The sequence below is a fragment of the Rhodanobacter panaciterrae genome, from assembly GCF_014651895.1.
Taxonomy (GTDB): domain Bacteria; phylum Pseudomonadota; class Gammaproteobacteria; order Xanthomonadales; family Rhodanobacteraceae; genus Rhodanobacter; species Rhodanobacter panaciterrae.
On the sequence record NZ_BMXT01000001.1, the window covers coordinates 1,483,038 to 1,539,766 of the forward strand.

Genomic DNA, 56,729 nt, shown 5'->3' on the forward strand with positions numbered 1-56,729 from the left:
CAAACCCAGTTCGCGGCGCAACTCGGCACCGATGCGGTCGGTACGTTTGAAATCACGGGATGGCATGAGTATCTCCAATCAAATAACGGCGCAGCGCCGCGTAGCGGCGATGAGCTCTACACCTATCCCCTGGGGGAGAGGTACGGATGAGGGGCTGGCATGGCGAAAAGCTCGAAAAAAAGATGCTTTTGCCGGACCTTGGCCCCTCACCCCAACCCTCTCCCCGCAGGGGAGAGGGGGTTCAATCAAAGCGTGCGTGCCACTTCGGTGCGTTCGAAGCACTCGATCTGGTCGCCTGGCTTGACGTCGTTGTACTGCTTGACCGCGATGCCGCACTCCATGCCGTTGCGCACTTCGTCGACCAGTTCCTTGAAGCGGCGCAGCGATTCCAGCTCGCCTTCGAAGATCACCACGTTGTCGCGCAGCACGCGGATCGGCTTGCTGCGCTTGACCGAACCTTCGGTGACCATGCAACCGGCCACGGCGCCGAACTTGGAGCTGCGGAACACATCGCGAACCTGCGCGATACCGATGATGTCCTCGCGTACTTCCATGCCGAGCAGGCCAGTCGCCGCCTGGGTCACCTGATCGATCACGTCATAAATGATCGAGAAGTAACGCACGTCGAGGCCGGCCGTCTCGATCACCTTGCGTGCCGACGCATCGGCGCGCACGTTGAAGCCGATGACCAGCGCCTTCGAGGCCGCTGCCAGGGTGGCGTCGGATTCGTTGATGCCGCCCACACCGGACGAGACCACGTTGACCCTGACCCGCTCGTTGCCGATCTGGGTCAACGATTCGCGCAATGCCTCGACCGAGCCCTGCACGTCGCCCTTGACCAGGATGTTGAGCGTCTGCTGCTCCACGCCCTGACCCATCTTCGCAATGATGTCCTCGAGCCGGTTGCTCTTGCTGACCATGCGCGTTTCGCGGCGCTTGAGCTCACGCTCCTGCGCGACCTCGCGAGCGAGACGCTCGTCCTCGACGCAGACGAAGTCGTCGCCGGTTTCCGGCACGCCCGACAGACCCAGCACCTGCACCGGAATCGACGGGCCGGCTTCCTGCACCTGTTTGCCGGTTTCGTCGATCAGCGCGCGCATGCGGCCGTATTCGATGCCGCAGACAATGAAATCGCCCTTCTTCAAGGTGCCCTGCTGCACCAGCACCGTCGCTACCGGACCACGGCCACGATCCAGACTGGATTCGATCACCACGCCGGAAGCGCGGCCGTCAGCCACGGCCCTGAGCTCCATCACTTCGGCCTGCACCGAGATCGCATCGAGCAGATCCTCGACACCGGCGCCGGTCTTGGCCGATACCGGGATGAACTGGACGTCGCCGCCCCAGTCTTCCGGCACCACTTCGTACTGCACCAGGCCCTGCTTGACGTTGTCCGGGTTGGCGCCGTCCTTGTCCATCTTGTTGACCGCGACGATCAGCGGCACCTTGGCGGCGCGCGCATGCTTCACCGCTTCCACCGTCTGCGGCATCACGCCGTCATCGGCAGCCACCACCAGGATCACGATATCGGTCGACTGCGCGCCACGGGCACGCATCGAGGTGAACGCGGCGTGGCCCGGAGTATCCAGGAACGTGATCACGCCCTTGGACGTTTCCACGTGATACGCACCGATATGCTGGGTGATGCCGCCGGCTTCGCCGGAAGCGACCTTGGTGCGGCGGATGTAATCGAGCAGCGAGGTCTTGCCGTGATCGACATGGCCCATGATCGTCACCACCGGCGGGCGCGAGATCTTCTCGCCTTCCAGTTCGACGTTCTGGGTATGCGCCGCCAGCGTCTCCTCGGCGTTGTTCTGGCTGTCGGCAACCGGCACATGACCGAGCTCCTCGACCACCAGCACCGCGGTGTCGTGATCGACGGTCTGGTTGATGGTCGCCATCACGCCCATCTTGAACAGCGCCTTGACCACCTCGGAGCCCTTGACCGCCATCTTCTGCGCCAGCTCGGCGACGATGTTGGTATCACCCACGACCACTTCACGCACCACCGGCGCGGTCGGACGCGAGAAGCCATGCGGGCCGCTCGGTGGAGCGCTGTTGCCACGCGACAGCATTTCGCGGCCGCTGCTGCGACCCGGCTTGCCACGCTTGTTGCTGGAGGAGGAACGGCGAGCCCGGTCGGCCTCGCTCAGATGCATCTGGCCACCGGCAAAACGCTTGCCGGCGCTTTCGCGACCTTCCTTGCCACCTGCCGCGCCCGCACTGTCATTGCGTTCACGCGGATGTTTGGGCTTGTTGCGGTTGGCGTCACCAGCTGCGGCCGGTGCGGCCGCTCCGCCTGCCACGGCTGCGCGAGCCGCCGGCGCCGCCGGTGCAGCTGCTGCTGGGGCGGGCGCTGGTGCCGGCACGGGCTTGACCAGTTTTTCACGTTTGCGCGGCTCATGGATGCGCGGCAGGATCATGCCCAGATCGCGCTGGTCCATGCGCTGGACGGATCCTGCGGCGTCATCGCCGGTATCCGCCGCAGCCGTCTCGGCTACCGGCTCCGGGGCAGCTTCGACATGGCTGTCCGCTACCGGTGCGGCGACACTGACAGCCTCGGCCTGGCGCTGTTCTTTTTCATGCTGCCGCTGCTGCTCGTCAAGGGCGCGCTGCTGCGCTTCCTCATGACGACGTTGCTCGGTATCGAGGCGATCCTGCTCTTCCTGCTCGCGCTGCTGCTGCGATTCATGCAGCTTGCGCACGGCGTCTTCGCGCTCGGGCTCGACGCTGGCTTCCTCGGCAATCACGCTGCGCTTGACGTAGGTGCGTTTGGCGCGAACTTCGACGTTGACCGTCTTGGCTGCACCTGCGGCACCGCGGCCGCCCGGCGTGGCCACTTTCAGCTCGCCGACCGTGCGCCGCTTGAGGGTGATCTGGCGCGGCGCGCTGTCATCGACCTCGGCGGCGGTTTCCGTCTTGCCGTGCGTGCGACGCAGGAAGCCCAGCAGTTTCACCTTTTCGGTGCTGCTGATGACTTGCTCCTGATCGGAGAATTTCATGCCCGCCTCGCCCAGTTGCGTGAGCAACCGGTCGACCGGCATGCCCAGTACCTGGGCGAGTTGTTTGATCGTGACGTCCGACATCGTGTTCTTTGCTCCGCCGTTCCCGCGCTTATCGTCAGTGCGACATTATTCATGCCGCCACCTCCATCCCTGGTGAAAGACTCCGTAAAGTCTTTCTCGGCACACCCGTCCAGGGTGCCGCCGTCCGCGGTTAGCCGCCTTTCTCCAGCCGCGCGATCATCGGCGCACGTGCGGCCATGATCAGTGCTGCAGCGCGCTCTTCGTTCATGCCATCGATATCGATCAGGTCATCCACCGCCAGATCCGCCAGATCGTCGACCGTACTTACCTCGCGAGCAGCCAGTGCATAGGCCGTCGTTTCATCCATGCCTTCCAGCGCCAACAGCTCGGCAGACGGCTGATGTTCGTCGACGCCCTCCTCCACCGCCAGTGCCTCGGTCAGCAGCGCATCGCGGGCACGTGCGCGCAGTTCCTCGACGATGTCCTCGTCGAAGCCCTCCACCGCCAGCAGTTCGGCGCTGGGCACGTAGGCGATTTCCTCGACGCTGGAGAAGCCTTCCTGCACCAGGATGACCGCAATCTCCTGATCCACTTCGAGCTTGTCCATGAACAGCTGGCGCGCGGCCTCCTGCTCGGACTCGCTCTTGGCGGTGACCTGGTCCTGGGTCATCACGTTGAGCTGCCAGCCGGTCAGCTTGCTGGCCAAGCGCACGTTCTGGCCACCGCGGCCGATCGCCTGGGACAGCTTGTCCTCGGCCACCGCGATATCCATCGAGTGCTTTTCCTCGTCCATGATGATGGACTGCACTTCCGCCGGCGCCATCGCATTGATGACGAACTGCGCCTGGTTCTCGTGCCACAGGATGATGTCGACGCGCTCGCCGTTGAGGTCGTTGGAGACCGCCTGCACGCGTGAACCGCGCATACCGATGCAGGCGCCAATCGGATCGGTGCGGCTGTCATGCGCCAGCACAGCGATCTTGGCGCGGTCGCCCGGATCACGGGCGCAGCCCTTGATCTCGACCAGGCCTTGGCCAACTTCCGGCACTTCCAGCTTGAACAGCTCGATCATGAATTCCGGCGCCGCGCGCGACACGAACAGCTGCGGGCCGCGGGCCTCGGAGCGCACTTCGTACAGGTAACCGCGCACGCGGTCACCGACGCGGGCCGACTCACGCGGAATCGTCTTGTCGCGCGGGATGAACGCCTCGGCATTGCTGCCCAGGTCGAGGTAGATGTTGCCGCGCTCGACGCGCTTGACGATACCGGTGACGAGTTCGCCGACACGATCGGCGAACGCATCGACCACCTGCTGGCGCTCGGCTTCGCGTACGCGCTGCACGATCACCTGCTTGGCGGCCTGCGCGGCGATGCGACCGAATTCGGCGTTCTCGACCTGCTGCTCGATGTACTCGCCCACTTCGGCGTCGGCGCGCTCGTCCAGTGCATCCATCAGGCGCAGCTGATACGACGGCGATTCCATCTCGCCATCGTCGGCAATGACTTCCCAGCGACGGAACGTCTGGTATTCGCCGGTGTTGTGGTCGATCGACACGCGGACGTCTGGCTCCTCGTCCGGATAGCGCTTCTTCGCGGCTGAGGCCAATGCGGCCTCCATCGCTTCGAAAATCACTTCCAGCGGCACGCCCTTTTCATTGGCGACCGCGTCGACGACCAGCAAAAGTTCTTTGCTCATTGCAGCAACTCCATAGGCGCCCAGCGGCGGCCAATCGATCTTGATGAATTATTCGTACTGATTACTTCGGGGCCTTGGGGGCCGCAGTCTTGCCACCGCGCTTGGGCTGCGGCGCATAACCGAGCGCCTCCCAATTTGGCACTACACGCGCACTTTCCACCAGCGCGTGATCGAATTCGAATGTCTTGCCTTCGGCTTCCAGCACGATGTGCTCGCCTTCCACCGAGATCAACTTGCCGCGCAGGCGACGACGTCCTTCCAGCGGCGCCTTCAGCAGCAACTTCACTTCCTGCCCGCCGACTTTCGCAAACTGTGCAGCCGTAAACAGCGGTCGATCGATGCCCGGCGAGGAAACTTCCAGCACGTAATTGCCGGGAATGGGATCCTCGACATCCAGCAACGCGGACAACTCGCGACTGGCGGTCTCGCAATCCTCGATACCGACCTCACGACGTTCGCCGTCAGGTCCGGTCTTGTCCAGCAAGTCCAGATAAATACGCAGGGTACTCTGCCCGTGCGAAGGGTTGAACTCCACGCCAAGGCATTCCAGGCCCAGATCGGCCAGTACCTCGGTGAAGCGTTGCGTCAGTGCCTGTGTATCCATGGGTTCGCCTTCCCAGATCGCTTTTCAGAACAGCAGAAACAAAAAATGGGCTCCAACGGCCCATTTCCTTATCTCGCCGATGTCCCTCTCCTACAGCTCCTTCCGGCGCCGGCACCACTCGTGGTGGTTCGGCATGACGCATCCGTGCGCCCAACAAAAAAGCCTCACGAGGAGGCTTTCTTGCACCAAGAAAGATCTGGTAGCGGGGGCAGGATTCGAACCTGCGACCTTCGGGTTATGAGCCCGACGAGCTGCCAGACTGCTCCACCCCGCATCAGAGTCCGAAGAGTTTAGCGGGGTGGCCGGTTTCTTGCAAGCCTCAACGTCAACAATCCGATATTAAGTTGGCCTGCGATGACATCACGATCATCGCCACGCGTGCAAACATCAGAGTCCAAATGCGTGTCGGCACCAGGCCAGCAGCGGGCCCCAGTACAGACCCAGCACCAGCAGCGACAGCGCATTCAGCGACAACACCACGCGCAGCGGTTTGTCCTGCTGCGCCTGCAACACGCTGCCCTCGACCGGCTTGTCGAAATACATCACCTTGATCACGTGCAGGTAGTAGTACAGGCCGATGATCGCGAACACGATACCGACGATCGCCAGCCACAACATGTTCGCGTGTATCGCCGCTTCCAGCACCAGCACCTTGGCCCAGAAGCCGAACAGCGGCGGCACGCCGGCCAGCGAGAACATCGCCAGCAACATCAGGAACGCCATCCATGGCGACTTCTGGTTGAGTCCCTTCAGGTCGGAAATTTCCTCGCACTCGAAACCCGCGCGGCTCAGCGCCAGCATCACGCCGAACGCGGCCACGCCCATCAGCGCATAGCAGATCGCATAGAACATCGCCGCGGCATAACCTTCCGGTCCGGCCGCCGCCAAGCCCAGCAGCAGGTAGCCCATGTGCGAGATGGTCGAATACGCCAGCATGCGCTTGAGGTTGGTCTGCACGATCGCAACCAGGTTACCGATCGCCAGCGACAGCACCGCTAGCACCGCCAGCATCAGCTGCCAGTGCTGCGACAGGTCACCCATGCCCGAACTGAGCAGCCGGTAAGCCATGCCGAATGCCGCCAGCTTCGAGCCCGAGGCAATGAAGGTGGTGACCGGCGTCGGAGCGCCCTGATAGACATCGGGAATCCACATGTGGAACGGCGCAGCACCAAGCTTGAAGCCAATACCGACGATCATGAAGATCAGCCCGAACAGCAACAGATTCGGCGAGGTGGTGTAGCTCATCACGTTGTGCAGTTGCGCCAGATCCAGGCTTGGCGTGCCGCCCATGCCGGACGCGCCGTAGACCATCGACATGCCGTACAGCAGCATGCCCGAGGCCAGTGCACCCAGCACGAAGTACTTGATCGCCGCCTCGGACGGCAGCCGTGCATCGCGGTTCAAAGCCACCAGCGCATACGACGACAGCGACAGCAGTTCCAGCCCCAGATACACGGTGACCAGGTTGCCGGCCGAGACCAGCAGCATGATGCCGATCACCGCGAAGATCATCAGCGTGTAGAACTCGCCACTGACCAGCTTGCGGTCGTTCAGGTACGGCCGCGCGTAAACCATCACCAGCACCGTAGTGAGCAGCGCGAAGACCTTGAGTATCTCCGACGTCTCGTCACGCACGAACATGCCGCCGAATGCCGTCACCGACTGCGGTGGCTGCCCCATGACCAGCAGGTAGATTGCCACCAGCAGCACGGCGATCGACAGCCAATGCAGCATCGGGCGCTGCGTGGGCTTCATGAAGGCGTCAGCGAGCAACAGCACGCATGCAGACCCCACCAGGTAGAACTCCGGCAGCATGATCAGGATGTCATTCAAAGTTGGCATGTTCGGTCCCGATCAAATCTTGTGAATGGCAAGCTGTTGCACCAGCTGCGACACCGAGCTGTCCATCAGATGGACCAAGGGCTGCGGCCAGATACCCAGCGCCAGCACGGCGGCGGCAAAGGAGACCAGCACGAACGTCTCGCGGCCGTTGATTTCCTTCATCTCGGCCACATGCGGATTGGTGATGTCGCCCCACAGCACGCGCTTGACCAGCCACAGCGTGTACGCCGCGCCGATGATCAGGGTGAACGCGGCAAACAACGCGATCCACGGATTCGCCGCGAAGCTGGCCAGGATCACCATGAACTCGCCGACGAAACCACTGGTGCCCGGCAGGCCGCAGTTCGCCATCGCGAACAGCACGTAGAAGAAACCGAACCACGGCATCACGTTGATGACGCCGCCGTAATCCTTGATCTGGCGCGTGTGCAGGCGGTCGTACATCACGCCGATGCAGGTAAACATCGCGCCGGAGACGAAGCCGTGCGAGATCATCTGCACCATCGCGCCTTGCATGCCCAGCAGCGCCATGTCGGTATTGCCCGACTCGCGCACCAGCAGGAACGCGATGAAGATGCCCAGCGTGACGAAGCCCATATGGGCCACCGAGGAATACGCCACCAGCTTCTTCATGTCCTCCTGCACCAGCGCGACATAGCCGATGTAGACGATCGCGATCAGGCTCATCGCGATGATCAGCCACGCGAAATGCGCACCCGCGTCCGGCACGATCGGCAGGATGAAGCGCAGCATTCCGTAGGTACCGACCTTCAGCATCACCGCCGCCAGCACCACCGAGCCGCCGGTCGGCGCCTCCACGTGGGCATCCGGCAACCAGGTATGCACCGGCACCATCGGCACCTTGATCGCGAACGCGATCAGGAACGCGAAGAAGATCCAGGTCTGTTCCTGCAGCGTCAGCGGCAGCGCTGCCAGCGTGGCGAGATCGAACGTGTGCGCCTTCTGGTACAGGTACAGCAGCGCGATCAGCATGAAGACCGAGCCGAAGAACGTGTAAATGAAGAACTTCAGCGTCGCATATACCCGCCGCGGGCCACCCCAGATACCGATCAGAATGAACATCGGAATCAGGATCGCCTCGAACAGCGCGTAGAACAGCAGCGCATCGGTAGCACAGAACACGCCGATCAGCAGGCCTTCCAGCATCAGCATCGCGGCCATGTACTGGTGCGGCTTGTCCTGGATGACTTCCCACGCGCCGGCGATCACCAAGATGCCGACGAAAGTGGTCATCAGGATCAACGCCACCGAAATGCCGTCGGCCGCCAGGCTGTAATGGACGCCCCACGAGGCGATCCACAGATAGTTTTCGGTCAGTTGCATGCCGCCTGCGTCAGGGTGGTACTGCACCAGCAGGAACAGGCTGACCGCGAAGGTCAGCACCGCCACCAGCAGCGCCAACCAGCGCGCCAGATTGGGACGGGTGGAACCAGCGAGCAGCACGGGAATCGCACCGGCGACGGGGAGCCAGATCAGCAGGCTGAGCAAGTGATTGAACATGTGTGCTTGCTTCCCTTATTGCCCGACCAAGCCGGAACCGATCGGCCCAGAACCAAAGAACCAGTACCCACCAAGCAGCAGGATCAGGCCAAGAATCATCGCAAAGGCGTAGTGATACAGATAACCCGACTGCAGGCGGCGCGTAGTGGCAGCGATACGATGAATCAGGCTCACCGAGCCGTTTACCATGGTGTCGTCGATCACTGCTGTGTCACCCGCCTTCCAGAACAGGCGACCGAGCTTGACGCCACCGCTGGCAAAGACTGCGAAGTAGACGTTGTCGACCCAGTACTTGCGGTCGAGCACGGTCCACAGCGGCTTCAACGCGGACTTGATCTTGTCGGCCATGGCCGGGTTGAACAGGTAGATATAGGTGGTGATCGCGAACGCCGTCAGCACCAGGAAGAACGGCAACTGGGTGAACCCGTGCAGCGCCATCGCCAGCGAGCCGTGGAACTCCTGGCCCAGTTCGGCCAGCACGTTGTTCGCCTCGTCCACATGGATCGCACTGCCGAACCAGTTGCCGAACAGCATCGGCCCGACCGTGAAGAAACCGACCAGCAGCGACGGGATCGCCAGCAGCACCAGCGGCAGCGTCACCACCCACGGCGATTCCTTCGGCGCATGTTCCAGTACACCCGGCTCGTGGTGGCCGTGATCATCATGGTGATCGTCATGCGCATCGTGATGCGCGTGGCCATGGTGCGCGACGACGGTGAAGCGCTCCTTGCCATGGAAGGTCAGGTACATCTGGCGGAACGTGTACAGCCCGGTCACCAGCGCACCAGCCATCACGCAGAAATAGGCGTAGCTCGAACCCCAGCGATGCGATTCGCCGACCGCCTCGATGATCGCGTCCTTCGAATAGAAGCCGGAGAAGAACGGCACACCGCACAGCGCCAGCGAACCGATCCACATGGTGATCCAGGTAATCGGCATGTACTTGCGCAAGCCACCCATGTAACGCATGTCCTGCTCGTGATGCATCGCGATGATCACCGAGCCGGCGCCGAGGAACAGCAGCGCCTTGAAGAACGCATGCGTCATCAGGTGGTAGACCGCGCCGCTGTATGCCGACACGCCCAGCGCGACGGTCATGTAACCCAGCTGCGACAGCGTGGAATACGCCACCACACGCTTGATGTCGTTCTGCACGATGCCAATCAGGCCGGTGAACAGCGCCGTGGTGGCACCGATCACCATCACGAAGCTGAGCGCGCTCTGCGACAGCTCGAACAGCGGCGACATGCGCGCCACCATGAAGATGCCCGCGGTCACCATCGTGGCCGCATGGATCAACGCCGAGATCGGGGTCGGGCCCTCCATCGAGTCAGGCAACCACACGTGCAACGGCACCTGCGCCGACTTGCCCATCGCACCGATGAACAGGCAGATGCAGATCACCGTGGCGGCATCCCACTGCGTGCCCGCCGTGATCTGCAGGGTCTTGCCGATCAGCGAAGGCGCCGAGCCGAACGCGGTGGCGTAATCCAGCGTGCCCAGGAAATACAGCACCGCCGCGATGCCGAGCAGGAAACCGAAGTCGCCCACGCGGTTGACCAGGAACGCCTTCAGGTTCGCGAAGATCGCGGTCGGCCGCTTGTACCAGAAGCCGATCAGCAGGTACGACACCAGGCCCACCGCTTCCCAGCCGAAAAACAGCTGCATGAAGTTGTTGCTCATCACCAGCATGAACATCGAGAAGGTGAACAGCGAGATGTAGCTGAAGAAGCGCTTGTAGCCGTCGTCGTCGGCCATGTAGCCGATGGTGTACACGTGCACCAGCAGCGACACGAAACTCACCACCACCAGCATCATCGCGGTCAGGCGGTCGACCAGAAAGCCGACGCTGGCGTTGAAATGACCGATCTGGAACCAGGTGTAGATGTTCTGGTTGTACGTCTCGGCGCCACCCAGGGTGAGCTGGTACAGCACATAGAACGACAGCGCGCAGGAGATCGCCACGCCGAGGATGGTGACGCTGTGCGAGCCGGCGCGGCCGAGGAACTTGCCCAGGAAGCCGGCCAGCACGCAACCGACCAGCGGCGCCAGCGCGATCGTCAGCAGAATGGAGGTGGAAAGACCCATGTGATCAGCCCTTCATGCTGTCGATGTCGGCGATATTGATCGTGCTGCGATTGCGGAACAGCAGCACCAGGATCGCCAGGCCGATGGCAGCTTCTGCCGCGGCCACGGTGAGGATGAAGAACACGAATACCTGCCCCGACACGTCGCCGAGGAAGCGCGAGAACGCCACGAAGTTCATGTTCACCGCGAGCAGCATCAGCTCGATCGACATCAGCAGCACGATCACGTTCTTGCGGTTGATGAACAGGCCGGCGACGGCGATGCAGAACAGCACCGCGCCAAGCACGATGTAGTGCGATAGCGTGATCATGATTTGGATTCCTGCGGCGGGACCGGCGATTCGTCGACGGGGCGCTCGGCCGCCATCTTCACGAGGCGGACGCGATCACGCGGGTTGACCTTGACCTGCTGGCTGGCCGACTCGTAACGCGCGTCGGCACGCTGGCGCAAGGTCAGTGCCACCGCCGCGACCACACCCACGGTGAGGATCAGTGCGGCGACCTCGAACGGCAGCAGATACTGCGTGTACAACGCATGGCCCAGCCATGCCGTGTTGGACGTGCCCGCTGCGGCAGCCGGGTCAGCCCCCATGACCTGCATGTGCATCGCGCGCACGCCGATCAGGCCGAGCATCTCCACCAGCATCGCCGCCGCCACGATCAGGCCGACCGGCAGGAACTTCACGAAGCCCTCGCGCATCTTCTCCTGGTCGATGTCGAGCATCATCACCACGAACAGGAACAGCACCATCACCGCGCCGACATAGACCACGATCAGCGCCAGCGCCAGGAACTCGGCATCCAGCAGCATCCACAGGCAGGCGGCGCTGAAGAACGTCAGCACCAGTGCCAGTACGGCATGCACCGTGTTGCGCAGCGTGATCACAGACAACGCGGCAGTCACGGTGACGAAGCCGAAGGCGTAGAAACAGATGAGTTGGAACAGTTGGGGATTCATCGTTGGCCTCAGCGGTACGCCGCGTCTTGCGCACGGTCGGCGGCAATCTGCTGCTCGAAGCGGTCACCGATGGCCAGCAACTGCTGCTTGGTCACCACGTTCTCGCCGCGATGCTCGAAGTGATATTCGTGGATGCTGGTCTCGACGATCGAGTCGACCGGGCAGCTCTCTTCGCAAAAGCCGCAGAAGATGCACTTGAACAGGTCGATGTCGTAGCGCGTGGTACGGCGCTGGCCGTCACTCTCGCGCGGTGCCGAGTCGATCGTGATCGCCAGCGCCGGGCACACCGCCTCGCACAACTTGCACGCGATGCAACGCTCCTCGCCGTTCGCATAGCGGCGCAGCGCATGCAGGCCGCGGAAGCGGTTCGACTTCGGAATGTGCTCCATCGGATAGCGCACGGTGTACTTCGGCTTGAACATGTAGCGCAGGGTCAGGCCCATGCCCTGGAACAACTCGACCAGCAGCAGGCTCTTGAAATAATGGGTAATGCGGGACATGGCTTTCTTCAGACCCCCGTGCCGATGGTGACCAGGCCGTAGTACTTCATGCAGCCGGCCACGAGAACCCACACGATGGCGATGGGGATGAACACCTTCCAGCCCAGCCGCATGATCTGGTCATAGCGGTAGCGCGGAAAGGTGGCGCGGAACCACAGGAACATGAAGGCGAACAGGAACGCCTTGATGAACAGCCAGATGAAACCACCCTGGCCGATGAAGCCCCACGTATCGGGGAACGGCGACAGCCAGCCGCCCATGAACAGGATCGCGGCGAGGAAGCTGACCAGGATCATGTTGGCGTATTCGGCCAGGAAGAAGATCGCGAAGGCGGAACCGGAATATTCCACGTGGAAACCGGCGACGATTTCCGACTCGCCCTCGGCCACGTCGAACGGCGCGCGGTTGGTCTCGGCCACGCCGGAGATGAAATAAATCACGAACACCGGCAGCAGCGGCAGCCAGAACCAGTCGAACAGACCCTTGTGACCGGCCTGCGCGTTGACGATGTCGGTGAGGTTCAGCGAGCCGGCCAGCACCAGCACGCAGACCAGGCACAGACCCATCGCCAGTTCATACGAGATCACCTGCGCCGCCGAACGCATCGCACCAAGCAGCGCGTAGCGCGAGTTGGAGGCCCAACCGGCCAGGATGATTCCGTACACGCCCATCGAGGTCATCGCCAGCAGGTACAGCACGCCGGCATTCGCGTTGGACAGCACCATCTTGCTGCTGAACGGAACCACCGCCCACGCCGCCAGCGCCGGGATCAGCGCCAGCAAGGGCGCCAGGTAATACAGCGCCCGGTTCGCCTTGGTCGGCAGGATCACTTCCTTGATCAGCAGCTTGACCACGTCGGCGAACGCCTGCAGCAGGCCGAACGGACCGATCTTGTTCGGCCCCATGCGCACATGCATCCAGCCGATGACCTTGCGCTCCCAGTACACGAACATCGCCACCGCGATGATCAGCGGCACCGTGATGCACAGGATGAAGATGATCGGCCACAAGAGCTGGTTGATAAGTTGATCAGCCATGATGCTTATGCCTTGCTCAAGGTGATGGCTGCGCCATACGGCGGCAGCGTGGCGGTGAGATCCTGGGCAGCCTCGATCCACGCCGTACCGTCAGGCACGGCCACATCGACGACCAGCGGCAGCAGCACGTCGCCGATGCGCACCTGCGCACCTGCGGTCAGACCGAGTCGCTGTGCCTCAGCCGCATTCAGACGCACAGCCGGGGCACGATTGAGCGGATGCGCATTCAACGCGGTGGCACGACGCAACACCGCATCGCCGCGATAGATCGGCCAGGTGGCGAGACGGGTCAGACCAGCCGCAACCGCGCGTGCGGCGAGACCGCTGCGCGGCGTCACGGCACGTTCGCTGATGCCGTCACGCAGACCGGCCAGGTCGTCGAACTCGAAACCGGCCAACTTCAGCGCGCCACCCAATGCACGCAACACCTTCCAGCCCGGACGTGCCTGACCGGGTGCCTTGGCGCCGGCGCTGACGCCCTGCGCCAGGCCATCGACATTGACCAGGGTCGCGTCGATTTCCGGCAGCAGCGCGATCGGCAGGATCACGTCGGCCACGTCGCGCAACGCAGCGCTGGCGTAGGCGCTGAACGCCACCACCTGCTCCGCACTGCGCAATGCCTTCAGGGTGGCCGCGCCATCGGCGAAATCATGCGGTGGCTCGACGCCATACAGCACGTAGCTCTTGCGCGGTTGCGCCAGCATCGCCTGCGCGTCGAGTCCGCCGTTACCCGGCAGCACGCCGAGCTTGGCCAGACCGACGGCATTCGCGCCCACCGGCAGTTCGTTGTAACCGGCGCCGGTGGCATCGGCGATGAAGCGGGCCAGCGCACGCAGCCACGAGGCCTGCGGATGGGTGACCGCGGCTTCGCCGAGGATCACCACGGCGCTACCCGACTTCATAGCAGCGATCGCATCGCTGTCGCCCTGATCTCCAGTCGCGGCGTTGATCGCATCGGCCAGCGTCGCCGGTGCCGTTGCGCCGGCAGCCACGGCCGCCTTGGCCAATGCCAGCAGCGCCTCGACCAGCGCCTGCGGCGCGACGATCGATTCGCCGGCAAGGCTGTAATTGAAATCGAAGCTGGCCGGATTGACCGTATAGACCTTGGCGCCCTTCTTCACCGCCTGATGCAGGCGATGGTTGAGCAGCGGCATCTCGTGACGCAGATCGGAGCCGACCAGCAAGGCGGCCTTGACCTGCGCGACGTCGGTAACCGGCAGCGCGAAACTGCTGGCCACGGCGTTGTCGGCAAAGTCGAGCTGACGCAGGCGATGATCGACGTGTGCGCTGCCCAGACCGCGGGCCAGACGCATCAGCAGATCGCCCTCCTCGTTCGAGCTGGCCGGATGCACCAGGATGCCCAGCTCGCTGCCCGGCGCCTTCTTCAGCGCTTCACCGGCGAACTGCAAGGCATCTTCCCAGGTGGTCACCTGCCACTGGCCATTGCGCTTCACTTCCGGCGTGCTGATGCGATCGGCCGCGTACAGGCCCTGATGGCTGTAGCGGTCACGATCGGACAGCCAGCATTCGTTGATCGATTCGTTGTCGCGCGGCACCGTACGCAGCACTTCGCCGCGGCGCGTATGCAGCCACAGGTTGGAGCCGAGCGCATCGTGATAACCGATCGACGGCTTGGCAATCAGCTCCCAGGCGCGGGCCTGGAACTGGAACGGCTTGTTGGTGAGCGCGCCGACCGGGCAGACATCGACGATGTTGCCCGACAGCTCGGTCTCGATCGTCTTGCCGATGTAGGTACCGATCTGCAGGTTCTCGCCGCGATTCATGCCGCCCAGTTCATAGGTGCCGGCAATCTCGCTGGTGAAGCGCACGCAACGCGTGCACTGGATGCAGCGGGTCATCTCGGTGGCGACCAGCGGGCCGATGTTCTCGTCGGCGATGGTGCGCTTGCGTTCGGTGTAACGCGACACGCTGCGGCCGTAACCCAACGCCACGTCCTGCAGCTCGCACTCGCCGCCCTGATCGCAGATCGGGCAATCGAGCGGATGGTTGATCAGCAGAAACTCCATCACGTCTTTCTGGAACTTCAGCGCCTTGTCCGAGCGCGTCATCACCTTCATGCCTTCCGCTACTGGAGTAGCACACGCCGGCTGCGGCTTGGGCATCAGCTTGCCGCCCATTTCCACGTCGACCAGGCACATGCGGCAGTTCGCGGCGATCGGCAGCTTGCGGTGATAGCAGAAGCGCGGGATCGCGACGCCGATCGCGTCGGCCGCCTCGATGATCATCGCGCCCTTGCGGATCTGCGTGGGCTTGCCGTCGACCTCGATGTTGATCAGGTCGGGCGCGGTGTTATTGGTTGGCTGCGCACTCATGCAGCAACTCCACGCTGATTTGCAGGATTGGCTTCGGCCAGCTTGTCATCGACCATCGAACGGCCATGCTGCACGAAGTATTCGAATTCGTTCCAGAAACGCGCGAGGAAACCCTGAACCGGCCACGCCGCGGCTTCGCCGAACGCGCAGATGGTATGACCCTCGATCTGGCCGGCAATCGCCTTCAGGCGGTGCAGGTCGTCCTGGGTGCCCTTGCCCTCGACGATGCGCGAGAGCACGCGGTACATCCAGCCGGTGCCTTCGCGGCACGGCGTGCATTGACCGCAGGACTCCGCCATGTAGAACCGCGAGATGCGATGGCAAACCTTGACCATGCAGGTGGTTTCGTCCATCACGATCACCGCGCCGGAGCCCAGGCCCGAACCGGCCTTCTGCAGGCAGTCGTAGTCCATCGTGCTCTCAAGCATGATGTCGGCCGGCAGCACCTTCATCGAGGAGCCGCCCGGGATCACCGCCTTCAGCTGGTTGCCGTTGCGCACGCCGCCGGCGAGTGCAAGCAGATCCTTGAACGAGGTGCCGAGACGGATCTCGAAGTTGCCCGGGTTGTTGACGTGACCGGACACCGAGAAAATCTTCGGGCCGCCATTGTTCGGCTTGCCGAGATTGAGAAACCAGTCGGCGCCGTTGCGCAGGATCGCCGGCACCGAGGCATAGGTCTCGGTGTTGTTGATCGTGGTCGGCTTGCCGTACAGGCCGAAGTTGGCCGGGAACGGCGGCTTGAAACGCGGCTGGCCCTTCTTGCCCTCCAGCGACTCCATCAGCGCAGTTTCTTCGCCACAGATGTAGGCACCCGCGCCGAGCGCGTTATGGATGTCCACGTCCAGCCCGGTGCCCTGGATGTTCTTGCCGAGCAGACCGGCCGCGTAGGCTTCCTTCAGCGCCGCTTCGAGATGCTCGTACGGCTCGTGATGGAATTCGCCGCGCAGGTAGTTGTAGGCGACGGTCGAACCGGTGCAGTAGCACGCGATCGCCAGTCCTTCGATCACCGCATGCGGGTTGTAGCGCAGGATGTCGCGATCCTTCGCCGTACCCGGCTCGGATTCGTCCGAGTTGCACAGGATGTACTTCTGCATCGTGCCTTTCGGCATGAACGACCACTTCAGCCCGGTCGGAAAACCCGCGCCGCCGCGACCGCGCAGGCTGCTCTTCTTGATTTCCTCGATCAGCGCGGCCGGATCGGGCTTCTCGGCGAGGATTTTCTTCCACGCCTTGTAGCCATCGACCTGCAGATAGCTATCCATCGACCACGGCGTGTCGAAATGCAGCGTCGTGTAGACGACCTGATGTTCCTGCGGGGCGGGTCCGACGGCCATTATTTCAACCCATCCAGAATTTCGTCGAGCTTCTCGGGGGTGAGACGCTCGTGGTAATGCCCATTCACCGTCATCGCTGGCGCGTACACGCAAGCGGCGATGCATTCCTCTTCCTGCTTCAGATAGATGCGGCCATCCGGCGTGCTCTCGCCGGTCTTGATGCCGAGCTTCTTCTCGCAGTGGCGCACCAGACCTTCCGCACCGTTGAGCCAGCACGAGATGTTGGTGCAGATCGCCACGTTGTTGCGGCCGACCGGCTTGGTTTCCAGCATCGAGTAGAAGCTGGAAACCTCGTAGGCCCATACCGCCGGCAGGTCGAGGTACTTCGCGACTGCGGTGATCAGTTCGTCGGTGAGGAAGCCCTGGTTCTGCTCCTGCGCGGCAAACAGCGCCTGGATCAGCGCCGAGCGCTTGCGATCCGGCGGGAACTTGGCCACCCACTCATCGATGTGATGGCGGGTGTGGTCGGTGAGTACGACGAGCGGATCGACGTTCCTGACCTGCTCGAAATGTCCGGTGGCTTTCATGCGTTTCTCCGTCGTGCCGGCTCAGCGATCCACTTCGCCGAACACGAGGTCATAGGTACCGATCATGGCCACCACGTCGGCGAGCATGTGGCCGCGCACGATGGTGTCCATGGATGACAGGTGGGCAAAGCCCGGTGCGCGCAGATGCACGCGGAACGGCTTGTTGGCGCCATCGGAAACCAGATAGCAGCCGAACTCGCCCTTCGGCGCCTCGACCGCGGCATAGGTCTCGCCGGCTGGCACGCAATAGCCCTCGGTGAACAATTTGAAGTGATGGATCATGGCTTCCATGTCCTCCTTCATCTCGACCCGCGACGGCGGTGCGACCTTGAAGTTCTCGACCATCACCGGGCCGGGATTCGCCTTCAGCCACTTCACGCACTGCTGGATGATCCGGTTCGACTGGCGCATCTCTTCGACGCGGCACAGGTAACGGTCGTAGCAGTCACCGCCGACGCCGACCGGGATATCGAAATCCATCTCGGCGTACTTCGCGTACGGCTGCTTCTTGCGCAGATCCCATTCGACGCCTGAGCCGCGCAGCATCACACCGGTCATGCCCCATTGCTGTGCCAGCTCCGGGCTGATCACGCCGATGCCGACGGTGCGCTGTTTCCAGATACGGTTGTTCGTCAGCAGGTCTTCGTATTCGTCCACTTTCGACGGAAAGTCGGCGGTGAACGCTTCGAGGTAATCCAGCATCGAACCTTCGCGCCAGCTGTTGATGCGCTTGAGATCGTTACCCTTGTGCCACGGCGACTCGCGGTACTGCGACATCTGCGCCGGCAGGTCGCGATAGACGCCGCCGGGACGATAGTAGGTCGCGTGCATGCGCGCGCCCGACACCGCCTCGTACACGTCCATCAGCTCTTCGCGCTCACGGAACGCGTAGAGGAACACCGCCATCGCACCGAGATCGAGCGCGTTCGAGCCGATCCACATCAGGTGATTCAGGATGCGGGTGATCTCGTCGAACATGGTGCGAATGTACTGCGCGCGTTCCGGCGCCTCGATCCCCAGCAGGTTCTCGATCGCCTTCACGTAGGCGTGCTCGTTGCACATCATCGAGACGTAGTCGAGCCGGTCCATGTAACCGATCGACTGGTTGAACGGCTTGGACTCGGCCAGCTTCTCGGTGCCGCGATGCAACAGGCCCACGTGCGGGTCGGCACGAATGATCGTCTCGCCGTCCATCTCCATGATCAGGCGCAGCACGCCGTGCGCAGCCGGATGCTGCGGGCCGAAGTTCATCGTGTAGTTGCGAATTTCTTGCACGATCAGTTCCTCTGCCAATCGTCGGCCGCTTCGGCCTTGGCCTGCATCAGGTCGGCGTCATTGCGGATGGTGCGCGGTACCAGCACGCGCGGCTCGATCGACACCGGCTCGTAGATCACCCGCTTCTGTTCGGGGTCGTAACGCACCTCGACATTGCCGATCAGCGGGAAGTCCTTGCGGAACGGATGGCCGACGAATCCGTAGTCGGTGAGGATGCGACGCAGATCCGGATGGCCATCGAAGATGATGCCGTACAGGTCGAACGCCTCGCGCTCGAACCAGTTCACGCCCGGCCACACCAGGGTCAGCGACGGCACGACCGGCATGCTGTCGTCCGCGCAGAACACGCGCAAGCGCAGACGACGGTTGTGCTCGATCGACAGCAGATGGACCACCGAGGCAAAGCGGCGTGGCTCGTCGTTGCCGCGCGGACGCCCGGCCCAGTCGAAGCGCCCCATCGCCTGGCCTTCCACGCCACGCGAGAAACCGTCGCCACCGGCGGTGTTGGTTTCCCACTCGGTCTGGCCATAGCCGAGGTAGTCGACGCCGCACAGGTCGATCAGTTCGCTGAAACGGAAGCCCGGCTCGTCGCGCAATGCTGTAGCGACCGCGATAAGGTCGGCAGCGGCCAGCTCGGCGGTGATTTCGTTGCGCTGCGTGCTGATGGTCAGCGTATCGCCGAATCGCGCAGCGAGGCGTTCGGCCAGCGAGGTCGCAGGTGTGTCGGACATATCAGGGCCTCACGAACGCGCGATGGTGCTGGTGCGGCGGATCTTCTTCTGCAACTGCAGAATGCCGTGGATCAAGGCTTCGGCCGTGGGCGGGCAGCCCGGCACGTAGATGTCCACCGGCACGATGCGATCGCAACCGCGCACCACCGAATAGGAATAGTGGTAGTAACCACCGCCGTTCGCACAGCTGCCCATCGAGATCACCCACTTCGGCTCGGGCATCTGGTCGTAGACCTTGCGCAGCGCCGGGGCCATCTTGTTGACCAGGGTGCCGGCCACGATCATCACGTCGGACTGGCGCGGGCTGGGGCGGAAGATCACGCCATAGCGATCCAGGTCCAGTCGCGCCGCACCGGCGTGCATCATCTCGACCGCACAGCAGGCCAGACCGAACGTCATCGGCCACATCGAGCCGGTGCGCGCCCAGTTCATCAGCTCGTCCATGCGCGCCGTGGCGAAGCCGCGCTGCACCAGCGGGTTGTCGCCTCCGGGCCGCAGAATGTCGTCGACGACATTGACCGGTGGCGGGTTGTGCATCGTCCGGCTGATGGAATCGATCACTCCCATTCCAGCGCTCCCTTCTTCCACACGTAGGCAAAGCCGATGACCAGCAGCAGCAGGAACAGCGCCATCTCGATCAGCGCGACGATGCCGATCTGCTGGAACACCACCGCCCACGGAAACAGGAAGGCGATTTCCAGATCAAAAATGATGAACAAGATGGCGAGCAGGTAGTAGCGCACGTCGAAGCGCATGCGGGCATCTTCAAATGCCTCGAAGCCGCACTCGTAGGGCGCCAGTTTTTCCGCCTCGGGACGGCTAGGCCCCACCAGCAGACCGACGGCCAGCAACACCAGACCGAGGCCGGTGGCAACGCCGATGAACAACAGAACGGGCCAGTATTCGGCAAGCACGATGCAACTTACCTCCGCGCCATCGGGCGCATCAGTGACCGCGGGGACTAACCCAGTAACTCACGGTCCGGCGACTTCGATTCGGCAGGCCGACACAGCCATGGGCTGCGCAGCCACGCCCGCTGGTCAGAAACCGCAAGCGTCCGATGTTCCGCGAGATGAGCTCGCGAATCTCGCCATTGTATCAGTGCGTATGGGTACAACAAGCCTTGACGGCCGACGACGTGCGGATTATCGCCACGTCTCACATGGTGTGGGTCGCACGCTCGGAAGTCAGCGTGCCGGCGAGGATGTTTTCGATCCGGCTGCGGGCGGCTTCGGCATCGCCCGATTCGTTGAAGTGGATGCCGATACCGGCCGTACGGTTGCCTTGCGCACCGATCGGGCTGATCCAGACCACCTTGCCGACCACCGACAGCCGCTCGGTCTCCTCGGCCAGGGTCACCAGCAGCACCACCTCGTCACCGAGCGAATAGGACTGTGCGGTTGCCGCAAACAATCCGCCATGCTTGAGGAACGGCATGTACGCGTTGTACAGCGACGCTGCGTCCTTGATTTTCAGTGAAATGATGCCTTGACGGGCTGCCATGGGTTTCATGCGGGGCTCCTGCCGGACGTTCGAACCGTCCGATCGATGGCCCGATCTTAGAGGCTGTACCGCACGCGCACCACTGTTGCGGCATGTCACAGGTCTCATCGGTGCTTCGCAACCCGGTTCTCATCCGCCGTCCGGCTGACCGGTCAGCAGCGACTGGCGCTCGTTGACCAGGTTTCCCCATGATGCGGGAGGCACCCAACCGGCAACCCATCCCGGCACGGCCGCGGCGGGCATCGGCCGCGAAATCGAAAAACCCTGCAACTGATGGCAGCCCAGCGAAGCCAGCAGATCGCCCTGCTCTGCCTTCTCGACACCCTCGGCAATCACCGTCTTGGCCAGCATGCGGGCGGTGGTGATGACGCCCGCCGCGATCGCCATGTTGCGTTCGTCGCTGAGGATGTCGCGCACGAAGCTCTGGTCGAGCTTGATGTGTTCGATGTCCAGCTGCTGGATATGGCTCAGCGAGGCGCTGCCGGTACCGAAGTCGTCCAGGCCGACACGGATGCCACGCCGGCGGCATTCCTCGATGACGACCTTGGCGCGGCTGTGGTCCATCGAAGGACCGGTTTCGGTCACCTCGATGCCGAAACCCACATCCATCACATCCGGGTAGGTATCGAGCACGGCGTCGATATCGGTGAAGAACGCCGGATGCAGCAGGTGGCGGGTGCTGATGTTGATCGAGACCGGAATCGAGATGCCGGCCCGCATCCAGGACTGGCAGCACCGCAGTGCCTCATCCAGCACATAGCGGCCAATCGGCCGGGCCAGTTGCGGGTCATCCAGCACGTGCATGAACTTTGCGGGCTCGACCAATTCCTGCCCGGCGTCATTCAGACGCAACAATGCCTCCATACCGGCCACCCCGTGCAGCCCGGGCAGGCCATCGATGTACACGATCGGCTGGAACAACAGCTGCAGGTGCGACTGCTGCAACGCCTGCGCGATCCGCTCGCGCATCGCCTGCAGGCGCAACTGCTCCAGCTCCATCGCCGGCTCGTAAAACGAGCCCCGATCCTTGCCCTCTTCCTTCGCCGCATACATCGCCAGGTCGGCATGGCGAACCAGACCTTTGGCATCAGATTCGTCGAGCGGAAACAGGGTCCAGCCAATGCTGGCCGACAGGTACAGCTGCTCGCCCATCAAATTGAACGGTGCCCGCAAGGCCTGCAGGATGCAGCGGCTGATGACATCGAGCTGCTCGCGACTATCGAGACCGGAAATCACCAGCGCAAATTCGTCGCCACCGAAGCGGGCCAACACGTCGGCTTCGCGCAGCATGCCGAGGATTCGTGCCGAAGCTTCCGCCAGCACATGATCGCCACCGCTGTGTCCGATCGTGTCGTTGACGCTCTTGAAGCGATCAAGATCGAGCACGCCGACGGCCAGCAACGAATGCTGCGTGATGGCCTGCATCCGCGCCGGCTCCAGCAACTCGAACAACAGGCGCCGGTTTGGCAGACCTGTAACGACGTCGTAGAAGGCCAACCGCTCGACCCGCGCCTCGTGCAGTTTCTGTTCGGTGATGTCGCGCTGATGCCACAACCGCCCCTGCGGCACACCGTCGATGGTGATCGGGGTGAAATCGCGCAAGAAGGTGCGGCCGCCCTTGATGGCGACCTCGTCGCCCTTGACCGCTACGTTTCTGGCCAGGATGTCCTGGATCCGCTGCCACTCATGATCGGGATCTTCGAGAACCTGTTTCAGGCGTTCATAGATCGTGGCTGAAGCCAGGTTTTCCAGTTCGGCAGGTGTTTCAGGCAACCCGAAAAGTTCGCAGAACGCCTCATTGGCGAACTTCACGCGGTTGTCTTCGGACATCACCAGCACGCCAGAGTACTGATTCGACAGCACCGTCTGGAAATGCTGCAGGTTGAATCGCAGATCCTGCTCGGCGGCAACGCGAGCGGCACGTGCGCGCTGCATCTGGATGCCCAACCCCAACTCGATCGCCATTTCCGAAAAAATCTGCACCTCGATCGGAGCGAACATATCCGCCTCAGCCGCAGCGATGACAAAGACACCGACGACGTGTCCTTCCACCAGCAATGGCAGCGCCAGCAAGGCACGCGGTCCCGGCAGGTCGTGGGCAAACGGCCAATCGGGGCAATCCAGCGACGGCGGATGCCTGACATGGGACTGGCCGGTAAGCATCGCGATGACGGCTGCATCATCGGCGTGCGCAGCGTCCCTCAAATCGAGCAGGGACTCCGTCTCGCGTTCGTCCGCCAAACCATCCTGTGCATGCAGCCGCAGCGTCTGTCTGCTATCGCCCTCCAGCAAGGCGATCCGGGTCGCCTGATAGCCGCCCATACGCCTTACGACTCGACAGGCATCGGTCAGCAATGTCTGCTCATCGAGGCTGTGCGTCACCACTTTGACCATCTCGCTGAACAGGCGCAGCGCGCGTCGCTGGCAAGCCTCCTCCTGCACCGATTGCAGCAGCAAGGTGCGTTGCTCGTGTGCCTCCAGCCCCAATCCGATGCTTGCAGCAGCCTGCTGCAACAACTCGATCATCCGCGGGGAAAAGTAGCCCGGATGCCTGGACCGTATCACCAGCCCTGCATGCACCTCACCAAACTTCATGATCGGAACGGCAACGACGGAAGTTATGCCATGCCGTACATATGCCTGGCGGAACATCTCCAGACCCGGCGCATGGCGGATATCACTTTCCAGCTGCGGAGCCCCTTGCCAGAACGTTCGTTGTGCGATCGAAAACGGCATGCTTTCCGGGTAGATGTCCGCCATGCCCGGCGCAATATGGGCGGGCGCAATCCGGCGAAACCATCCGGTGCCGCGATCGACCTCGCCCACCATCACCCGCAACGCACCGATCCGGCGTTCAAGCACCTCGATGACAGCCTCGTAGAGTGCGGGTGGATCGAGCGAGCGAACCAGCAACTGACCGATGTCGAAAAGCGCGGCGTAGAAATGCTCGCTGGACGCAGCTTCCGGCGCTGGACTGGCATCTAACGAATTCAGATCCGGATTACGCATTCAGTTGATCAGCCGGGTAGACGGAATCAGCGGCTTGCTTCGACATCGCAGCCTGGATCGACAACCGGTTTCGATGATGGCGCAGAAACGGTGCAGCCGTTGGCTGCACCCGCATCATCAACTCCCCTGTGTCAGAAGCTAGCCCTGTCGATCGGTCTACGCAAGACCGGCGTCAGCGATGGAGCCCGGTTCAGAGCAGGCACCAGCCCCAATGGTCGAATATCCACACCGAGGGCAAGCTCAGCGCCAGCCTGGCGAAACGTGGGGTGTCTGCCGTACCAGCCACCACGGTCAGATGGTTAACACCCTGATTGTCGCGCTGAAGCGGAGCCTGCCGCCAACGCCAGCTCTGTACTCCCGCCGCATCGACCACGCTCAACCGCAACCATGGCCACAACCATCTCGGGGGCTGCCACGGCAAGGCCGAAGCAGAAGCCATCGGCATCGCCGATACGTCGAGATAGCGTTCCGGCATGGCTGCCAGGCGGCGCATGCGCTTGCCGCTCAAGGCCATCTGGCTGCGATGTGCTGCAAGTGCCTTGCGCTTGTTCGCCGATTGCGCGGCCGAGCCAAGAATTTCGATAAAACCGCTGTCGCTCGCATGGCCATGCACCAGGTAGGCCAGCAGCCGGGGCGGATCGACCTGCTCGGCCAAGGCCAACTGCACCAGGACGTGCGCCGAACCGTGATCGGGATGATGGTCGTCCAACGCGGGCAGCGCGATCAGGCTGGGGCAAAACTGATTAATTGCCGCAGCCAGCACGGGTACCGCCGTACTTGCCGCATGCAGCAGCATGTCGGTGACGCCCATGTCCGGCCAGCCCAACGTGTGCAGTGCCTGTGCCGGCACGCCGAGGCACTCCAGCGCCTGCAGCATTTCCGCGTGGCGGCGATGCCCCCAGCGCTGCCGGTCGGCGGCGCCAATCCACACGCGTCGCTCCAGCCAGCGTTGCGGCCACGGATTATTGTCGCCGGCGGTCAGCAGCAGGATGCGCACTTCGCCGCCCGCTGCCAACACCTGCTGGATCAGGAGGCCGTTGGCGATGGTTTCGTCGTCCGGATGTGGCGCTACCACCAGCAAACGGGTCTGCGCGGAAAACTCCGGCAATCCACTCGCGGGAAGCGTCGGGGACGGCTTCGCGACGGATTCGTTCAACGCCACTGCGCCAGCAGTTCCAGCAGCAGCAGGTCACCACGCAAGGGACCGCGCAGGCTCTCGCGGGTGCGGTTGACCGCGCTGTACCAGTGACCAAGCGCCTCGACGTCCATCGCGCTGGCCAGCGGTCCACTACGCTCGGTCGAGCGCGCCTTGATCTCGTCGGCGGCGGCCTGGGCGGCAAACCACAACCGTTGTGCTGGCTCGTTGTCCAGCCAGCGCTTGACCACATCCAGCGGCTGACCACGGCCTGCCGCAAGCGCAGCCAGATCCTTGCGCACTTCCAGCCGGCGGTCGAGCGCGCCTTCCTGCGCCCACGCGCGGGTCAGGCCGGGATTGCCGCCGGCGGCGTCAAGTGCGGCGGCCGCATCGCGCACACCTTCGGCGTGCAGCCACGCCAGCGCGTCGGCGGCAGTCGGCAGATGGAATTCGATCCGCTGGCAACGGCTGCGGATGGTCTGCGGCAAGCGCCACGGCGCATCGCCCAGCAGGATCAGCATGGTCTGCGCGGCCGGCTCTTCCAGTGTCTTCAGCAGCGCGTTGGCGGCGGCAGGATTCATCGCATCGGCCGGATCGATGGTGGCCACCTGCCAACCGCCGAACTGACTGCGCATGGCCAGCCGCGACGACAGCTCGCGGATCTGGTCGACCACGATCTCGCTGCGCAGCACGCCATCCTTGCGCAGTCCGAAGCTCAGCGAGATCACGTCCGGGTGTGTACCCGCGGCAACCAGCAGGCAACTGCGGCAATGCCCACAGGGATCACCGCCAGCAGATTCCGAGCACAGCAAGCCTTGCACGAAGCGCTGGGCGAACGCGCGCTTGCCCAGACCTGCCGCTCCACACAGCAGCAAAGCGTGCGGCAGGGCGTCGCGCTGGCGGCGTGCCTGCAGCCGCGCCCAGTGTTCAGCGTGCCAGGGCAACAGGTTCATGCCGGCGATGCTCCAACCAGCACAGCCAGCTCCCGCATCGCCGCCTGTAGTACCGCGGCAGGTGACTGACTGGCATCGATCACCCGGAACCGATCCGGCTCGGCCGCGGCACGTTCGCGATAGCTGGTGCGCACGCGTTCGAAAAAGGCATCTGCCTCGACCTCGATGCGGTCGGCATCACCGCGGCCCGCCGCGCGAGCACGCCCGGTCGCCACCGGCAGATCGAGCAGCAAGGTCAGGTCGGGCTTCACGCCAGCACAAGCCCAGCGTTCCAGCTCGGCAATGCGCGCGATGGGTTGGCCACGACCACCACCTTGATAGGCGTAACTGGCGTCGGCGTAGCGATCGCACAATACCCACTGCCCGGCGCTCAAGGCCGGCTCGATCAGCTCGCGCACCAGTTGCGCGCGTGAGGCGAACATCAACAGGAGCTCGGTCTCGGCGGCCAGTCCGTGCTGGGCCGGATCGAGCACGATCGCACGCACGGCCTCGCCGACCGCCGTGCCTCCAGGCTCACGCGTCTGCACCAGCGCGATGCCGCGCTGTTCGATGTATTCGCGCAGGCCGGCCAGCAAGGTGCTCTTGCCGGCACCTTCACCGCCTTCGAGACTGATGAATTTTCCGCGCGCCTCATTCATGGACAACGTTTCCGCTGGTAGCAATCGACGTTGCGATTGTGTTCCTCCAGCGTGCTGGAAAAGACATGACCGCCATCGCCGCGAGCGACGAAGTACAGCTCGGTGCCGGCGGCCGGATGCAGGGCCGCCAGCAAAGCCGGCTTGCCCGGCAGCGCGATCGGTGTCGGCGGCAGCCCCGGCCGGGTATAGGTGTTGTAAGGCGTGTCGGTGGTGAGATCGCTCTTGTGGATGTTGCCGGCGTAGTTCGCACCCATACCGTAGATCACGCTGGGGTCGGTCTGCAGCAACATGTGATTCTCCAGGCGTCGCACGAACACGCCAGCGATCCGCGCACGCTCATCGGCACGACCGGTCTCCTTCTCCACGATCGAGGCCAGGATCAGTGCGTCGTACGGCGTGGCCAGTGGCAGATCCTTGTCACGCCCAGGCCACAACGCATCGAGCGTCTTGACCATGTCGACGTGCGCGCGCTTGAGGATGTCCAGATCGCTGTCACCTTTCACATAAGCATAGGTCTCCGGCAGGAAGCGCCCTTCCGGCGCCTCGCCGGGAGCACCGATCTTCTGCATGATCGTTGCATCGTCCAGGCTGGCACTGTTGTGATCGAGCTTGTCGGCCTTGGCCAGCGCCTGGCGCAATTCACCGAAGGTCCAGCCGTCGACGATGGTGAAATTGCGCTGCAATACCTTGCCGGTCGCCATGTTGGCGAGCAGCTGGCGCGGCGTGATGCCGGCAGCCAACGCGTACTCGCCGGCATGCAGCTTGCCGGCCACGCGCATCTGCTCGGCCAGCAGCCGCCAGTACAGCGGATTGGCCGCGCTCAGATTCCGCTGGTTCAGTTCGCCGACGATGTTCCTGAAGCTGGTGCCACGACCGACGTCGATACTGTCGCCCTGTGCCGTCACGTTCAGTGGCGTGTTGCTGAAGCGACTGAAGTCGTTCCAGCCATAGACCAACGCACCGGCCAGCGCCAGCAGCAGAATCAGCAGCAGCGCACGTGGTGATACACGCCCACGCATCGGTTTGTCACTCATCCGCCCTGCTCCATCAAAAATCCCAGATTGCGCCAATGCTGCTGCAGCTGACGGGTTATCTCACCCACGGCATAGTCCTGCTGACCCAGTGAACGTACTGGCAGGATGCCGCGCACACTCGAACTGAGAAAGACCTCGCTGGCCCCCAGCAAGGTATCCAGCGTCAGCTCACCGACCTGCGTCTGCGGGTACATCGCCAGCACCTCGGCACGGGCGACCCCTGCCACGCCGCAGCGATCCAGCGTCGGCGTCAGCAGCACGCCGTCGACCACCGCAAACAGGTTGGCCATGGTCGCCGAAATCACCCGGTCATGGCTATCACGCAGCAAACCCTCGGCGATCGCCGGATCGCTCCACTCGGCGCGCGCCAGCACCTGTTCCAGCCGATTCAGATGTTTCATGCCGGCCAGCAGCGGCTGTTCCGCCAAGCGGATATCGCAGACATGCATGCGCACACCCTGCGCATATGCCGAGTCCGCGACTGATGGTGGCGCGAAAGCCGCAACCACACGCATCGGTTGCGGCGATGCCGGCAACGCGTAACCGCGCTCGCCGACACCACGGGTCACGGTAATGCGCACCACCGCTTGCGGCATACCGCGGGCGACTTCCAGAGCCTCGCGCCACAATTGCGCGGTATCGGGCACCGGTATCCGCAGACGTTCACAGCTTTCGCTGAGCCGCTGCATGTGGCGCGTCCACAGTGGCGCCATACACCCCACGAAACGGATGCTCTCGAACAGGCCATCGCCATAGGCCAGGCCGCGATCCAGTGCCGGAACCTGATCGACCGGCACACCATCGATCAGCATGCGCGCAGCCATCAGTCCGGAACTCCCAGCGCACGCAATAACCCTCGGGCCTTGGCACGGGTTTCATCCAGCTCCAGCGCAGCCACCGAATCGGCGACGATGCCGGCACCCGCGCGCAGGCTGACTTCATCGCCGGTCAGGGTCAGGGTGCGGATCAGGATGTTCAAGTCGAGGTCACCGTTGCGGTCGAGGTAGCCCAGTGCACCGGTATAGGCACCACGCGGCGCGTCTTCCAGTGCAGCAATGATTTCCATGCAGCGCACCTTGGGACAGCCAGTGATGGTGCCGCCGGGGAACGTGGCAGCGATGACTTCACCGGGTGTCACCTCGGCACGCAGGCGGCCCCGTACATTGGAGACAATGTGGTGAACGTGGGCGTAACTCTCCACCGCCATCAGCTCGTCGACCTCGACCGTACCCGGCACGCAGACGCGACCAAGGTCGTTGCGCTCCAGGTCGATCAGCATCACGTGTTCGGCGCGCTCCTTCGGATGCGCGCTCAATTCGCGGATGCGCGCCAGCTCGTCATCGCCAGGCAGGCGTGGTCGCGTGCCGGCGATCGGCCGGGTCTGCGCCACGCCACGGCGCACTTCGACCAGTCGCTCTGGCGAGGAACTCACCACCGCCCACTCCGGTTGCTGCAACAGGCCTGCAAACGGGGCCGGGTTGGCCTGGCGCAGCACGTCATACAAGGCCGCCGGCGTGGGTGACTGCGCATAGCGCGCACGCCAGGCACGCGACAGGTTCACCTGGAAAATGTCGCCGGCGTACAAGTGCTGGTGGATACGTTCCACACCGTCGAGAAAGCGTTGCGGCAGATCCTCATCCCAGGCGATGGGTGCCGGCAATGATGGGATCAACGGTGCCGCGGCGAGATCGGATTCCAGCGTGTCGAGCAGATGCTCATGGCCGGCCTCAACCAGCAGGATCGTGCAGTCGCGCGCGTGATCGATGATCACCGCCGCCGGGCAGCGCACCGCCAATGCCACCGGCAATACTGATGGCGGTCGCAGCTTAAGCCTTGGTTCGATCTCGCCAGCCAGTTCGTACGCCAGCAGCAGCACCCAGCCGCCATGGAACGGCAGTTCATCGTCGCCTGGCGGCAATCGTTCGGCTTGCCAGGCTGCGTCCAGTGCATCGAGGAAGCGTCCTGCGCGTGCATTGTCCGTGCCATCGCACAGTCGACCGTCCGCATGCAGGGTGAGCCGCTCACCCGGAAACGCGAACAGGATGTCGTAACGCGATTGCGCGGTGCCGCGCACCACGCTTTCCAGCAGGCACGGATAGCGCTGCGGAAACGAAGCGGCCGGCGCGAGCAAATCGCGCCGGCCGGCCAGGATACGACGATGGCAGGTCACACTCAGACGCGACGGAATGCCAGCGTGCCGTTGGTGCCGCCAAAGCCGAACGAGTTGGAGATCGCCACGTCGATCTTCGCTTCACGTGCGGTGTGCGGCACGAAGTCCAGATCGCAGCCTTCGCTCGGCTCGTCCAGGTTGATCGTCGGCGGCAGCACCTGGTCGCGCAACGCCAGAATGCTGAAGATCGCCTCGACGCCACCAGCCGCACCCAGCAAGTGGCCGGTCGTCGATTTGGTCGAGCTCATCGCCAGCTTGTAGGCGTGATCGCCGAAGACCTTCTTCGCCGCCATTACCTCGCCCAGATCGCCCAGCGGTGTGGAGGTGCCGTGTGCGTTGACGTACTGCACGTCGGTCGGATTGAGGCCGGCATCGTTCAAGGCGGTCTGCATGCAGCGAGCTGCGCCTTCGCCACCCTCGCTCGGCGCGGTCATGTGGAACGCGTCGCCGCTCATGCCGAAACCGACCAGCTCGGCGTAGATACGCGCACCGCGTGCCTTGGCGTGTTCGTATTCTTCCAGCATCAGCACGCCGGCACCGTCGGACAGCACGAAACCGTCGCGATCCTTGTCCCACGGGCGACTGGCCCGGGTCGGGTCGTCATTGCGGGTGGACATCGCCTTGGCCGAGCAGAAGCCGGCCATCGCGGTACCGGTGGTGGCGAACTCGGCGCCACCAGCGATCATGGCGTCGGCATCACCGTACTGAATCATCCGCGCGGCCAGACCAATGTTGTGCGCGCCCGTAGTGCACGCGGTGACGCAGGCGATGTTCGGGCCTTTCAGGCCGAACATGATCGACAACTGGCCCGAAGCCATGTTGATGATCGAGCTTGGCACGTAGAACGGCGACACCCGGCGCGGACCCTTGGCAGCCAGTTCGAGCGTGGTTGCCTCGATCGTGTACAGGCCGCCGATGCCGGCGCCAACGGCTACGCCGATGCGCGGCGCGTTCGCCTCGGTCACTTCCAGCCCGGAGTCGCGCAAGGCTTGGGTGCCCGCCGCCACACCGTAGTGGATGAACGGGTCCATCTTCTTGACGTCCTTCACCGGCATCCACTGTGCCGGATCGAAACCACTGACCTGGCCGGCGATGCGCGTGGAATAAGCGGAGGTGTCGAAATGTGTAACCGGACCGATCCCGCTGACGCCCTTGAGGACACGCTCCCAGGCGGTGGCTAGTTCGTTGCCGACCGGCGAGATGATGCCCATGCCAGTCACTACTACTCGACGCTTGCTCATGCTGTATTCCTTCGTGATTCCGCAAAACCACCGTCGGCGGGTACTTCGCAATTGCGAATCGCAGGTACGTCATCCGCCGCGGCAGGGACGCATCCCGCGCACCATACGGGGTCGGACGTTACAAAATGCAGAAACGAAAACTGCGCCAAGAAGGCGCAGCGTTCGATATCGCCACATGGACAGACTGGCCAGTGAAATGCTTGCCAGTCCGGCAAGAGGCATTCAACTTGAATCGATCGATACTTGATCGATCAATTCCGTACCAATCAATCCTTGGAGTGGGCCTTGATGTAATCAACGGCCTGCTGCACGGTGGTGATCTTCTCGGCGTCTTCGTCCGGAATCTCGGTCTCGAACTCTTCCTCGAGCGCCATCACCAGTTCCACCGTGTCCAGCGAATCTGCGCCCAGATCGTCCACGAACGAAGCGTTCGCCGTGACTTCATCTTCCTTCACGCCCAACTGCTCGATGACGATTTTCTTGACGCGCTCTTCGATGGTGCTCATGTTGCCCATACCTCTCAAGGAGTAAATGATTTGTTTGTGCCGGCGTAATGCCTGCAAAAGCCGGCGCATTGTAGTGGCTAAACCGCGAGGCCGCCACGATTCGCCGGCAAGACCAGGACGCAGTGCCTGTAGACCGACGCGAAAGCGCAATTGTCGCCTAAAACGAGCCCGCTGGCGACAACTGCTTCCACAGGCCTTACGGCATATACATGCCGCCGTTGACGTGCAGGGTTTCACCGGTGATGTAGGCCGCTGCCGGCGAAGCCAGGAAACCCACCGCCTTGGCGATATCGGCGACGTCACCGAGCCGGCCCAAAGCGATCTGGCCGAGCAATGCCTGCTTCGACTCCTCCGGCAGCGCGCGGGTCATGTCGGTGTCGATGAAGCCCGGCGCCACCACGTTGACGGTGATGCCGCGGGTACCGATTTCGCGCGCCAGCGACTTGGAGAACGCGATGATGCCGGCCTTCGCCGCGGCATAGTTCGCCTGCCCCGGATTGCCGGTGAGCCCGATCACCGAGGCGATCGAGATGATGCGGCCCTTGCGCGCCTTCATCATGCCGCGCATCACCGCCTTGGAAGTGCGGTAGACCGAGCTGAGGTTGGTGTCGAGGATGACGTTCCAGTCTTCCTCGCGCATGCGCATCAACAGTTGGTCGCGAGTGATGCCGGCGTTGTTGACCAGGATCGACACCGCGCCGAATTCCTTGGCAATGCTGTCGACCAGCGCGTCGACCGCAGCGCTGTCGGTGACATTCAGCACACGACCATGACCACCCTGTGCCGCCAGCCGATCGCCGATCGCCGCAGCACCACTCTCGCTGGTCGCCGTGCCGATCACGGTGGCGCCCATCGTGGCCAGTTCGTCGGCGATCGCCGCACCGATGCCGCGGCTGGCGCCGGTGACCAGCGCGATTTCACCTTGCAGTGGCTTGCTCATCTTGTAGAGGTTCCTGACGTTCAATCAATGGAAGGAATCATGCGTACTACGGGAAGGTCACGCCCACTCGGCGAACGCAGCATCCAGTTCGGCTGGAGCACCGATCGCGCGGGCCTCGAGCGTCTTGTCGATGCGCTTGATCAGACCGCTCAGTACCTTGCCCGGACCGCATTCGGCAATACGCGTGGCACCACCAACTGCCAGCGCCTGCACACACTCGGTCCAGCGCACAGGCAGGTACAGCTGGCGCTGCAGCGCGCCACGAATCTCGTCGACCGTGTTGTAGCTGCGCGCTTCGGCGTTCTGCACCACCGGGATCGACGGCAGCTGCCAGTTGATCGAGCCCATGCGCTCACCCAGCTTGTCGGCAGCATCGCGCATCAAGGCGCAATGCGACGGCACCGAGACAGCCAGCTTGATCGCCTTCTTTACGCCCAGCTCGGCCAGTCGCGCCAATGCACGATCAACCGCCTCGGCATTGCCGGCGATCACCAGCTGACCCGGCGAATTGAAGTTGGCCGGCGATACCACCTGTCCCTGTGCCATCTCTTCGCATACCGCGGCAATCTGCGCGTCATCGCCACCAAGGATCGCCGCCATGGCACCTACACCGGCCGGCACCGCTGCCTGCATCAAACGACCGCGCTCAGCCACCAGTGCCGCCGCGTCATGCAGCGACAGTGCACCGGCACAAACCAGCGCGCTGTACTCGCCCAGACTGTGACCGGACAACTGTGCCGGCTGCGCGCCACCGAGTTTCTGCCATACCCGCCATACCGCCACGCTGGCGGCGAGCAAGGCCGGCTGCGTGTTTTCGGTGCGATTTAGCTGATCTTCCGGGCCCTGCGCGCTCAGCTTCCACAGATCGACACCGGCGCCCTGCGAGGCCTCTGCAAATGTCGCCTGCACTTCGGCATGCGCGACGGCAAGCTCGGCCAGCATGCCGACCGACTGCGAGCCCTGACCGGGGAAAACGAAAGCGAGCGAAGCGGCAGTTGAACTCATGGATGCGCGGATCCCGTCGACGAAAACCGCCATGGTGCCAGCATCGCCGCCCATACGCAGCTGTATTCGTTATTTTTGCAGGGCTGAAAAACACGATGCCGCCCTGAAGGCGGCATCGTCGAGAAAGCTGGAACTATCGTGGCTCAGTAACGCAGCAGCGCCGAGGCCCAGGTGAAACCGCCACCGAACGCTTCCAGCAGCAGGTTCTGGCCGCGCTGCACCTTGCCCGAACGCACCGCGTAGTCGAGCGCCAGCGGCACCGAGCCGGACGAGGTATTGGCGTGCTTGTCGACCGTGACGATGACTCGCTCCATCGACATTTTCAGTCGCTTGGCGGTCGCCTCGATGATGCGCAGGTTCGCCTGGTGCGGGATCAGCCAGTCGATATCCGTCTCGACCATGCCGGCCACCTGCAACGTTTCATCGACCAGCGAGTCAAGCGTCTTCACCGCGACCTTGAACACTTCGCGGCCAGACATGTTGATGCGCACTCCGTGATTGGGTTCGTCCTTGAAGCCGACCGACACGCCCACCGGGTTGTACAGCAGATGCTTGAAACCACCATCGGCATGTAGGCAGGTGGCATAGATGCCCGGCTCGCTGGAAGCCTCCAGCACCACCGCACCGGCGCCATCGCCGAACAGCACGCAGCTTTCGCGTTCGGTCCAGTCGACCATGCGGGTCAGCGTCTCGGCGCCGATTACCAGTACCTTCTTCGACTGCCCGCTCTTGATGAACTTGTCGGCAATACCCAGCGCGTAGACGAAGCCCGAGCAGGCGGCATTGACGTCGAACGCGGCGCAGCCGTTCGCACCGAGTCGGTGCTGCACCAGGCAGGCGGTGGATGGAAAGATGATGTCCGGCGTGGTGGTACCCAGCACGATCAGGTCGAGCTCGGACGCCTTGATGCCGGCTGCCTCCAGCGCACGCTGCGCGGCGAGGAAAGCCAGATCACCGGTGGTCTCGCCGTCGGCCGCGATGTGGCGCTGACGGATGCCGGTACGGCTGTGGATCCACTCGTCACTGGTGTCGACGATCTTTTCCAGATCGGCGTTGGTGACCACACGCTCGGGCAAAGCGCTGCCGGTGGCGATGATGCGGGTGTAGATCTGTGACATTCAGCTATCCATCAACGAATACAGAGGATCGAACGCCGTGGACGGCGTCTGCGCAACACCGCAACGTTACGTTCCGGCGTCCCTGAATGCAAAACGGCGCGTCGCCGCGCCGTCTCGCAAGACCACATTCCGGGAATCCCCAAGGGGATTCCGCAGAATCGATCAATCCTCGACCGACACCGCGCCCTTGGTTTCGATCACTTTCTTGCCGCGGTAGTAGCCATCCTTGGTGACGTGATGGCGCAGGTGCACTTCGCCACTGGTCGGATCGGTGGACAGCTGCACGGTCTTCAGCGCGTCGTGCGAACGACGCATGCCGCGGGTGGACGGGGTACGGCGGCTCTTGGCAACTGCCATGGTAATTCTCCAACGGAAACTTGATGATCTGTTGCGACATGACCCGGATCGGATGACCGGGTCGGTGGTTACTTCTTCAGTTCGCGCAGTACCGCGAACGGATTTTCGGAGCGCTCATCACCGGCGGTATCGTCTTCCGGTTCGTAGCCTGTCACTTCGTCAGGCAGGCTGCTGTCCGGATTGATCGGAACCAGCGGCAGCACCAACAACAATTCGTCTTCAATCACATCCACCGGATTCAATCGGCCATCCTCGGCCACCAGCAGCGGTTCGCAATCCGGCGGCAAGCCAGCCTCATCGCGCTCCAGTTTGATCAGGCCAAGCCGGGTGTTCACCTCGACCGGCAGTACAAACGGCTCCAGCGTGCGCTGACAGACCAGCGTCAGCGAAGCCTGCGCGCGAACATCGACATAGCTGATGCCGAGGCTGTCGCGCCCGAAATCCAGCTCGAAATGCACCAACCCATCCGCACTCGCCAGCACCTCGCACAGGCGTGACATGGTCGCGATGGGTAGCGTTCCCTCGAACGAACGCCGCGCCGAGACCATGCGCCAAGCGTCCACGGACTCTGGCAGTGTCACGGACATAATCGCGAAATGTTAGGTTCGAAGCCGTCCGAAGTCAACTGGCACGACGCTGGAGCGGCATCAAACCGCTCCAGCAGCCACCTATTTTGCCTGATCCAGCCCCAATGCGGCAGACTGAATCTCCCTGTCATCTGAGCCGCCGCCCTTGAACTCCTACCTGACGCTCGGCACCACCGCACTGCTGGTGCTGTTGATGGCCCTGCTGAGCGCGGCTTGGCTGCTACGCCGACGCCAGGCACAACGCAGCGCCAGCCTGCAAAACCTGCTTGACCTGGCCGACCGGCTGGAAGCGGACCTCAAGACCTGCCGATCCGGCCTGCAGCAGGCGCACGCGGTGATGTCGCTCAATCCCGACCTGCCCGCCGCCAGCGAACAGGACGCGCAACATGCGATCGATGCTGGCCTGCGCGGGTTATTGCAGCAACGCCTGTGGATCCGCGACCGTTCGCCGCGTGCCAGCCAGCAGGAGCTGGACGAGGCCGCCGCCTCGATGCGCAGCACCCGCGATCGCCTGCAACCGCTGCTGCAGGCACTCAACAAGGCCCAGAGCGACCTGAACAGCGCCATGCGCGAACACATCCGACGCGAATCGGATACATGATCGCGCCCCACTCTGCATCGACCCGGATCGTGCTGGGCTCGACCTCGCGCTACCGTGCCGAGCTGTTGCGCCGGCTGGTTGCGGATTTCGAGCAATCCGCCCCGGGCACCGACGAAGCTCCACTGCCGCATGAAGCACCGGCGGAACGCGCCCTGCGGCTGGCCATCGCCAAGGCCGAAGCAGCGGCGAGCGGCGGGCAAGACGCGCTGGTGATCGGCTCCGATCAAGTCGCCGAACTTGACGGACTGATCCTCGACAAGCCTGGCACGGCTGAACGCGCCCGCGCCCAGCTCACCGCCAGCTCGGGCCGCGAAGTGCACTTTCATACCGCGCTGTGCCTGCTCGATACCCGCGACGGACATCGACATACCCATGTCGATCACACCCGCGTGCGTTTTCGCGAACTGGACGCAACAGAGATCACCCGTTACATCGAACGCGAACAGCCGCTCGACTGCGCCGGCAGCTTCAAGTGCGAAGGCCTCGGTATCAGTCTGTTCGAGTCGATCGACAACCGGGACCCCAGCGCGCTGATCGGGCTGCCGCTGATTGCGCTGGCGCAGATGCTGCGCGAAGCAGGCATGGCTCTTCCGTAGATCGCTACACTGCCGCAATCATGAACGCGTAGTGCCCCACATCCCACTGCAGAAGAACCATGTCCGCCATCACCCAGCCACACGAAGAACCACTGAAGCAGCGTCTGGAAGCCGCGATGGCCCAGGTCAACCGCGTGCTGCTGGGCAAGCCGCGCCAGGTGAAACTCGCGTTCACCTGCCTGATCGCCGGCGGCCATCTGCTGCTGGAAGACGTACCCGGCGTAGGCAAGACCACGCTGGCGCATGCACTGGCCGCCACCTTCGCGCTGGAGTTCCAGCGCGTGCAGTTCACCAGCGATCTGCTGCCATCGGACATCATCGGCGTTAGCGTGTACGAGCGCGAGACCGGCCAGTTCCGCTTTCATCCCGGCCCGATCTTCACCGGCCTGCTGCTGGCTGACGAGATCAACCGCGCCAGTCCGAAGACACAGAGCGCGCTGCTGGAAGCGATGGCCGAAGATCAGGTCACCATCGATGGTCAGACGCATGCGCTGGCGCAACCGTTCTTCGTCGTCGCCACGCAGAATCCGCTCGACCTCAACGGCACCTTCCCGCTGCCCGATTCGCAGCTCGACCGTTTCATGCTGCGACTGTCGCTGGACTATCCGGATGCCACCGCCGAACGCGCTTTGCTTACCGGTAGCGATCGTCGGGACCTGCTGGCACAGCTGATGCCGCAACTCGATGGCCATGCGCTGATCGCGTTGCACCAACAGGCGCAGTCGATCACTGCCAGCACCGCCCTGCTCGACTATCTGCAGGCCCTGCTCGCCGCCAGCCGCCGCCACGCCGACATCCGTGTGGGCCTGTCGCCACGCGCCGGCCTGGCCTTGCTCGGTGCAGCGCGTGCGTGGGCGCTGCTCAGCGGTCGCAGCCACGTATTGCCGGAAGACATCCAGGCGCTGTTCGTGCCATTGGCTGCGCACCGCCTGTTGCCGGCACGCGGTGCCAACGGCGATACGCTGGCGCGACAGCTGCTGGCCGAGGTTGCGGTGGATTGATGCGCGACCAGTTGCAGCGCATCCAGCGATGGGCCGAGCGTCGGCTGCCTGCGCTCACCCGCTATCGCCGCCCCGAAAGCCTGCCGATCGAACTGCATCGGCGACGCATCTACATCGTGCCGAGCGGTTTCGGCATCGGCTTTTCGGTGCTGCTGCTGGTGATGCTGGTCGGTGCGCTGAATTACGCCAACAACGCCGCGCTGCTGCTCACCTGTCTGCTTGGCGCCGCCAGTGCGGCCAGCATGCTGGTGGCGTTTCGCAGTCTGGACGGTCTGCGTCTGAGCCATATCCGCGCCGGTCACGCCGTCGCTGGCCAAGCTATCGAACTCACCCTGGCACTCGACTCCAGCCGCCTGCGCAACGCCATCCGCGTTGATCTTGGGGGCAGCTCCATCGCCTTCGCGATCGATGCCAACACCACCGCGCAGGTGAAGCTGTTGCTGCCCACCGTGCAGCGCGGCTGGCAACCGCTGCCGCGGCTGCGCCTGTGGAGCAGTTGGCCGCTGGGTCTGTTTCGCGCATGGAGTTGGCTGCATCCGGATCAATCGGTGCTGGTATGGCCACAGCCGGAAGTGGCCGGGCCGTCACCACACGCACCGGCCGATGACGCCCGCCACATGCGCCTGCATCGCGGCGACGAGCTGGCCGCATTGCGTGACTATCGCGCCGGCGACCCGCAACGACACATCGCCTGGAAGGCCAGCGCCCGCCACGATCATCTGCTGGTAAAGGATTTCGAGCAGCCGCAAAGCCGTCCACAATGGCAGCTGGACTGGCGTCAATTGAGTGCGCTGGACAACGAGGCACGGATTGCCCGCCTCGCGCGCTGGCTGAACGAAGCGCAGGCCCAACGCTGCAGCTACAGCCTGTGGTTGCCCGGCAACGAAATCGCCAGCAGCAGCGGGCCGCTGCATTACGCGCGCTGCATGAGCGCGCTGGCGCAGTTGCCATGAACTCGTCAATAGCGCGCAGGAAAGCGGTCGAGCTGCCGATCGACGCACGCGCGTTCGATCTGCTTGGCTTGACCATGGCCCTGGTATTGGGTCTGCATTCGCCACACCTGCCCTGGTGGCTCAGCCTCGCGCTGGCACTGACACTTGGCTGGCGCTGGTGGCAACGGCGTCAGCAAACCGGTCGCGTGCCACGCTGGCTCAAGCTGCCGCTGCTGGCTCTGCTGGTGCTGGCGGTGATCGTTCAGTACGGCAACATCTTCGGTCGTGAACCGGGCAGCGCACTGGCGGTCGGCTTGCTGATCCTGAAACTGCTGGAAACCGAGACCGTCCGTGACGCCCGCGTCGGCATCAGCTTTGCCTGTTTCGCGCTGATGGCGGCGCTGTTGTTCGACCAGGGGCTGATCGCCACCGTGGTGGTCGCACTTGGCCTGTTGCCGGCACTGGCCACATTGCGCGCACTGGAACCGGGACAAGCGCCCACCAGCCTGCCGCGCGCCCTGCTGCCGAGCCTGGCATTGTCGGCGGCTGCGCTGCCACTGGCGCTACTGGCATTCCTGCTGGTGCCGCGATTGAGTTCACCGTTGTGGGGCGCGCCAACGCCGGAACAGGCACGCACCGGTCTCAGCGACAGCATGTCGCCAGGCAATTTCACCGAACTGCTCACTGACGATCATCCGGCGATGCGGGTCAGTTTCGATGGCGCACCGCCGCCGGCAAATTTGCGCTATTTCCGCGCCTACGTGATGTGGAATTTCGACGGACGCAGCTGGCGTTATCTCGATACCCGGTATGCCAAGCCACAAGAGCCGGCACCGCTCGAAGCCGATAGCTCGATCCAGTACCAGATCAGCCTGCAACCCACCCGTCAACGCGTACTGCCTACGCTGGATGTGCCGCTGCAGGCACCGGCGCAGGCCATCCTGCAGCCTGACCGTGAAGTGCTGGCCGACAAGCCGGTGAACGATCAGCTCAGCTATTCCGCGCGCTCCGCGTTGCATTATCGGCTGCAGCCCACGCTGGACGAACGTTCGCGCCGCCTCGGCCTGCGGCTGCCAGCGAATTTCAATCCGCGCACGCACGCACTGGCCGCCCAATGGCGGCAACGCTACGGCAGCGACGATGCCGCGATCGTGCAGGCTGCGCTGACCCTGTTTCACGATGGCGGCTTCCGCTACACGCTGGCACCGGCCCCGCTGGGGCGCGACTCGGTGGACGATTTCCTGTTCGACACCCATGAGGGTTTCTGCGAACACTATTCGTCGGCGTTCACCGTGCTGATGCGCGCCGCCGGGATCCCGGCGCGGGTGGTCACCGGCTACCAGGGCGGCTACTGGAACAAGCTCGGCGAATACCTGCTGGTGCGCTATTCCGATGCGCATGCGTGGAGTGAAGTGTGGCTGGCCGGGCGCGGCTGGGTCCGCGTCGATCCCACCGGCGCAGTCCGTCCGGAGCGGGTCTCTCTGGGAGCTGCTGCCGCGGCGGGCGATCAACTGAGCTGGTATCGCAATGACTGGCTGCAAGGTCTGCGCAATCACTGGGACATCGTCAACCGCTGGTGGGATCAGGGCGTTATCGGTTTCGACGCCTTGCGTCAGCGCGGTCTGCTGACGCCGTTTGGCATCCGCGATACCGACACCGCGACGTTGGGCGTGTTGCTGGCGATCAGCAGCGTACTGTTCATCGCGATCGGGCTGGCGTGGGCCTTGTTGCGTCGGCGGACACGGGATCCGTTGCGTGACGCGCTGCGCGAGCTGGAACGAAAGCTCGCACGCATGGGCGTCGTACGCCGGCTCGCCGAAGGTCCACAGCATTATCTGAGCCGCGCCGCGCGTGCGCTGCCCGATCAACGCGACGAACTTGCGAGGTTGATGAGTAGTTACCTGGAATTGCGTTACGCCCATGACGAACCGTCGCCTGAATCGTCGCGTGTGTTTCAACGCGCCGTGCGGGATTTCCGGGTCGCCGGCGTGGTCAAATAAGAGCCGACGCGATGGCGCATGCCATCGCCCATGATGGAGATACCCCATGTCCCTGTACAGCCCACTTACCCTCGCCGCAGCCCTCGCCTTGCTGGCCGGTTGCGCGACGATCCCCAAACCGCTGGAAGGCACCTACACCGACGTCTCCACCACCAGCGCCCAGCAAGGTGGCGCCGGTGGCACCCGCGTCCGCTGGGGCGGCGAGATCATCAAGACCGAGCCGGGTCCGCAGCAGACCTGCTTCTATCTGCTGTCGCGCCCGCTGGACAGCCAGGCGCGTCCACAAGCCGGCAATGCCGGCGAAAACCAGGGCCGCTTCGTCGCCTGTCGCGAGGGTTTCTACGATCCGGAAGTCTTCACCCGCGGACGCGAGCTGACCGTGACCGGCACGCTGCACGGCACCGTGTCGCAGAAGGTCGGCGAGTTCGACTATGCCTACCCGCGCGTGGAAGCCGACGTGGTCTACCTGTGGCCGAAACGCCCGGTCATGGTGGATTACCCGCCCGGCTTCTATGACCCGTTCTGGGGTCCAGGCTTCGGCCCGTACTGGGGCGGCGGCTGGGGTCCCGGATACTGGGGAGGCCCGCGACGGGTGATCATCGTGCGGCCGCCACCGCCGCCGGCACCGAAGTAATACCCACACATGAAAACGCCGGCGAGATGCCGGCGTTTTCATGTGTGGCGTGCGTGTTGCCGCATTCACCCCGGCGGCCAGTGCAGACGTCGGCCGGCCAGCAGATGCACATGCAGATGAAACACCGTCTGCCCACCGTCCTCGTTGCAATTGATCACCGTGCGATAACCCTGCTCGGCAAAACCTTCCCGCTTCGCGTAGTCCGCGGTGGCCAACAGCAGATGGCCAAGTAATTCCGCATCACTTGCGGTCGCATCGTTGAGCGTTGCCAGCGGCCGTTTCGGAATGAACAGCACGTGCACTGGCGCCTGCGGATTCAGGTCGCGAAACGCCAGCACCTCGTCGTTCTCGTAGACGATCTCGGCCGGAATCTCGCGGCGGATGATCTTGCTGAAAATGGTGTCGCTCATCGCCTGTCCCTCGTGATGCATCAATCAAGCAACTGGCGGCTGCCGAACGCGTGCGCCAGGGTGCCGCGGTCGACGTATTCCAGTTCACCGCCAAGCGGGACGCCGTGCGCCAACCGGGTCGGCCGCACACCGCCGGCACGGGCCAGCTGGGCTAGATAGTGCGCGGTGGCCTCGCCTTCCACCGTGGGATTGGTGGCGATGATCAGTTCCTCGATCTCGCCTACGCCCAGACGTTCAGTCAGCTGTGCCAGCCCCAGTTCTTCCGGCCCCAGCCCATCCAGCGGCGACAGCCGCCCCATCAGCACGAAGTACTGGCCGCGATAGCCGGTGGCCTGTTCGATCGCCGCCAGGTCGGTCGGCGATTCGACCACACACAACACCTGCCGGTCGCGACTGCTGCTGGCGCAGAGTGAGCACAGCGACTCCTCGCTGAAATTGCGGCACTGGCTGCAATGGCCAATGCGCTGTATCGCCTGCTCCAGCACGGCAGCCAGTTTCAGGCCACGCTCGCGCTCACGCTCCAGCAGATGGAAGGCCATCCGCTGCGCACTTTTGCCGCCCACACCTGGCAGGCAGCGCAAGGCCTCAATCAGTTCCGCCAGAAGACTTGATCCGTTGCTCACGATCAATCAGAACGGCATCTTGAAACCGGCCGGCAGATTCATCCCGGCGGTGACGCCGCCGAGCTTGTTCTTGCTGAGCTCGGCCACCTTGTTCACCGCATCGTTGACCGCGGCGGCGACCAGATCCTCAGCCATCTCCGGATCATCGGCAAACGTCTGCCGGTCGATCTGCACACGACGCACTTCATGCGAGCCCGTCATCACCACGCTCACCAGACCGCCGCCGGCGCTGCCGGTGACTTCCTGCTTGGCGATTTCTTCCTGTGCACGCTTCATGTCTTCCTGCATGCGCTGGGCCTGCTGCATCAGCTGACCGATCTGTCCTCTCATCTCACTGCTCCGGATTCGTTGTCAAAGGGTTTGATGGACTGCGGCACGACGCGCGCACCGAACTCGCGCTTCATCGACTGCACCAACGGGTCGCCTTCGATCGACTGCTCGGCCGCTGTCTGCGCTGCATCGCGCACCTGCGCCGCACGCGCTGCCGGGGTTTCCGTCACCGCGCCATGGCTGTGGCTGACGAAGCGCAAGCGAATGCGCTCACCGAGCGCCTGCCCGATGCGCTCCTCCATCTGGCTGACCATCGGCTCGACCGCGAGGCTCATATGCGCCGGCTGCAATGCGAGCACCAGGGTCTGTCCATCGCGTTCGCGCAACACCGCATTCTGTGCCAGCAGACCGAACGGGCCGCGCAAGCCGGCACGCTCGATCAGGCTTTCCCAATTCGGCAAGCCACTGGCATCCCGCACCAGCGGAGCCGCAGTCGGGACGATCACCGGACTGGGTGCCGGTGCCGCATGCGCTGGCGGCGCGGAATCCTGGCGGCGCTCTGCCACCGTCGCCGGGCGTGGTGGAGCGGCAGCGGCTGGTCGCGATGAGGGCGGCGCCTGCACGAGGCTGCTTGCCGCCGGGCGTTCCGTACGTGCGGCTGGTGCGCTATCGCTAGGCCGGAACGCCAGCATCCGCAGCAGCGTCATCTCGAAACCGGTGCGTGCATCCGGCGCCAGCGCCAGATCGCGCCGGCCCGAAGTGGCGATCTGGTAATACAGCTGCACGTCTTCCGGCGCGATCTGTTCGGCCAAGGCCGCCAGCGCGTTGTCGTCGTCACTGTCTTCGTCCGGCCGATAGCCGGGAATCAGCTGGATCAGCTGCAGCCGATGCAGCACGCTGGCGATATCGTCGAGCACGCCACCGAAATCCGGTGAGTAAGAAGCGATCTGCGTGCACTCGACCAGCAGCCGCTCGCCATCGCCGGCGGCCAGCGCATCGAGTACGCCCAGCACTTGCCCGCGCGCGACGCTGCCGAGCATGGTGCGCACGTCATCGGCATGCAGCGCACCACCGCCGTAGGCAATCGCCTGGTCGAGCAGCGACAGGCCGTCGCGCAAGGAACCATCGGCAGCACGCGCGAGTTCGCCGATCGCACTGTCTTCGTAGGCAATGTTTTCCGCAGCGAGGATGTGCCGCATCTGGCCGGAGATCTGCTCCGGCAGCAAGCGCTTCAGGTTGAACTTCAGGCAGCGCGACAGCACCGTCACCGGCAGCTTCTGCGGATCGGTGGTGGCGAGCAGGAACTTCACATGCGGCGGCGGCTCTTCCAGCGTCTTCAGCAACGCGTTGAACGCGTTCTTCGACAGCATGTGCACCTCGTCGACCAGATACACCTTGAAGCGACCGCGTGACGGCGCGTACTGCGCGTTCTCGATCACCTCGCGCACATCGTCCACACCGGTATTGCTGGCAGCATCGATCTCCAGCAGGTCGACAAAACGCCCTTCATCCACCGAGGTACACACCGAGCATTCGCCGCAGGGATCAGCCGACTGCCCGCGCTCGCAGTTCAGCGACTTGGCGAAGATGCGCGCGATGGTGGTCTTGCCGACACCACGCGTGCCGGTGAACAGGTAGGCGTGATGCATGCGTCCGGTCTCGAGCGCATTGGTGAGCGCGCGCACCACATGCTCTTGCCCGACCAGCTCGGCGAACTTGCGCGGGCGCCACTTGCGTGCGAGTACCTGATAAGACATGCCTGACTACCTTGGGGCGAACAGTGATTGTGCCAAGTCGGGCGGGGTAAGTCAGTAAACGAGACGGGGAATCAGTCGCCCCGAAAAGGCGGCGGCCCCGCCAGCCACACCCCGGCACCCGAATCATTCGCTACCGTTGCTTCCTTCCGGACCTGGCGGAGTTTGCGAACTATCGTCGCGGGGGGACCGACGGGGCCACCATAGACGTGGGCTGTTAAGCCCTGCCACGACAGCGCGGATAGCTGTCACAGCACTTCATGTAGCGAGAACTCGAAGGTACTCGCACGGTTTCACTCACTGGCGGAGAGAGCGGGATTCGAACCCGCGATAGGTTTTACCCTATACACACTTTCCAGGCGTGCTCCTTCAACCACTCGGACACCTCTCCGCATGGGTGAAACCGCCTTTGCCGGACCTTCAAGCTCCGGCAAAGAAGCGGAAGGATAGCCGCAGGCCCGGATACAGGCAAGCGGATGCAGCTTGATTCAACCCACATCGGCCCGTGGCGTGGACGGTTCGCCCACGGCGATCCGGTCACCGGTAGCCGCGATGCGGTAGCCGAGCGCAGCCAGTGCGGTGCCATCGGCCACACTGCCGTAGTGGTACAGCAGCAGCCGCGAGCGCATCGCTTCGCTCGGATATTCACGTTCGATATCGTCGATGCCGGTGTGTGAGGGATTACCAACCAGGCTGCAATCGTGCGCGATCACTTCATTGCCATCGGCGTAGCGCGCGAGCACTTCGGGAATCGGCCGGGTGTCGCCGGTGTAGACGAAACTGCCATCCAATGCGAGTCCGTACGATGTACCCGGCACATGGTGGCGAGTGGCGAACACGTCGAACCACAGCCCGTCGAGCCAGAAGCCACGCGTGCACGGGACCAGGCGGAATGCTTCCCAGAAATTGACGCCGCCCTCGGCAAGCACTCCCGGATAATCCGCCACGCGCGCCTGCAGCCATGGAATCAGCCCGGCATGCGCAAACAGCCTGGTGGTGCCGCGCAAGTGCGGATCGAACCATAGCCGGATGAACAGCCGCTCCAGCCCGGCCACGTGATCCATGTGGGTGTGCGTGATGTATAGCGCGGGCGGCAAGGCGTCGTAGGCAGCCACGTAGCGATCCAGCGTGTCGGGGCCGCAGTCGATCAGCAGCTGCGGCACGCCGGCGCGCTCCAGCACCACGGCCGAGGAGCCGAGTTCCACCGCATGCGCGGCGCCCACCCCGAGAAAATGCAGATGCCAGTTCATGGAGTCAGCGTACGCCCGTATCGGTAAAGTAGCGGTTGCCAGATGGCTTTTTCGAATGCCGCTTCGCCCTGACTGGCGGCACCGAGCTTGAACAGCGAACGGCGCAGGCGCTGCAGGTTGGCCTGCTGCCACGCATCGGCCGGCGTGCGCAGCCGGCCACGGTCGAAGTCGATCAGGTACAACTCGTCTGATGTCACCAGCACGTTGTGCGCATTCAGATCGGCATGCCAGATTCCGGCGCGATGAAAGCGTGCGACCAGCGCACCGACCTCCTCAGCCAATTCCTCATCCAGCCGACCCGCCGCCAGACACTCGGCCAGTGTCTGCGCATGGGCAATGCGGCGGGTGATCAGATCGGCGCCGTAGAACAGGCTACCCCGGCAGTAACGGGCTGCGACCACGGCCGGCCCTGGCAGACCGAGCCGGGCGATTTCGGCCAGCAGGCGAAATTCCGCGAAAGGGCGCGTGCGATTTGCACCGGTCCACAGATAACGATCACCCATCAGCGCAGCGACCAGGCCACCACGACGGTAATGCCGCAACACGCACTCGCCGGCCGGCGTGGCAATGATCGCCACACCGCCACGACCTCCGGCCTGGGAACGCAACGCATCCCGCCCACGCCAGTAATCCGGCGCAAACCAGTCATGCCCGACTTGTGGCGATACCGCCGCGTCGAACAGAATCGCGCCTTCGGCATCCTTGTAGGTTCGTTCCTGCATCATCATGCCCAGTGATTGCCCTCGATTCTAACCCAGGCCCCATGACAACCCTTGCCTCGATCTGCCTGCTGCGCACCTCCGCCATCGGCGATGTCACCCATGTGGTACCGCTCGTGCGCACCCTGCAACAGGCATGGCCGCACACCGCGTTGACGTGGGTCGTCGGCAAGCTGGAACGCAAACTGGTCGGCGACCTGCCCGGTGTGGAGTTCGTCACGTTCGACAAGGCGGCGGGCTGGGCTGGCATGCGTGCGGTGCATGCAGCGCTGCGCGGACGACGTTTCGATGCGCTGCTGCAGATGCAGGTCGCCATGCGCTCGAATCTGTTGAGTGTGGGTATCAAGGCCGAGCGCCGTGTTGGCTACGACTATGCACGTGCGAAAGACCTGCATAGCCTGGTCATCAACGAACGCATCCCGGCGCGCAATGGCGAACATGTGCTGGATGCGATCGGCAGCTTCTGCGAACCGCTTGGATTGAAGCAGACCTCCGTACGCTGGGACATCCCGATTCCCGATGAGGCGCATGCCTGGGCCGTCGAACAATTGCCCGGCGACGCGCCCACTCTGTTGGTCAGCCCCACTTCCAGTCATGCATTGCGCAACTGGCGACCGGAGCGCTATGCCGCGGTGATGGATCATGCCGCCGCACGCGGTTGGCGCGTGGCACTGGTCGGCGGCCCTTCAGCGATGGAACGCACGATGGCCGATGCGGTGCTGGCCGCGTGCCAACGCACGCCGATTGACCTCACCGGCAAGGACACACTGAAAAAACTGATGGCTCTACTCAGTCGCGCGCAGCTTTTGCTGACACCCGACTCCGGCCCGATGCATATGGCCAACGCCGTCGGCACCAAGGTTCTTGGCCTGCACGCAGCAAGCAATCCGGATCGCTCCGGCCCTTACTCCGACCGCCGCTGGTGTGTGAACAAGTACGACGAGGCCGCGCGCAAATATCTCGGCAAGTCGGCCAGCGAAATTCCATGGGGCAGCAAGATCGAGAAGCCCGGCGTGATGGACCTGATCGGCGTCGACGAAGTGATCGAGCGCTACGAAGCCGCAGCGCGCAAGCTTGGTTTGGACTGAGGCTGCCGCCTCAGACCGCCCGATAGTCCTGGTACGATTTTTCCTCGACCAGCTGCGAACCGAGCTTGAGGTTGATCTCGCGCTTGAACGCCGCACGTTCGTCGTTGCGGAAATACACCGCACGCGCCAGCTCGATGAACTCCTGATCGAACGCCTGCGCGCGCTCCTTCAGACGGATCTTGTCCTCGATGTCCCACAGCAGCTCGTTCACCGCCAGCAGGCGTGCACGCTCGTCGGCGATGTCGGTTTGCGAAGCGGCATGGTTGGCCCAAGTCGCGTTGAGCAGATCCAGCTCGTTGCGCACATTGGCCAGCTTGGCTTCGTCGGTAATCCGCTGCGACTTGATCTCGAGGATGGTGATCTTGTCGATCAGCTCGCCGTAGGACACGGGTGTTTGGATCAGGCTCATGGACTTGTTTCCGTCAAAGAATGATGTTCAGGCAACGGAGCGGAACGCGCCCTGCTGCACCAGGGCACAGACCGTACGCACGTCGCCGTCCATCGCGCGGTCGCGATGCATGAAGCCGATGTGCCGGCGCAGGATCGCATGCGCATCGCGCACGCTGCTGCCAGCATGGAAGTCGCCGGCGTTAGCCAGTGCGGCGGTGAGCTGCTGCACCTCGGCGACAAACTGCGCGTAGTGCGGCTGATCCTCACGCGGTGCGTTGCTGATCTTCGCCACCAGCGCCTGCCAGCCACCGCGACTGGCCAGTCGACGCGCGGCATTCAGCATTGCCTGACGATAGTCCAGCGCCTGTGCGGCCGTATACAGCTCCAGCGCCAGCACGTGACCGAGATCTTCGGTCATCTCCAGCACGTGGCGCGCCTCGTTGGCACCCATCGACACGTGATCCTCGGCGTTCGCGCTGGTCGGCACCGAATACACGCTGGCTGGATGCGCGCGGGTGGCGAGATCGTTGACCAGCGCCGCGGCGGTGTATTGCACGATCATGAAGCCGGAATCGGTGCCGTCCTCGTTGCCGGTGAGAAACGCCGGCAGGCCGTCGTTGGTGGCCGAATCGACCAGCTTGTTGAGCCGACGCTCGGAGATCGAGGCCAGCACCGGGATCGCCGCCTTCACGTAACTCATCGCCAGCGCCAGCGGCATGCCGTGGAAGTGGCCGGCCGAGATCACCTGCTCCTCGATGAACTGCGCGTCTTCGTTGTCCGGGAAGATCAGCGGATTGTCGGTGACCGAGTTCAGCTCGATATCGAACACCCGGCACGCCTGTGCCCAGGCATCACGCACCGCGCCGTGGACCTGCGGCATGCAGCGCAGGCTGTAGGCATCCTGCGGCTGATGCTTCTTGCCACCCTTGAACGGCAGGAAGCGACTGTAGAAAGCCTCGCGACCATGCCGCTGGTTGGCCGGTACCCAGTCCCAGCCAATGTCGAAACTGAGCGCCTGGTCGTCCGGCTCGCTCCACGCCTCGGCACTCCACGACTTGAAGCGCGGCACCAGGTGATACGGAATATCGACCAAGGTGGAACCGGCCAGCAACTCGCGCACATGCGCGGCGGTCTCGACCTGGCCTGGATGCGGACGCAGTGCATGTACTTCGGGGCGCAAGGCACCGCTGCGACCGGCGAACGCGTCCAGTGTCATCGACGCGGCGAGGTCGGCGGTATCCAGCAGTTGCTCCAGCGTATCCAGCGCCAGCACGCCGGTCGCCAGCATCTGGGCGGTGCCGTTGTTGAGCGCCAGACCTTCCTTGAACGACAGCCGGATCGGCGTGAGACCCGCGCGCTTCAGCGCTTCCGCACCCGACAGGCGTTCGCCCTGATAAAACGCCTCGCCACCACCGAGCAACACGATCGCCAGATGCGACAGCGGCGCCAGATCGCCACTGGCGCCGACCGAACCCTTCTCGGGCACCACCGGCACTACACCGGCATTGAGCATCGCGGTCAGCGCCTCGAGCGTGCTCACGCGGATACCCGAGTGACCACGCATCAGCGTATTGATGCGGATCAGCAGCATCGCCCGCACCACGTCTTCGCCGAACGGCTTGCCCACGCATACGGCATGGGTGGTGATCAGGTTGTGCTGGAGTTCTTCCAGCAGCGTGCCCTCGGGCTTGTGCAGATTCCCGCCCGGCAATTCGTCGCGCAGACGATGCGCGCCTAGCAGCTTGTCCGCATTGCTGCCGAAACCGGTGGTGACGCCATAGGTCGGCTCACCACAGCTGACTTTCTCGGCGAGAAAATCCGCCGCGCGCTGCACGCGCTTGAGTCCTGCCGGATCCAGTGAAACCTTGCTGCCGTTGCGTGCCACCGCCACCAGCTGGCCGCGGGTGAGGCTGTTGCCGTCGAGAACGATGGTGTCGAATTTGCTCACTGCTGCCTCACTGATGAATTGTGTCGTCCGTTTACTGATCGCCTGACCGCAGGGGCATTCAGCCCATCGCCGCGGCCTGCTCCAGTTCCACCCGCAAGGTCTTGATCAACTCGCTGCGTGCCACCTCGAACTGATCCTCGCGGCGCAGATCCTTCACCGTCACCACGCCCTTGGCGATCTCGTCCTCGCCCAGCACGATCACGAAACGGATGCCGGCGCGGTCGGCGTACTTGAACTGCTTGCCGAGCTTGCCACCTTCCAGCACCACCTCGGTGGCGATGCCGGCACCGCGCAACTCGCTGGCCAGCGCCAGATAGGCCGGCAGTTGCGCCGCGTCCATCTGGGTCACCAGCACGTCGACCGTGCTGGTCGCTGTGCTGATCAGGCCGGCATCGCGCAGCTGCCAGTACAGGCGGGTCAGGCCGATCGAGATGCCGACGCCGGGCAGCTGCGACTTGGTGTACTGGCTGGCCAGATTCTCGTAGCGGCCGCCGGAGCAGATCGAGCCGATCTGCGGATGATCATTCAGCGTGGTCTCGTAGACCGTGCCGGTGTAGTAGTCGAGGCCACGTGCGATCGACAGGTTCAGCACGTAATGCGTTTCCGGCACGCCGAACGCGTGAATCAGGCCAAGCACTTCCTTCAGCTCGTTGCGGCCCTGCTCCATCGCCTCGGGGCCGGCACCCAGTGCATCAAGCTTGTCGTACGCATCCTGCAGCGAGGTCGAGCGCACCTGCACGAAGGCCAAGATCTTCTGCGCCACCTCGGCACTCAAGCCGAACGTCGCACCAGTCAGCGTGTCGCGCACATAATCGGCGCCACGCTTGTCCAGCTTGTCCACCTCGCGCAGCACCAGCATCTGCTGCTCGCCGTCGACGATGCCAAGGCTCTCGAAATAGCCGCGCATCAGCTTGCGGTTGTTGAGCTGGATGGTGAACGCGCCGATGTTCAGCTCGCGGAACACGCTGTAGATCACCGCCGGAATTTCGGCGTCGTAACGCACCGACAACGCATCCTTGCCGATCACGTCGATGTCGCACTGGTAGAACTCGCGGAAACGACCACGCTGGGCACGCTCGCCGCGATATACCTTCTGCATCTGGTAGCGGCGGAACGGGAAGCTCAGGTCGCGCTCGTGTTCGGCCACATAGCGCGCCAGCGGCACGGTGAGATCGAAGCGCAGGGCCAGTTCGGGCACGTACTGAGTCGTCACCCAACCTTCTTTTGGCTCGCTTACGAGCTCATGCTGCTTCTCAAGCGCACCGGTCGACTGCACGAAGTACACCTGCCGCTCGGTCTCGCCGCCGGTCTTGGTCAGCAGTACGTCGGAGTATTCGATCACCGGCGTCTCGATCGGCAGGAAACCGAAACGCTCGTAATTGCGACGAATCACGTCGAGCATGCGCTGGAATGCGATCTGGTCGAGCGGCAGCAGCTCGAGCACGCCGGGCATGGTGCGGGCCGGGGTAAGCGCCATGGAATCCTCTACTGACGATGGGGGATATTCCGTCTGACGGTTGAGCGCGCGACGGCAGCCGTCAAGATTAGCAGAACGCCATGCGGCTTCCGCAGCCGCGCCGGCAACAGAATGCATTGAAACTGTTGCCAAGCTCCCGCCCGACGATTAAGATACGCGGCTTCCCACGGGGTGTAGCTCAGCCTGGTAGAGCGCTACGTTCGGGACGTAGAAGTCGCAGGTTCGAATCCTGTCTCCCCGACCAAAATTCGATGAAGAAGCCGGCCTTGCGCCGGCTTTTTTATGTCTAACTATTCGATTACAGGTAACGCACTCATTAGTGCCCAGACCCCGGGCTCGTTCGAGCAGCAAGGTTCCCGTCGGGATCCATCGCGCACGCCCCCTTTCGAAGGGCGACCTTGACCCCTTTTTCCAATGGGCCTCCCCAAGGTGTGCAAGCGATCGTTTCCGAGCCGTCATCGAGGCGCACGTGCAGGCGTGCGTATGTGCCACCACTCAGACCGGAAGCCTGAATCGCCTCGGAGCTTTCCACCGTTCCGGAAAGCTGTCTGGCGCCATGATAGATATCGCGATCGGGTGCCAGCACGCCGGCAAGCGCGGCGAGTACCAGCAACAGCAGAAACCCGTAGGCTAGCCATTGCTCCTTTGAAATTCGTCGATGCATTCGGTCAGCTCTCCAGCGCCAGTCCAGCGAGCCGATCAAGCTCGGCTTCGACAAAACCCGCCTCGATCCGTGCCGGTCGGTTGAACGGCCCACGCAGGCTGACGCCCATGTACTCGCGCAGCAGTGCGAAGAATGTGTCGACCGGCTCGACCCCGTCGCGCTCGCAGCAGTGCTGGTACCAGCGGGTACCGGCGGCGACATGGGCGACTTCCTCGCGCAGGATCACTTCAAGGATCGCCACTGTGGCGGTGTCGCCGAGGTGGCGCAGGCGTTCGATCATGCCGGGGGTGACATCCAGTCCGCGCGCTTCCAGCACACGCGGCACCAGCGCCATGCGCGCGGTGTCGTGATGCGCGGTTTTCTCGGCCATCGCCCACAGGCCGTCGTGCGCATCGAAGTCGCCGTAGGCGTGGCCGAGCTCGGCAAGTCGGGCGGACAGCATCGCGAAGTGACGTGCCTCGTCATTGGCGCAACTGGCCCAGTCACGGTAGTACGCGTCCGGCTTGCCGCGATAACGGTAGACCGCGTCCCACGCCAGGTTGATCGCGTTGAATTCGATATGCGCCACCGCGTGCACCAGGGCGGCGCGGCCTTCGGCACTGCCGAGCCCACGCTGCGGAACCTGACGCGCATTCACCAGTTGCGGCTTCGCCGGGCGTCCGGGCGCGCCGATCGACTCAGGCGGTGGCGACGCAGAGTCGGCATGCAGTTCGCTGGCCAGAAAGGCCTGCCAGGTTTCATGGGTGAGGCGCAGTTTCTCGGCCGGGTCGGTGGCGTCGAGGCAGCGTTTGGCAGCAGCGTGGAGATCGGTCATGGAGTTTTTCGCGAGCACCTGCCCCTCACCTCAATCCTCTCCCCAAAGGGGAGAGGAGGCGACAGGAGTCACACCACCCGGCGGGCAGCCTTGGCGTCATCCGAGCGCAGCATCTGGATCTGTTCCAGGTAGCGCTGGTCGAGGCCGGTCACGTATTCGCCGGAGAAGCACGAGGTGTCGAACTGCTTGAGCGCCTCGTTACCATCCTGCACGGCCCAGATCAGGTCCTTGAGATCCTGATAGATCAGCCAGTCAGCACCGAGCATCGTCTCCACTTCCTGCTCGGTATGACCAGCAGCGACCAGCTCCGAGGTGGACGGCATATCGATGCCGTAGACGTTCGGATAGCGCACCGGCGGCGCGGCGGAAGCGAAATAGACGTTCTTCGCGCCGGCGTCGCGGGCCATCTGAATGATCTGCTTCGAGGTGGTGCCACGCACGATCGAGTCGTCGACCAGCAGCACATTCTTCTTGCGGAACTCCAGCTCGACCGGATTGAGCTTGCGGCGCACCGACTTCACCCGCTCGCCCTGCCCCGGCATGATGAAGGTGCGACCGATGTAGCGGTTCTTGACGAAGCCTTCGCGGAACGGCACACCCAGCGCCTCGGCCAGTGCGCTCGCGGCGGTACGCGCGGTGTCGGGAATCGGGATCACCGCGTCGATACCGTGGTCGGGACGCTCGCGCAGGATCTTTTCGGCCAGCTTCTGGCCCATGCGCAGGCGCGCCTTGTACACCGAGACGTTCTCCATCATCGAGTCAGGTCGCGCCAGATAGACATATTCGAAGATGCACGGCGTGTGCAATGCACCTTCGGCGCAGCGGCGGCTGTGCAACTGGCCCTGATCGGTGATGATCACTGCCTCGCCCGGCTCGATATCGCGGATGCGCTTGAAACCGAGCACGTCAAACGCGACCGACTCGGACGCCACTGCATACTCGCGGCCTTCCGCGGTAACACGCTCACCCAGCACCAGCGGCCGGATACCGTGCGGGTCGCGGAACGCGAGCAAGCCATAGCCGAGCACGAGCGCCACGCAGGCATAACCACCACTGGCGCGTGCGTGCAGGCCAGCGACGGCCTTGAAAAGGTGATCAGGGGTCAGCTCCATCCGATCCTGGATCTGCAGTTCGTGTGCCAGCACGTTCAGCAGCACTTCGGAATCGGACTCGGTGTTGATGTGACGGCGATCATCCTCGAACATCTCGCGTCGCAACGTTTCGGTGTTGACGAGGTTGCCGTTGTGCGCGATCGCAATGCCGTAAGGTGAATTCACGTACAACGGCTGCGCCTCGGCCGAACCTTCCGAGCCGGCAGTCGGATAACGGCAGTGACCGATGCCGATGCGTCCGCGCAGGCCGCTCATCGCCGCCTGGCCGAACACGTCGCGCACCAGCCCGTTGCCCTTGTGCAGGCGCAGCCGCGAACCGTCCACCGTGGCGATGCCGGCAGCATCCTGACCGCGATGCTGCAGCACCGTCAGTCCGTCATAAAGCGCCGATGCCACTTCGGTGGTACCGACAATGCCGATGATTCCGCACATGATTGCAGCCTGCTTCAGTAATTCGTGGGGTGGGTGGCTGCGCTGGTCGCAGCCGCCGGTGACGCTGTGCGTGATGCCGCTGGTAGTGCGGACGTCGCGCCGGATATGGGGGCATGTGGCGGTACCGACAAGTCATGCAGATGCTCGAGCACACCGGACGACTGGACCTTCTCGATCACGGCCGAGGGCTTCAGATGTTCGCGCACACTGGCCGACACATCAGCCGGAATGTTCTGCCCCAGCCATGCCGCGGCGCTCTGAAACTGCGGCAGCAACGACGAGTGCTGCCACCACGGCTCACGCGTGAACCCGGTGAGACCCACCAGGAAGACCAGCAATGTCACGATCAACACGCCGCGCACGAAGCCGAACAGCATGCCCAGCAGCCGATCGATACCGGACAGCCCGGTACTCCAGATCAGCCGCCTCATCGCGAAGCGAATCAGCGCCCCGACTATCAGTACGGCTACAAAACAGACGCCGTAGCCGACGAAGTAGCGCAAGGAAGGCAGCGCGATGGTGTGTTCCAGTTGCGCCGACACCGCTGGGCCGAATGTCCACGTCACCCAGAACGCGGCAATCCAGATGACCAGCGACAGTATTTCGGAAACCAGTCCACGGAAAAGGCCGATCAGGACCGACAAGGTCAGTACGCCGAGAATGAGGCCATCGGTCCAGTTCATCGGTTCATCTGCCCTGTTGGCATTTCAGTCAACCGCTGCGGTGAGGCGTGTCATTCAGGGCACCGAAACCACGTTGCCGTCGACACCAAGTTTGGCCTTGATCTGATCGTGCAAGCGCAATGCGTCGGCACGCTGCGTCTGCGGACCGGCGCGCACGCGCCACAGCTGCTTGCCGCCGGACTGCACCGTATCGACGAAGCCGTCGAAACCGTTCGCGCGCAGCTTGTCGCGCAGCGCGTTCGCATCGGCCTGGTTGCTCATCGCCGCCAGTTGCACCGCCCAACCGCCAGCCCTGGCAGTCGCCTGAGTGGCTGGCGTCGCTGCGACGGAAGTTGCGTCGTCGTGGCTGGCATCCTGCTCCAGTCGCGCCGGCGCACCGGGAATCGACTGGGTGATGTTCAGGCGCGCCGCTTCGGCAGTGGCACGCGTCTCGAACGGCCCGGCGATGACCAGGGTACGCGGCTGGCCAGCCTGGGTAATCGAATGCCCCGCTACCGGATAACCCAGCGCCCGCACGCGGCGCTCCAGATTCGCCGCACCGGCCGCACTGGCATAGGCACTGAGGTTGATCGTGTAACTGCCACGTCCGACGGCGGCCGGAATGGTCGCTGGCGGAGTCGCTGGTGCAGTGGCCGCGACGACCTTCGGCGGGACGGCAGCTGCCGACTGCGATTTGATCGTGGGGGCATTGGCGACCGGCGTGGTTTGCATCGGAATCAGCGGCTGGCTCGGCGACGTGCCTGCGCCGGTCGTCACCGTCGTCGGCACCGGCTTCTTGCCGGCCTCCGGATCGGTCTCCACGTCACGCGGACGGTTCGAGCCAATGTTCACCGTGGCCAACTGGTCGCCCGATGCCGGTGTGGTCGCGGTAGTCGGTGTCGTCGAAGCCGCGGCCGAGGTCGCGCCCGCCGGGGTACCGACGGGTGCATCCGGATTCAGGCTCATCGTCTTGGTCTGCAGATCACGATCCGGCGCCGGCGGTATCGCCAGGCTGACCGCCTGATCCCCACCGGGAGCCGGTGGCGTACTGGAAAAAAACATCGGCACGAACAGAACCACCATGGCAAAGAGGACGGCAGCTCCTAACAGGCGTGTTTTCAAGACTTCACTCCAAGGCGGCAAACGCGGCGCGCAACGGCGTGATTATACCTGCCTGCGCCGGACGCCCGACCATGTGCCTCACGTGCTGCGTTCAGCGACGATCGCAGCAGCCACGAAAAACGAGCCGAACGCGAGAATGCGCTCACCCGGCTGCGCCGCCGCACGGGCCGCAGCCAGCGCCATCGCCACTTCGGCATGCGTATCGAACGTCGCCTGCGGCAAGGTCTGTTGCAGGATCGCGGCCAACGCCGTCACCGCCAGGCCACGCGGCGTGGCGTGATCCAGCCCGGCCAGATGCCAGTGGTCGATACGTGCGCCGAGCTCGCCGATCACCCCGGCCACGTCCTTGTCCGCCAACGCGCCGTATACCGCATGCACATGTGCGGGGGGCTGGGTATCCAGCCATTCAGCCAGTGCACGCGCGGCCTGCGGGTTGTGGCCCACGTCCACGATCAGCGCCGGATCGCCGCCCAGCGACTGCAACCGCGCCGGCACCCGCACCTCGTGCAAACCGGCACTGACCGCGGCGAATACATCCTTCGATGCGAACGACAAGTCGTCCG

The 56,729-nt window shown here is 63.7% G+C and carries 54 protein-coding genes, 3 tRNA genes, 1 other RNA gene and 2 pseudogenes (2 of these 60 cut by a window edge); 8 read left to right on the top strand and 52 right to left on the bottom strand.

Annotation, left to right across the window (positions count from 1 at the left end; genetic code table 11):
• From rbfA to IE071_RS07010, 35 genes and pseudogenes are all read right to left on the bottom strand, one after another.
• A protein-coding gene (gene rbfA, locus IE071_RS06845; protein ID WP_189440334.1) for a 30S ribosome-binding factor RbfA crosses the window boundary here: on the bottom strand, nucleotides 1-66 show its start. Its footprint begins 327 nt before the window's first position; the window shows 66 of its 393 coding nt (coding positions 1-66); it begins with the start codon at nucleotides 64-66; the stop codon falls past the left edge of the window.
• Between the two features lie 179 nt (nucleotides 67-245).
• Nucleotides 246-2,183: pseudogene (infB, locus tag IE071_RS06850) on the bottom strand (translation initiation factor IF-2); the annotation flags it as partial.
• 624 nt (nucleotides 2,184-2,807) lie between these two features.
• Nucleotides 2,808-3,086, bottom strand: a pseudogene (locus IE071_RS16015) (translation initiation factor IF-2 N-terminal domain-containing protein); the annotation flags it as partial.
• A 130-nt stretch (nucleotides 3,087-3,216) separates the two neighbouring features.
• Nucleotides 3,217-4,722, bottom strand: a complete 1,506-nt coding sequence (nusA, locus tag IE071_RS06855) for a transcription termination factor NusA (protein ID WP_189440336.1) — start codon at nucleotides 4,720-4,722, stop codon at nucleotides 3,217-3,219.
• Between the two features lie 61 nt (nucleotides 4,723-4,783).
• Entirely contained in the window at nucleotides 4,784-5,326 is a 543-nt protein-coding gene (locus IE071_RS06860) for a ribosome maturation factor RimP (RefSeq protein WP_189440337.1), read from the bottom strand.
• Between the two features lie 197 nt (nucleotides 5,327-5,523).
• A tRNA-Met gene (locus tag IE071_RS06865) sits at nucleotides 5,524-5,600 on the bottom strand.
• A gap of 113 nt (nucleotides 5,601-5,713) precedes the next feature.
• On the bottom strand, nucleotides 5,714-7,168 hold the full coding sequence (nuoN, locus tag IE071_RS06870; protein WP_189440338.1) for an NADH-quinone oxidoreductase subunit NuoN: 1,455 nt from the start codon (nucleotides 7,166-7,168) through the stop codon (nucleotides 5,714-5,716).
• A 12-nt stretch (nucleotides 7,169-7,180) separates the two neighbouring features.
• The gene (locus IE071_RS06875) at nucleotides 7,181-8,689 is read right to left on the bottom strand and encodes an NADH-quinone oxidoreductase subunit M (protein WP_189440339.1); all 1,509 of its coding nucleotides are present in this window, start codon (nucleotides 8,687-8,689) and stop codon (nucleotides 7,181-7,183) included.
• 15 nt (nucleotides 8,690-8,704) lie between these two features.
• A complete protein-coding gene (nuoL, locus tag IE071_RS06880; protein ID WP_189440340.1) occupies nucleotides 8,705-10,777 on the bottom strand; it encodes an NADH-quinone oxidoreductase subunit L in 2,073 nt (690 codons plus the stop codon).
• Between the two features lie 4 nt (nucleotides 10,778-10,781).
• Nucleotides 10,782-11,087, bottom strand: a complete 306-nt coding sequence (gene nuoK, locus IE071_RS06885) for an NADH-quinone oxidoreductase subunit NuoK (RefSeq protein WP_072760924.1) — start codon at nucleotides 11,085-11,087, stop codon at nucleotides 10,782-10,784.
• The gene (locus IE071_RS06890; protein ID WP_189440341.1) at nucleotides 11,084-11,734 is read right to left on the bottom strand and encodes an NADH-quinone oxidoreductase subunit J; all 651 of its coding nucleotides are present in this window, start codon (nucleotides 11,732-11,734) and stop codon (nucleotides 11,084-11,086) included. Before IE071_RS06890 ends, nuoK begins: the two co-directional genes overlap by 4 nt.
• A gap of 8 nt (nucleotides 11,735-11,742) precedes the next feature.
• Nucleotides 11,743-12,234 (bottom strand): NADH-quinone oxidoreductase subunit NuoI, encoded by a 492-nt coding sequence (gene nuoI, locus IE071_RS06895; RefSeq protein WP_077443807.1) that lies wholly within the window; start codon nucleotides 12,232-12,234, stop codon nucleotides 11,743-11,745.
• A gap of 8 nt (nucleotides 12,235-12,242) precedes the next feature.
• Nucleotides 12,243-13,271 (bottom strand): NADH-quinone oxidoreductase subunit NuoH, encoded by a 1,029-nt coding sequence (gene nuoH, locus IE071_RS06900; protein WP_189440342.1) that lies wholly within the window; start codon nucleotides 13,269-13,271, stop codon nucleotides 12,243-12,245.
• 5 nt (nucleotides 13,272-13,276) lie between these two features.
• Nucleotides 13,277-15,604 carry an NADH-quinone oxidoreductase subunit NuoG gene (gene nuoG, locus IE071_RS06905; RefSeq protein ID WP_189440343.1) on the bottom strand — a complete coding sequence of 776 codons (2,328 nt, stop codon included), beginning with the start codon at nucleotides 15,602-15,604 and terminating at the stop codon, nucleotides 13,277-13,279.
• On the bottom strand, nucleotides 15,601-16,938 hold the full coding sequence (nuoF, locus tag IE071_RS06910) for an NADH-quinone oxidoreductase subunit NuoF (protein WP_189440344.1): 1,338 nt from the start codon (nucleotides 16,936-16,938) through the stop codon (nucleotides 15,601-15,603). Before nuoF ends, nuoG begins: the two co-directional genes overlap by 4 nt.
• The gene (gene nuoE / locus IE071_RS06915) at nucleotides 16,938-17,465 is read right to left on the bottom strand and encodes an NADH-quinone oxidoreductase subunit NuoE (RefSeq protein WP_077518195.1); all 528 of its coding nucleotides are present in this window, start codon (nucleotides 17,463-17,465) and stop codon (nucleotides 16,938-16,940) included. Before nuoE ends, nuoF begins: the two co-directional genes overlap by 1 nt.
• A 21-nt stretch (nucleotides 17,466-17,486) precedes the next feature.
• Entirely contained in the window at nucleotides 17,487-18,716 is a 1,230-nt protein-coding gene (locus IE071_RS06920) for an NADH-quinone oxidoreductase subunit D (protein ID WP_229792835.1), read from the bottom strand.
• 26 nt (nucleotides 18,717-18,742) lie between these two features.
• The gene (locus IE071_RS06925; protein WP_189440346.1) at nucleotides 18,743-19,471 is read right to left on the bottom strand and encodes an NADH-quinone oxidoreductase subunit C; all 729 of its coding nucleotides are present in this window, start codon (nucleotides 19,469-19,471) and stop codon (nucleotides 18,743-18,745) included.
• 9 nt (nucleotides 19,472-19,480) lie between these two features.
• The gene (locus tag IE071_RS06930) at nucleotides 19,481-20,038 is read right to left on the bottom strand and encodes a NuoB/complex I 20 kDa subunit family protein (RefSeq protein WP_158885108.1); all 558 of its coding nucleotides are present in this window, start codon (nucleotides 20,036-20,038) and stop codon (nucleotides 19,481-19,483) included.
• Nucleotides 20,029-20,385, bottom strand: coding sequence for an NADH-quinone oxidoreductase subunit A (ndhC, locus tag IE071_RS06935; protein ID WP_189440347.1), 357 nt, complete (start codon nucleotides 20,383-20,385; stop codon nucleotides 20,029-20,031). The genes IE071_RS06930 and ndhC overlap by 10 nt, the downstream gene beginning before the upstream one ends.
• A 244-nt stretch (nucleotides 20,386-20,629) precedes the next feature.
• Entirely contained in the window at nucleotides 20,630-21,082 is a 453-nt protein-coding gene (locus IE071_RS06940; RefSeq protein WP_268244954.1) for a PilZ domain-containing protein, read from the bottom strand.
• A gap of 21 nt (nucleotides 21,083-21,103) precedes the next feature.
• Complete coding sequence (locus IE071_RS06945; protein WP_189440349.1) at nucleotides 21,104-23,983, bottom strand: bifunctional diguanylate cyclase/phosphodiesterase; 2,880 nt, start codon at nucleotides 23,981-23,983, stop codon at nucleotides 21,104-21,106.
• 190 nt (nucleotides 23,984-24,173) lie between these two features.
• A complete protein-coding gene (locus tag IE071_RS06950; protein ID WP_189440350.1) occupies nucleotides 24,174-25,145 on the bottom strand; it encodes a PIG-L deacetylase family protein in 972 nt (323 codons plus the stop codon).
• Entirely contained in the window at nucleotides 25,136-26,071 is a 936-nt protein-coding gene (gene holB, locus IE071_RS06955) for a DNA polymerase III subunit delta' (protein WP_189440351.1), read from the bottom strand. The genes IE071_RS06950 and holB overlap by 10 nt, the downstream gene beginning before the upstream one ends.
• Entirely contained in the window at nucleotides 26,068-26,709 is a 642-nt protein-coding gene (tmk, locus tag IE071_RS06960; protein ID WP_189440352.1) for a dTMP kinase, read from the bottom strand. Before tmk ends, holB begins: the two co-directional genes overlap by 4 nt.
• Nucleotides 26,706-27,743 carry an endolytic transglycosylase MltG gene (gene mltG, locus IE071_RS06965; RefSeq protein ID WP_189440353.1) on the bottom strand — a complete coding sequence of 346 codons (1,038 nt, stop codon included), beginning with the start codon at nucleotides 27,741-27,743 and terminating at the stop codon, nucleotides 26,706-26,708. Before mltG ends, tmk begins: the two co-directional genes overlap by 4 nt.
• On the bottom strand, nucleotides 27,740-28,567 hold the full coding sequence (pabC, locus tag IE071_RS06970) for an aminodeoxychorismate lyase (protein ID WP_189440354.1): 828 nt from the start codon (nucleotides 28,565-28,567) through the stop codon (nucleotides 27,740-27,742). Before pabC ends, mltG begins: the two co-directional genes overlap by 4 nt.
• Nucleotides 28,567-29,913, bottom strand: coding sequence for an aminodeoxychorismate synthase component I (locus tag IE071_RS06975; protein WP_189440355.1), 1,347 nt, complete (start codon nucleotides 29,911-29,913; stop codon nucleotides 28,567-28,569). The genes pabC and IE071_RS06975 overlap by 1 nt, the downstream gene beginning before the upstream one ends.
• 2 nt (nucleotides 29,914-29,915) lie before the next feature.
• Nucleotides 29,916-31,154 (bottom strand): beta-ketoacyl-ACP synthase II, encoded by a 1,239-nt coding sequence (gene fabF, locus IE071_RS06980; protein ID WP_189440356.1) that lies wholly within the window; start codon nucleotides 31,152-31,154, stop codon nucleotides 29,916-29,918.
• 266 nt (nucleotides 31,155-31,420) lie between these two features.
• A complete protein-coding gene (acpP, locus tag IE071_RS06985) occupies nucleotides 31,421-31,660 on the bottom strand; it encodes an acyl carrier protein (RefSeq protein ID WP_007805185.1) in 240 nt (79 codons plus the stop codon).
• A gap of 196 nt (nucleotides 31,661-31,856) precedes the next feature.
• Nucleotides 31,857-32,600 carry a 3-oxoacyl-ACP reductase FabG gene (gene fabG, locus IE071_RS06990; RefSeq protein WP_189440357.1) on the bottom strand — a complete coding sequence of 248 codons (744 nt, stop codon included), beginning with the start codon at nucleotides 32,598-32,600 and terminating at the stop codon, nucleotides 31,857-31,859.
• A gap of 57 nt (nucleotides 32,601-32,657) precedes the next feature.
• On the bottom strand, nucleotides 32,658-33,605 hold the full coding sequence (gene fabD / locus IE071_RS06995) for an ACP S-malonyltransferase (RefSeq protein WP_189440358.1): 948 nt from the start codon (nucleotides 33,603-33,605) through the stop codon (nucleotides 32,658-32,660).
• Between the two features lie 143 nt (nucleotides 33,606-33,748).
• Nucleotides 33,749-34,723, bottom strand: coding sequence for a beta-ketoacyl-ACP synthase III (locus IE071_RS07000; RefSeq protein ID WP_189440359.1), 975 nt, complete (start codon nucleotides 34,721-34,723; stop codon nucleotides 33,749-33,751).
• A gap of 162 nt (nucleotides 34,724-34,885) precedes the next feature.
• Nucleotides 34,886-35,080, bottom strand: a complete 195-nt coding sequence (gene rpmF / locus IE071_RS07005) for a 50S ribosomal protein L32 (protein ID WP_077441856.1) — start codon at nucleotides 35,078-35,080, stop codon at nucleotides 34,886-34,888.
• Between the two features lie 68 nt (nucleotides 35,081-35,148).
• Nucleotides 35,149-35,628, bottom strand: a complete 480-nt coding sequence (locus tag IE071_RS07010; RefSeq protein WP_189440938.1) for a YceD family protein — start codon at nucleotides 35,626-35,628, stop codon at nucleotides 35,149-35,151.
• Between the two features lie 184 nt (nucleotides 35,629-35,812).
• Between IE071_RS07010 and IE071_RS07015 the strand changes: the two genes are divergently transcribed.
• Genes IE071_RS07015 through IE071_RS07040 form a run of 6 tightly spaced genes read left to right on the top strand, consistent with a single transcriptional unit; the run spans nucleotide 35,813 to nucleotide 41,431 of the window.
• Nucleotides 35,813-36,268, top strand: a complete 456-nt coding sequence (locus IE071_RS07015; protein ID WP_189440360.1) for a hypothetical protein — start codon at nucleotides 35,813-35,815, stop codon at nucleotides 36,266-36,268.
• Complete coding sequence (locus IE071_RS07020; protein ID WP_189440361.1) at nucleotides 36,265-36,864, top strand: Maf family protein; 600 nt, start codon at nucleotides 36,265-36,267, stop codon at nucleotides 36,862-36,864. The genes IE071_RS07015 and IE071_RS07020 overlap by 4 nt, the downstream gene beginning before the upstream one ends.
• A gap of 59 nt (nucleotides 36,865-36,923) precedes the next feature.
• Nucleotides 36,924-37,865 (top strand): AAA family ATPase, encoded by a 942-nt coding sequence (locus tag IE071_RS07025; RefSeq protein WP_189440362.1) that lies wholly within the window; start codon nucleotides 36,924-36,926, stop codon nucleotides 37,863-37,865.
• Entirely contained in the window at nucleotides 37,865-38,818 is a 954-nt protein-coding gene (locus tag IE071_RS07030) for a DUF58 domain-containing protein (protein ID WP_189440363.1), read from the top strand. Before IE071_RS07025 ends, IE071_RS07030 begins: the two co-directional genes overlap by 1 nt.
• Entirely contained in the window at nucleotides 38,815-40,797 is a 1,983-nt protein-coding gene (locus tag IE071_RS07035; protein ID WP_189440364.1) for a transglutaminase TgpA family protein, read from the top strand. The genes IE071_RS07030 and IE071_RS07035 overlap by 4 nt, the downstream gene beginning before the upstream one ends.
• Nucleotides 40,798-40,843: 46 nt before the next feature.
• On the top strand, nucleotides 40,844-41,431 hold the full coding sequence (locus tag IE071_RS07040) for a Slp family lipoprotein (protein WP_189440365.1): 588 nt from the start codon (nucleotides 40,844-40,846) through the stop codon (nucleotides 41,429-41,431).
• Nucleotides 41,432-41,496: 65 nt separating this feature from the next.
• Here the strand turns inward: IE071_RS07040 and IE071_RS07045 are convergent, their stop codons facing one another.
• The 8 genes from IE071_RS07045 to IE071_RS07080 all read right to left on the bottom strand — a co-directional run bounded on the left by IE071_RS07045 (nucleotide 41,497) and on the right by IE071_RS07080 (nucleotide 46,466).
• The gene (locus tag IE071_RS07045) at nucleotides 41,497-41,841 is read right to left on the bottom strand and encodes a histidine triad nucleotide-binding protein (RefSeq protein WP_189440366.1); all 345 of its coding nucleotides are present in this window, start codon (nucleotides 41,839-41,841) and stop codon (nucleotides 41,497-41,499) included.
• 20 nt (nucleotides 41,842-41,861) lie between these two features.
• Nucleotides 41,862-42,464 (bottom strand): recombination mediator RecR, encoded by a 603-nt coding sequence (gene recR / locus IE071_RS07050; RefSeq protein ID WP_189440367.1) that lies wholly within the window; start codon nucleotides 42,462-42,464, stop codon nucleotides 41,862-41,864.
• Between the two features lie 6 nt (nucleotides 42,465-42,470).
• The gene (locus IE071_RS07055; protein WP_189440368.1) at nucleotides 42,471-42,794 is read right to left on the bottom strand and encodes a YbaB/EbfC family nucleoid-associated protein; all 324 of its coding nucleotides are present in this window, start codon (nucleotides 42,792-42,794) and stop codon (nucleotides 42,471-42,473) included.
• Nucleotides 42,791-44,491: a DNA polymerase III subunit gamma/tau gene (dnaX, locus tag IE071_RS07060; protein WP_189440369.1), complete on the bottom strand. Its 1,701-nt coding sequence runs from the start codon at nucleotides 44,489-44,491 to the stop codon at nucleotides 42,791-42,793. Before dnaX ends, IE071_RS07055 begins: the two co-directional genes overlap by 4 nt.
• 95 nt (nucleotides 44,492-44,586) lie before the next feature.
• An RNA gene (gene ffs, locus IE071_RS07065) (signal recognition particle sRNA small type) lies at nucleotides 44,587-44,683 on the bottom strand.
• Between the two features lie 106 nt (nucleotides 44,684-44,789).
• Nucleotides 44,790-44,879: transfer RNA gene (locus tag IE071_RS07070), tRNA-Ser, on the bottom strand.
• Nucleotides 44,880-44,976: 97 nt separating this feature from the next.
• Nucleotides 44,977-45,738 (bottom strand): MBL fold metallo-hydrolase, encoded by a 762-nt coding sequence (locus IE071_RS07075; RefSeq protein WP_189440370.1) that lies wholly within the window; start codon nucleotides 45,736-45,738, stop codon nucleotides 44,977-44,979.
• Entirely contained in the window at nucleotides 45,735-46,466 is a 732-nt protein-coding gene (locus tag IE071_RS07080) for a 3-deoxy-D-manno-octulosonic acid kinase (RefSeq protein WP_189440371.1), read from the bottom strand. The genes IE071_RS07075 and IE071_RS07080 overlap by 4 nt, the downstream gene beginning before the upstream one ends.
• A 35-nt stretch (nucleotides 46,467-46,501) precedes the next feature.
• On the opposite strand from IE071_RS07080, the gene IE071_RS07085 reads away from it, so the two are divergent.
• The gene (locus tag IE071_RS07085) at nucleotides 46,502-47,545 is read left to right on the top strand and encodes a glycosyltransferase family 9 protein (protein ID WP_189440372.1); all 1,044 of its coding nucleotides are present in this window, start codon (nucleotides 46,502-46,504) and stop codon (nucleotides 47,543-47,545) included.
• Between the two features lie 10 nt (nucleotides 47,546-47,555).
• Here IE071_RS07085 and IE071_RS07090 read toward each other — a convergent pair whose 3' ends face one another.
• Genes IE071_RS07090 through hisS form a run of 3 tightly spaced genes read right to left on the bottom strand, consistent with a single transcriptional unit; the run spans nucleotide 47,556 to nucleotide 51,360 of the window.
• Nucleotides 47,556-47,954 carry a DUF6165 family protein gene (locus IE071_RS07090; RefSeq protein ID WP_189440373.1) on the bottom strand — a complete coding sequence of 133 codons (399 nt, stop codon included), beginning with the start codon at nucleotides 47,952-47,954 and terminating at the stop codon, nucleotides 47,556-47,558.
• A gap of 27 nt (nucleotides 47,955-47,981) precedes the next feature.
• A complete protein-coding gene (locus IE071_RS07095) occupies nucleotides 47,982-49,883 on the bottom strand; it encodes an HAL/PAL/TAL family ammonia-lyase (protein WP_189440374.1) in 1,902 nt (633 codons plus the stop codon).
• 58 nt (nucleotides 49,884-49,941) lie between these two features.
• Nucleotides 49,942-51,360, bottom strand: coding sequence for a histidine--tRNA ligase (gene hisS, locus IE071_RS07100; RefSeq protein ID WP_189440375.1), 1,419 nt, complete (start codon nucleotides 51,358-51,360; stop codon nucleotides 49,942-49,944).
• 167 nt (nucleotides 51,361-51,527) lie between these two features.
• On the opposite strand from hisS, the gene IE071_RS07105 reads away from it, so the two are divergent.
• A tRNA-Pro gene (locus tag IE071_RS07105) sits at nucleotides 51,528-51,604 on the top strand.
• 72 nt (nucleotides 51,605-51,676) lie between these two features.
• On the opposite strand, the gene IE071_RS07110 is transcribed toward IE071_RS07105, so the two are convergent.
• From IE071_RS07110 to folC, 6 genes are all read right to left on the bottom strand, one after another.
• The gene (locus IE071_RS07110) at nucleotides 51,677-52,024 is read right to left on the bottom strand and encodes a hypothetical protein (RefSeq protein WP_189440376.1); all 348 of its coding nucleotides are present in this window, start codon (nucleotides 52,022-52,024) and stop codon (nucleotides 51,677-51,679) included.
• Between the two features lie 4 nt (nucleotides 52,025-52,028).
• On the bottom strand, nucleotides 52,029-52,838 hold the full coding sequence (locus IE071_RS07115; RefSeq protein ID WP_189440377.1) for a ferritin-like domain-containing protein: 810 nt from the start codon (nucleotides 52,836-52,838) through the stop codon (nucleotides 52,029-52,031).
• Nucleotides 52,839-52,906: 68 nt separating this feature from the next.
• A complete protein-coding gene (gene purF, locus IE071_RS07120; RefSeq protein ID WP_189440378.1) occupies nucleotides 52,907-54,382 on the bottom strand; it encodes an amidophosphoribosyltransferase in 1,476 nt (491 codons plus the stop codon).
• A 14-nt stretch (nucleotides 54,383-54,396) separates the two neighbouring features.
• Nucleotides 54,397-55,065: a CvpA family protein gene (locus IE071_RS07125; RefSeq protein WP_189440379.1), complete on the bottom strand. Its 669-nt coding sequence runs from the start codon at nucleotides 55,063-55,065 to the stop codon at nucleotides 54,397-54,399.
• Nucleotides 55,066-55,119: 54 nt separating this feature from the next.
• On the bottom strand, nucleotides 55,120-56,166 hold the full coding sequence (locus IE071_RS07130) for an SPOR domain-containing protein (protein ID WP_189440380.1): 1,047 nt from the start codon (nucleotides 56,164-56,166) through the stop codon (nucleotides 55,120-55,122).
• 78 nt (nucleotides 56,167-56,244) lie between these two features.
• Nucleotides 56,245-56,729: the 3' portion of a bifunctional tetrahydrofolate synthase/dihydrofolate synthase gene (gene folC, locus IE071_RS07135; RefSeq protein WP_189440381.1), read on the bottom strand. 811 nt of this gene lie beyond the right edge of the window; only the last 485 of its 1,296 coding nucleotides appear in the window; its start codon lies beyond the right edge, outside the window — the gene reads right to left on this strand; it ends in the stop codon at nucleotides 56,245-56,247.

Excerpts from the sequence above, each read along its gene's own strand:
- mltG (WP_189440353.1), bottom strand. The coding sequence starts at position 27,743 with ATGAGTGACAAACCGATGCGTGGGCGTGTATCACCACGTGCGCTGCTG.
- purF (WP_189440378.1), bottom strand. The coding sequence starts at position 54,382 with ATGTGCGGAATCATCGGCATTGTCGGTACCACCGAAGTGGCATCGGCG.
- IE071_RS07040 (WP_189440365.1), top strand. The coding sequence starts at position 40,844 with ATGTCCCTGTACAGCCCACTTACCCTCGCCGCAGCCCTCGCCTTGCTG.
- holB (WP_189440351.1), bottom strand. The coding sequence starts at position 26,071 with ATGAACCTGTTGCCCTGGCACGCTGAACACTGGGCGCGGCTGCAGGCA.
- IE071_RS07115 (WP_189440377.1), bottom strand. The coding sequence starts at position 52,838 with ATGACCGATCTCCACGCTGCTGCCAAACGCTGCCTCGACGCCACCGAC.
- IE071_RS07010 (WP_189440938.1), bottom strand. The coding sequence starts at position 35,628 with ATGGTCTCGGCGCGGCGTTCGTTCGAGGGAACGCTACCCATCGCGACC.
- IE071_RS07020 (WP_189440361.1), top strand. The coding sequence starts at position 36,265 with ATGATCGCGCCCCACTCTGCATCGACCCGGATCGTGCTGGGCTCGACC.
- fabG (WP_189440357.1), bottom strand. The coding sequence starts at position 32,600 with ATGAGCAAGCCACTGCAAGGTGAAATCGCGCTGGTCACCGGCGCCAGC.
- nuoF (WP_189440344.1), bottom strand. The coding sequence starts at position 16,938 with ATGGCCGTCGGACCCGCCCCGCAGGAACATCAGGTCGTCTACACGACG.
- IE071_RS07125 (WP_189440379.1), bottom strand. The coding sequence starts at position 55,065 with ATGAACTGGACCGATGGCCTCATTCTCGGCGTACTGACCTTGTCGGTC.
- nuoH (WP_189440342.1), bottom strand. The coding sequence starts at position 13,271 with ATGGCTGATCAACTTATCAACCAGCTCTTGTGGCCGATCATCTTCATC.
- pabC (WP_189440354.1), bottom strand. The coding sequence starts at position 28,567 with ATGGCTGCGCGCATGCTGATCGATGGTGTGCCGGTCGATCAGGTTCCG.
- IE071_RS06945 (WP_189440349.1), bottom strand. The coding sequence starts at position 23,983 with ATGCGTAATCCGGATCTGAATTCGTTAGATGCCAGTCCAGCGCCGGAA.
- IE071_RS07045 (WP_189440366.1), bottom strand. The coding sequence starts at position 41,841 with ATGAGCGACACCATTTTCAGCAAGATCATCCGCCGCGAGATTCCGGCC.
- IE071_RS07075 (WP_189440370.1), bottom strand. The coding sequence starts at position 45,738 with ATGAACTGGCATCTGCATTTTCTCGGGGTGGGCGCCGCGCATGCGGTG.
- IE071_RS06860 (WP_189440337.1), bottom strand. The coding sequence starts at position 5,326 with ATGGATACACAGGCACTGACGCAACGCTTCACCGAGGTACTGGCCGAT.
- nuoL (WP_189440340.1), bottom strand. The coding sequence starts at position 10,777 with ATGGGTCTTTCCACCTCCATTCTGCTGACGATCGCGCTGGCGCCGCTG.
- IE071_RS06890 (WP_189440341.1), bottom strand. The coding sequence starts at position 11,734 with ATGAATCCCCAACTGTTCCAACTCATCTGTTTCTACGCCTTCGGCTTC.
- IE071_RS07025 (WP_189440362.1), top strand. The coding sequence starts at position 36,924 with ATGTCCGCCATCACCCAGCCACACGAAGAACCACTGAAGCAGCGTCTG.
- nusA (WP_189440336.1), bottom strand. The coding sequence starts at position 4,722 with ATGAGCAAAGAACTTTTGCTGGTCGTCGACGCGGTCGCCAATGAAAAG.
- IE071_RS07035 (WP_189440364.1), top strand. The coding sequence starts at position 38,815 with ATGAACTCGTCAATAGCGCGCAGGAAAGCGGTCGAGCTGCCGATCGAC.
- dnaX (WP_189440369.1), bottom strand. The coding sequence starts at position 44,491 with ATGTCTTATCAGGTACTCGCACGCAAGTGGCGCCCGCGCAAGTTCGCC.
- IE071_RS07110 (WP_189440376.1), bottom strand. The coding sequence starts at position 52,024 with ATGCATCGACGAATTTCAAAGGAGCAATGGCTAGCCTACGGGTTTCTG.
- nuoE (WP_077518195.1), bottom strand. The coding sequence starts at position 17,465 with ATGAAAGCCACCGGACATTTCGAGCAGGTCAGGAACGTCGATCCGCTC.
- IE071_RS07080 (WP_189440371.1), bottom strand. The coding sequence starts at position 46,466 with ATGATGATGCAGGAACGAACCTACAAGGATGCCGAAGGCGCGATTCTG.
- IE071_RS06930 (WP_158885108.1), bottom strand. The coding sequence starts at position 20,038 with ATGGGAGTGATCGATTCCATCAGCCGGACGATGCACAACCCGCCACCG.
- IE071_RS06940 (WP_268244954.1), bottom strand. The coding sequence starts at position 21,082 with ATGAGACCTGTGACATGCCGCAACAGTGGTGCGCGTGCGGTACAGCCT.
- IE071_RS06875 (WP_189440339.1), bottom strand. The coding sequence starts at position 8,689 with ATGTTCAATCACTTGCTCAGCCTGCTGATCTGGCTCCCCGTCGCCGGT.
- IE071_RS07090 (WP_189440373.1), bottom strand. The coding sequence starts at position 47,954 with ATGAGCCTGATCCAAACACCCGTGTCCTACGGCGAGCTGATCGACAAG.
- hisS (WP_189440375.1), bottom strand. The coding sequence starts at position 51,360 with ATGGCGCTTACCCCGGCCCGCACCATGCCCGGCGTGCTCGAGCTGCTG.
- IE071_RS07030 (WP_189440363.1), top strand. The coding sequence starts at position 37,865 with ATGCGCGACCAGTTGCAGCGCATCCAGCGATGGGCCGAGCGTCGGCTG.
- IE071_RS07000 (WP_189440359.1), bottom strand. The coding sequence starts at position 34,723 with ATGTCACAGATCTACACCCGCATCATCGCCACCGGCAGCGCTTTGCCC.
- IE071_RS07085 (WP_189440372.1), top strand. The coding sequence starts at position 46,502 with ATGACAACCCTTGCCTCGATCTGCCTGCTGCGCACCTCCGCCATCGGC.
- IE071_RS06920 (WP_229792835.1), bottom strand. The coding sequence starts at position 18,716 with ATGAACTTCGGCCCGCAGCATCCGGCTGCGCACGGCGTGCTGCGCCTG.
- nuoK (WP_072760924.1), bottom strand. The coding sequence starts at position 11,087 with ATGATCACGCTATCGCACTACATCGTGCTTGGCGCGGTGCTGTTCTGC.
- rpmF (WP_077441856.1), bottom strand. The coding sequence starts at position 35,080 with ATGGCAGTTGCCAAGAGCCGCCGTACCCCGTCCACCCGCGGCATGCGT.
- nuoG (WP_189440343.1), bottom strand. The coding sequence starts at position 15,604 with ATGAGTGCGCAGCCAACCAATAACACCGCGCCCGACCTGATCAACATC.
- fabD (WP_189440358.1), bottom strand. The coding sequence starts at position 33,605 with ATGAGTTCAACTGCCGCTTCGCTCGCTTTCGTTTTCCCCGGTCAGGGC.
- nuoN (WP_189440338.1), bottom strand. The coding sequence starts at position 7,168 with ATGCCAACTTTGAATGACATCCTGATCATGCTGCCGGAGTTCTACCTG.
- IE071_RS06925 (WP_189440346.1), bottom strand. The coding sequence starts at position 19,471 with ATGTCCGACACACCTGCGACCTCGCTGGCCGAACGCCTCGCTGCGCGA.
- acpP (WP_007805185.1), bottom strand. The coding sequence starts at position 31,660 with ATGAGCACCATCGAAGAGCGCGTCAAGAAAATCGTCATCGAGCAGTTG.
- nuoI (WP_077443807.1), bottom strand. The coding sequence starts at position 12,234 with ATGTCCCGCATTACCCATTATTTCAAGAGCCTGCTGCTGGTCGAGTTG.
- IE071_RS07055 (WP_189440368.1), bottom strand. The coding sequence starts at position 42,794 with ATGAGAGGACAGATCGGTCAGCTGATGCAGCAGGCCCAGCGCATGCAG.
- fabF (WP_189440356.1), bottom strand. The coding sequence starts at position 31,154 with ATGAGCAAGCGTCGAGTAGTAGTGACTGGCATGGGCATCATCTCGCCG.
- tmk (WP_189440352.1), bottom strand. The coding sequence starts at position 26,709 with ATGAATGAGGCGCGCGGAAAATTCATCAGTCTCGAAGGCGGTGAAGGT.